At 68.0% G+C, this 57,671-nt stretch carries 49 protein-coding genes, 1 pseudogene and 1 riboswitch (2 of these 51 running past the window's edge); of the genes and pseudogenes, 20 read left to right on the forward strand and 30 right to left on the reverse strand.

Annotated features, from left to right (window positions below; translation table 11 throughout):
* From leuS to rlmH, 6 genes are all read left to right on the forward strand, one after another.
* Nucleotides 1-1,515, forward strand: partial view of a leucine--tRNA ligase gene (gene leuS, locus J2X52_RS10610; RefSeq protein ID WP_310152733.1) — the 3' portion only. 1,242 nt of this gene lie to the left of the window's left edge; the window shows 1,515 of its 2,757 coding nt (coding positions 1,243-2,757); its start codon lies beyond the left edge, outside the window; its stop codon occupies nt 1,513-1,515.
* A 66-nt stretch (nt 1,516-1,581) separates the two neighbouring features.
* Entirely contained in the window at nt 1,582-2,109 is a 528-nt protein-coding gene (lptE, locus tag J2X52_RS10615) for an LPS assembly lipoprotein LptE (protein WP_310152735.1), read from the forward strand.
* Between the two features lie 31 nt (nt 2,110-2,140).
* Nucleotides 2,141-3,187, forward strand: coding sequence for a DNA polymerase III subunit delta (holA, locus tag J2X52_RS10620; RefSeq protein ID WP_310152738.1), 1,047 nt, complete (start codon nt 2,141-2,143; stop codon nt 3,185-3,187).
* 9 nt (nt 3,188-3,196) lie between these two features.
* Nucleotides 3,197-3,856: a nicotinate-nucleotide adenylyltransferase gene (gene nadD, locus J2X52_RS10625; RefSeq protein WP_310152740.1), complete on the forward strand. Its 660-nt coding sequence runs from the start codon at nt 3,197-3,199 to the stop codon at nt 3,854-3,856.
* Between the two features lie 28 nt (nt 3,857-3,884).
* Nucleotides 3,885-4,298, forward strand: coding sequence for a ribosome silencing factor (gene rsfS / locus J2X52_RS10630; RefSeq protein WP_310152743.1), 414 nt, complete (start codon nt 3,885-3,887; stop codon nt 4,296-4,298).
* A gap of 39 nt (nt 4,299-4,337) precedes the next feature.
* On the forward strand, nt 4,338-4,808 hold the full coding sequence (gene rlmH / locus J2X52_RS10635; RefSeq protein WP_310152746.1) for a 23S rRNA (pseudouridine(1915)-N(3))-methyltransferase RlmH: 471 nt from the start codon (nt 4,338-4,340) through the stop codon (nt 4,806-4,808).
* A 311-nt stretch (nt 4,809-5,119) separates the two neighbouring features.
* Here the strand turns inward: rlmH and J2X52_RS10640 are convergent, their stop codons facing one another.
* The 3 genes from J2X52_RS10640 to J2X52_RS10650 form a co-directional block, all read right to left on the reverse strand.
* Complete coding sequence (locus J2X52_RS10640) at nt 5,120-5,785, reverse strand: energy transducer TonB (protein ID WP_310152749.1); 666 nt, start codon at nt 5,783-5,785, stop codon at nt 5,120-5,122.
* A gap of 422 nt (nt 5,786-6,207) precedes the next feature.
* Nucleotides 6,208-6,381: a hypothetical protein gene (locus J2X52_RS10645; protein WP_310152751.1), complete on the reverse strand. Its 174-nt coding sequence runs from the start codon at nt 6,379-6,381 to the stop codon at nt 6,208-6,210.
* A gap of 1 nt (nt 6,382) precedes the next feature.
* Nucleotides 6,383-7,114, reverse strand: coding sequence for an SIMPL domain-containing protein (locus J2X52_RS10650; protein WP_310152966.1), 732 nt, complete (start codon nt 7,112-7,114; stop codon nt 6,383-6,385).
* 119 nt (nt 7,115-7,233) lie between these two features.
* Between J2X52_RS10650 and J2X52_RS10655 the strand changes: the two genes are divergently transcribed.
* From J2X52_RS10655 to tldD, 4 genes are all read left to right on the forward strand, one after another.
* A complete protein-coding gene (locus J2X52_RS10655) occupies nt 7,234-7,833 on the forward strand; it encodes a Maf family nucleotide pyrophosphatase (protein ID WP_310152757.1) in 600 nt (199 codons plus the stop codon).
* 7 nt (nt 7,834-7,840) lie between these two features.
* Complete coding sequence (gene rng, locus J2X52_RS10660) at nt 7,841-9,361, forward strand: ribonuclease G (RefSeq protein WP_310152970.1); 1,521 nt, start codon at nt 7,841-7,843, stop codon at nt 9,359-9,361.
* A gap of 51 nt (nt 9,362-9,412) precedes the next feature.
* Complete coding sequence (locus J2X52_RS10665; RefSeq protein WP_310152760.1) at nt 9,413-13,291, forward strand: YhdP family protein; 3,879 nt, start codon at nt 9,413-9,415, stop codon at nt 13,289-13,291.
* Between the two features lie 61 nt (nt 13,292-13,352).
* Entirely contained in the window at nt 13,353-14,816 is a 1,464-nt protein-coding gene (tldD, locus tag J2X52_RS10670) for a metalloprotease TldD (protein ID WP_310152762.1), read from the forward strand.
* A 103-nt stretch (nt 14,817-14,919) separates the two neighbouring features.
* Here tldD and yjgA read toward each other — a convergent pair whose 3' ends face one another.
* A complete protein-coding gene (gene yjgA / locus J2X52_RS10675) occupies nt 14,920-15,528 on the reverse strand; it encodes a ribosome biogenesis factor YjgA (RefSeq protein ID WP_310152765.1) in 609 nt (202 codons plus the stop codon).
* 23 nt (nt 15,529-15,551) lie between these two features.
* Here yjgA and pmbA point away from each other — a divergent pair, with 23 nt between their 5' ends.
* From pmbA to J2X52_RS10690, 3 genes are all read left to right on the forward strand, one after another.
* Nucleotides 15,552-16,934: a metalloprotease PmbA gene (gene pmbA, locus J2X52_RS10680; RefSeq protein ID WP_310152768.1), complete on the forward strand. Its 1,383-nt coding sequence runs from the start codon at nt 15,552-15,554 to the stop codon at nt 16,932-16,934.
* A 90-nt stretch (nt 16,935-17,024) separates the two neighbouring features.
* Nucleotides 17,025-17,435, forward strand: coding sequence for a DUF4870 domain-containing protein (locus J2X52_RS10685; protein WP_310152772.1), 411 nt, complete (start codon nt 17,025-17,027; stop codon nt 17,433-17,435).
* 150 nt (nt 17,436-17,585) lie between these two features.
* Nucleotides 17,586-18,032 (forward strand): DUF4870 domain-containing protein, encoded by a 447-nt coding sequence (locus tag J2X52_RS10690; protein ID WP_310152774.1) that lies wholly within the window; start codon nt 17,586-17,588, stop codon nt 18,030-18,032.
* 39 nt (nt 18,033-18,071) lie between these two features.
* Here J2X52_RS10690 and J2X52_RS10695 read toward each other — a convergent pair whose 3' ends face one another.
* Genes J2X52_RS10695 through tilS form a run of 3 tightly spaced genes read right to left on the reverse strand, consistent with a single transcriptional unit; the run spans nt 18,072 to nt 20,574 of the window.
* Nucleotides 18,072-18,971 (reverse strand): farnesyl diphosphate synthase, encoded by a 900-nt coding sequence (locus J2X52_RS10695; protein WP_310152972.1) that lies wholly within the window; start codon nt 18,969-18,971, stop codon nt 18,072-18,074.
* On the reverse strand, nt 18,964-19,236 hold the full coding sequence (locus J2X52_RS10700) for an exodeoxyribonuclease VII small subunit (protein ID WP_310152777.1): 273 nt from the start codon (nt 19,234-19,236) through the stop codon (nt 18,964-18,966). The genes J2X52_RS10695 and J2X52_RS10700 overlap by 8 nt, the downstream gene beginning before the upstream one ends.
* 9 nt (nt 19,237-19,245) lie before the next feature.
* The gene (tilS, locus tag J2X52_RS10705) at nt 19,246-20,574 is read right to left on the reverse strand and encodes a tRNA lysidine(34) synthetase TilS (RefSeq protein WP_310152780.1); all 1,329 of its coding nucleotides are present in this window, start codon (nt 20,572-20,574) and stop codon (nt 19,246-19,248) included.
* Between tilS and lepB the strand changes: the two genes are divergently transcribed.
* Complete coding sequence (gene lepB / locus J2X52_RS10710) at nt 20,573-21,166, forward strand: signal peptidase I (RefSeq protein ID WP_310152783.1); 594 nt, start codon at nt 20,573-20,575, stop codon at nt 21,164-21,166. The two genes, tilS and lepB, sit on opposite strands and share 2 nt — an antisense overlap.
* Nucleotides 21,167-21,256: 90 nt before the next feature.
* Nucleotides 21,257-22,318 (forward strand): NADH:flavin oxidoreductase/NADH oxidase, encoded by a 1,062-nt coding sequence (locus tag J2X52_RS10715; protein WP_310152787.1) that lies wholly within the window; start codon nt 21,257-21,259, stop codon nt 22,316-22,318.
* A gap of 4 nt (nt 22,319-22,322) precedes the next feature.
* Here the strand turns inward: J2X52_RS10715 and J2X52_RS10720 are convergent, their stop codons facing one another.
* From J2X52_RS10720 to J2X52_RS10795, 16 genes are all read right to left on the reverse strand, one after another.
* Nucleotides 22,323-23,063 (reverse strand): tetratricopeptide repeat protein, encoded by a 741-nt coding sequence (locus J2X52_RS10720; protein ID WP_310152790.1) that lies wholly within the window; start codon nt 23,061-23,063, stop codon nt 22,323-22,325.
* Between the two features lie 12 nt (nt 23,064-23,075).
* Nucleotides 23,076-24,035, reverse strand: a complete 960-nt coding sequence (locus tag J2X52_RS10725; protein ID WP_310152792.1) for an acetyl-CoA carboxylase carboxyltransferase subunit alpha — start codon at nt 24,033-24,035, stop codon at nt 23,076-23,078.
* 191 nt (nt 24,036-24,226) lie between these two features.
* Complete coding sequence (dnaE, locus tag J2X52_RS10730; protein WP_310152795.1) at nt 24,227-27,757, reverse strand: DNA polymerase III subunit alpha; 3,531 nt, start codon at nt 27,755-27,757, stop codon at nt 24,227-24,229.
* 228 nt (nt 27,758-27,985) lie between these two features.
* Nucleotides 27,986-28,627 carry a ribonuclease HII gene (gene rnhB / locus J2X52_RS10735; protein WP_310152799.1) on the reverse strand — a complete coding sequence of 214 codons (642 nt, stop codon included), beginning with the start codon at nt 28,625-28,627 and terminating at the stop codon, nt 27,986-27,988.
* Nucleotides 28,624-29,844: a lipid-A-disaccharide synthase gene (lpxB, locus tag J2X52_RS10740; protein ID WP_310152973.1), complete on the reverse strand. Its 1,221-nt coding sequence runs from the start codon at nt 29,842-29,844 to the stop codon at nt 28,624-28,626. The genes rnhB and lpxB overlap by 4 nt, the downstream gene beginning before the upstream one ends.
* A gap of 75 nt (nt 29,845-29,919) precedes the next feature.
* Complete coding sequence (gene lpxA / locus J2X52_RS10745; protein ID WP_310152802.1) at nt 29,920-30,705, reverse strand: acyl-ACP--UDP-N-acetylglucosamine O-acyltransferase; 786 nt, start codon at nt 30,703-30,705, stop codon at nt 29,920-29,922.
* A 1-nt stretch (nt 30,706) separates the two neighbouring features.
* The gene (fabZ, locus tag J2X52_RS10750) at nt 30,707-31,162 is read right to left on the reverse strand and encodes a 3-hydroxyacyl-ACP dehydratase FabZ (RefSeq protein WP_310152805.1); all 456 of its coding nucleotides are present in this window, start codon (nt 31,160-31,162) and stop codon (nt 30,707-30,709) included.
* On the reverse strand, nt 31,159-32,187 hold the full coding sequence (gene lpxD / locus J2X52_RS10755; protein ID WP_310152808.1) for a UDP-3-O-(3-hydroxymyristoyl)glucosamine N-acyltransferase: 1,029 nt from the start codon (nt 32,185-32,187) through the stop codon (nt 31,159-31,161). Before lpxD ends, fabZ begins: the two co-directional genes overlap by 4 nt.
* Nucleotides 32,188-32,200: 13 nt before the next feature.
* Nucleotides 32,201-34,759, reverse strand: coding sequence for an outer membrane protein assembly factor BamA (bamA, locus tag J2X52_RS10760; protein ID WP_310152810.1), 2,559 nt, complete (start codon nt 34,757-34,759; stop codon nt 32,201-32,203).
* Nucleotides 34,760-34,825: 66 nt separating this feature from the next.
* Nucleotides 34,826-36,190 carry an RIP metalloprotease RseP gene (gene rseP / locus J2X52_RS10765; RefSeq protein ID WP_310152813.1) on the reverse strand — a complete coding sequence of 455 codons (1,365 nt, stop codon included), beginning with the start codon at nt 36,188-36,190 and terminating at the stop codon, nt 34,826-34,828.
* Between the two features lie 9 nt (nt 36,191-36,199).
* On the reverse strand, nt 36,200-37,378 hold the full coding sequence (locus J2X52_RS10770; RefSeq protein WP_310152815.1) for a 1-deoxy-D-xylulose-5-phosphate reductoisomerase: 1,179 nt from the start codon (nt 37,376-37,378) through the stop codon (nt 36,200-36,202).
* 43 nt (nt 37,379-37,421) lie between these two features.
* Nucleotides 37,422-38,261, reverse strand: coding sequence for a phosphatidate cytidylyltransferase (locus tag J2X52_RS10775; protein ID WP_310152818.1), 840 nt, complete (start codon nt 38,259-38,261; stop codon nt 37,422-37,424).
* Nucleotides 38,258-39,028, reverse strand: a complete 771-nt coding sequence (uppS, locus tag J2X52_RS10780; RefSeq protein ID WP_310152821.1) for a polyprenyl diphosphate synthase — start codon at nt 39,026-39,028, stop codon at nt 38,258-38,260. Before uppS ends, J2X52_RS10775 begins: the two co-directional genes overlap by 4 nt.
* 19 nt (nt 39,029-39,047) lie before the next feature.
* Nucleotides 39,048-39,605, reverse strand: a complete 558-nt coding sequence (gene frr / locus J2X52_RS10785; protein WP_310152824.1) for a ribosome recycling factor — start codon at nt 39,603-39,605, stop codon at nt 39,048-39,050.
* A 103-nt stretch (nt 39,606-39,708) separates the two neighbouring features.
* Nucleotides 39,709-40,437, reverse strand: a complete 729-nt coding sequence (gene pyrH / locus J2X52_RS10790; protein ID WP_232137702.1) for a UMP kinase — start codon at nt 40,435-40,437, stop codon at nt 39,709-39,711.
* Between the two features lie 303 nt (nt 40,438-40,740).
* Entirely contained in the window at nt 40,741-41,022 is a 282-nt protein-coding gene (locus tag J2X52_RS10795; protein WP_310152827.1) for a hypothetical protein, read from the reverse strand.
* Between the two features lie 280 nt (nt 41,023-41,302).
* On the opposite strand from J2X52_RS10795, the gene J2X52_RS10800 reads away from it, so the two are divergent.
* Nucleotides 41,303-44,218, forward strand: coding sequence for an EAL domain-containing protein (locus J2X52_RS10800; RefSeq protein ID WP_310152975.1), 2,916 nt, complete (start codon nt 41,303-41,305; stop codon nt 44,216-44,218).
* Nucleotides 44,219-44,545: 327 nt separating this feature from the next.
* On the opposite strand, the gene gcvP is transcribed toward J2X52_RS10800, so the two are convergent.
* Nucleotides 44,546-47,434 carry an aminomethyl-transferring glycine dehydrogenase gene (gene gcvP, locus J2X52_RS10805; RefSeq protein ID WP_310152830.1) on the reverse strand — a complete coding sequence of 963 codons (2,889 nt, stop codon included), beginning with the start codon at nt 47,432-47,434 and terminating at the stop codon, nt 44,546-44,548.
* An 87-nt stretch (nt 47,435-47,521) separates the two neighbouring features.
* A riboswitch (glycine riboswitch) is annotated at nt 47,522-47,629 on the reverse strand.
* Between the two features lie 353 nt (nt 47,630-47,982).
* Here gcvP and J2X52_RS10810 point away from each other — a divergent pair.
* Nucleotides 47,983-49,218, forward strand: a complete 1,236-nt coding sequence (locus J2X52_RS10810; RefSeq protein WP_310152833.1) for a multidrug effflux MFS transporter — start codon at nt 47,983-47,985, stop codon at nt 49,216-49,218.
* Between the two features lie 72 nt (nt 49,219-49,290).
* On the opposite strand, the gene J2X52_RS10815 is transcribed toward J2X52_RS10810, so the two are convergent.
* The 6 genes from J2X52_RS10815 to J2X52_RS10840 form a co-directional block, all read right to left on the reverse strand.
* A complete protein-coding gene (locus J2X52_RS10815) occupies nt 49,291-51,285 on the reverse strand; it encodes a M2 family metallopeptidase (RefSeq protein ID WP_310152836.1) in 1,995 nt (664 codons plus the stop codon).
* A 149-nt stretch (nt 51,286-51,434) separates the two neighbouring features.
* A complete protein-coding gene (locus J2X52_RS10820; RefSeq protein ID WP_310152840.1) occupies nt 51,435-51,932 on the reverse strand; it encodes a hypothetical protein in 498 nt (165 codons plus the stop codon).
* Nucleotides 51,933-51,941: 9 nt separating this feature from the next.
* On the reverse strand, nt 51,942-52,205 hold the full coding sequence (minE, locus tag J2X52_RS10825; RefSeq protein ID WP_310152842.1) for a cell division topological specificity factor MinE: 264 nt from the start codon (nt 52,203-52,205) through the stop codon (nt 51,942-51,944).
* 2 nt (nt 52,206-52,207) lie between these two features.
* Nucleotides 52,208-53,017, reverse strand: a complete 810-nt coding sequence (minD, locus tag J2X52_RS10830; RefSeq protein ID WP_310152845.1) for a septum site-determining protein MinD — start codon at nt 53,015-53,017, stop codon at nt 52,208-52,210.
* 24 nt (nt 53,018-53,041) lie between these two features.
* A complete protein-coding gene (gene minC, locus J2X52_RS10835; protein WP_310152848.1) occupies nt 53,042-53,827 on the reverse strand; it encodes a septum site-determining protein MinC in 786 nt (261 codons plus the stop codon).
* Complete coding sequence (locus J2X52_RS10840; protein ID WP_310152851.1) at nt 53,827-54,420, reverse strand: GNAT family N-acetyltransferase; 594 nt, start codon at nt 54,418-54,420, stop codon at nt 53,827-53,829. The genes minC and J2X52_RS10840 overlap by 1 nt, the downstream gene beginning before the upstream one ends.
* 178 nt (nt 54,421-54,598) lie before the next feature.
* Between J2X52_RS10840 and J2X52_RS10845 the strand changes: the two genes are divergently transcribed.
* The 3 genes and pseudogenes from J2X52_RS10845 to J2X52_RS10855 all read left to right on the forward strand — a co-directional run.
* Nucleotides 54,599-55,813 carry a histidine kinase gene (locus J2X52_RS10845; RefSeq protein ID WP_310152856.1) on the forward strand — a complete coding sequence of 405 codons (1,215 nt, stop codon included), beginning with the start codon at nt 54,599-54,601 and terminating at the stop codon, nt 55,811-55,813.
* Between the two features lie 22 nt (nt 55,814-55,835).
* Entirely contained in the window at nt 55,836-56,477 is a 642-nt protein-coding gene (locus J2X52_RS10850; RefSeq protein WP_310152859.1) for a response regulator transcription factor, read from the forward strand.
* Nucleotides 56,478-56,857: 380 nt separating this feature from the next.
* A pseudogene (locus J2X52_RS10855) lies at nt 56,858-57,671 on the forward strand (SRPBCC family protein) (its annotated part continues 341 nt past the right edge of the window); the annotation flags it as partial.

The raw sequence follows: 57,671 nt of genomic DNA on the forward strand, positions 1-57,671 counted from the left end.
GACTTCGAACGACGCATCGCGGAAGAAGGCGCGTACACAGATCGCGGCTGGCTGGTGAATTCCGGCGAGTTCGACGGGCTCGATTTCCAGCAGGCGCTCGATGCGCTTGTGTCGCGCTTCGAATCCGAAGGTCGCGGCAACCGCAAGGTCAACTTTCGCCTGCGCGACTGGGGCGTCAGCCGCCAGCGCTACTGGGGCTGTCCGATCCCGGTGATCTACTGCGACGCCTGCGGCGCGGTGCCGGTGCCGGAAGACCAGTTGCCGGTGCTGCTGCCCGAGGATGTCGAGGACGCATTCGCGAACCCCGGCGTCGTGCAGTCGCCGATCAAGTCGAACCCCGAGTGGCGCAAGACCACGTGCCCGACCTGCGGCGGCGCGGCCGAGCGCGAGACCGACACCTTCGACACCTTCATGGAGTCGAGCTGGTACACCGCGCGCTACACCTCGCCGGGCGCGGCCGATATGGTCGACGAACGCGCCGACTACTGGACGCCGGTCGACCAGTACATCGGCGGCATCGAGCACGCGATCCTGCACCTGCTGTATTTCCGCTTCTACCACCGCCTGATGCGCGACGAAGGCCTGGTGCGCAGCGACGAGCCGGTGATCAACCTGCTGACCCAGGGCATGGTCATCGCCGACACGTTCTATCGGGAGCTGGAGAACGGCAGCAAGGACTGGATCAACCCGGCCGACGTCGAGATCGTCCGCGACGACAAGGGCCGGATCACCGGCGCCACCTCGAAGCTCGACGGCCAGCCGGTCTCGATCGGCGGCACCGAGAAGATGTCGAAGTCGAAGAACAACGGCGTCGACCCGCAGTCGATGATCGGCAAGTACGGCGCCGACACCGTGCGCCTGTTCTCGATGTTCGCAGCCCCGCCCGAGCAGTCGCTGGAGTGGAACGAGGCCGGCGTCGAGGGCATGTCGCGCTTCCTGCGTCGCCTGTGGAACCAGGTGCAGAAGCATGTGCAGGGCGGGGACGCCGGCACGTTCGATATCGCTGCGGCCACGCCCGCGCAGAAGACCCTGCGGCGCCAGCTGCACGAGGCGATCCAGAAGGTCGGCGACGACTACGGGCGCCGCCACAGCTTCAACACCGCGATCGCTGCGGTGATGGAGCTGCTGAACCATGTCGGCAAGTTCGACGAGATGGATGCGAATGCGCGCGCGTTGCGCCAGGAGACGTTCGAGACCCTCGTGCTGCTGCTCAACCCGATCACCCCGCACATCGCGCACACGCTGTGGCAGGTGCTGGGTCATGCGGAAACGCTGCTCGAGGACCAGGCCTTCCCGCAGGCCGATCCGGCCGCGCTGCAACGCGACACGGTGACGCTGGCGATCCAGGTCAACGGCAAGCTGCGCGGCACGATCGATGTCGCCGTCGACCTGCCCAAGGACGCGATCGAGGCGATAGCGCTCAACGAGCCGAATGTCGCGAAGTTCCTCGGCGAGCTGACGGTGCGCAAGGTCATCGTCGTGCCCGGCAAGATCGTCAACATCGTCGCCGGCTGAACCCGGCCTCGCCGCGCGCCGTGCGCGGCGCTTGCCGCCCCTGTCCCCCTCGTCCAGACTCCGCCCATGCGCACCCTACGACCGGTTTTCCTGCCTCTTGCCCTCATCGCCCTCGTGATGCTGTCGGCCTGCGGCTTCCATCTGCGCAATGCGCTGACGCTGCCGCCGAACCTCGGCCCGGTCGACATCGTGTCCAGCGATCCCTACAGCCGTCTGGCCCGCTCGGTCGAGCGCGCGCTGGCGGCGGCCGGCGCGGAGATCGCCGATTCCGACGCGACCGATGTCGCGACGCTCAACATCCAGTCCGAGCGCTGGGCCGCATTGCCGGCCAGCCTCGACGCCCAGGGCCGCGCCCAGGAATACACGCTGCGCTATGCGGTGGTGTTCTCGATGCGCGATGCAGACGGGCGCGACATCGTGCCGCAGCAGGCCATCGAGCTGTCCCGCGATTACCTCGCGCCACCAGCTGATTCGATCGGCGCCGATTCCGAGCGTGAACTGCTGTCGCGTGAAATGGAGCGCGAGATGACCGCCTCGATCATCCGTCGTATCGACGCGGTGTTCCGCAACCCGCAGCTCCGCTCGGCCGAGTGATGCGGGCGCTCGCCACCGGCTCGCCGTTGTCGTGGAACTGACGCCCGAACGCCTGGTTGCGCAACTGGCCCGCGAGCCGCTGCGCCCGGCCTATCTGATTGCCGGTCCCGAACCACTGCGTGTGCTCGAAGCGGCGGATGCCGTACGTGCCGCCGCGCGCGCGCAGGGCGTCGCCGAGCGCGAAGTGTTCGAACCCGAAGGCCGCGACATCGACTGGAACGCGGTCGAGGCCACGTTCCGCGCGCCGAGCCTGTTCGCGTCGCGACGTCTGGTCGAAATCCGCCTGCCGACGACCAAACCCGGCAAGGAGGGCGCTGCGGTCATCAGCGGCTTCTGCGCCGATCCGCCATCCGACGTCACCCTGCTGGTCACCGGCGGCGAGTGGAGCCGGCAGCATGGCGGCAAGTGGAGCGAAGCGATCACCGGCATCGGCCATCTCGTCGTCGCCTGGCAGGTCAAGCCGCACGAACTCGAAAGCTGGATCGAGGCACGCCTGCGCAGCCGCAACGTGCTGGCCGACCGTGCCGCCGTGCAGCAGTTGGCCGAGCGCGTCGACGGCAATCTGCTGGCCGCCGCGCAGGAAGTCGACAAGCTGGCGCTGCTGGCCGACGGCAGCACGCTCGACGGGCCGCGTATGCAGGCACTGGTCGCCGATGCCGCGCGTTTCGACGTATTCCGCCTGCTCGATGCCACGCTCAACGGCCAGCCGGCGCAGGTCGTGCGCATGCTGGCTGGCCTGCGCGCCGAGGGCGCGGCGATTCCGGCGCTGATGGGCATGGTGGTCATGGAGCTTGCGCGCGCCGCGCAGCTGGCGCAGGTGCAGGCCCGCGGCGGCAACATGGCCAATGAATTCAAGGCCCAGCGCATCTGGGACGCCCGCCAGGCGGGCTATCGGCGCGCGCTGCAGCGCCACCCCGAGGCGCGCTGGGTGCGTTTCGTCGCTGAAGCCGGACGAGTCGACCGTATCGCCAAGGGCCGCGGCCGCTGGGGCGTGGATCCCGTCGACGGTTGGCTCGCGCTCGAGCGCCTGCTGGTGGCCGTGGCCGACGCGCGCGCGGGCGCCCTGTTGGCCGCCTGACCGGCCGCGATGGCGCTGCACCTCGTCTACGGCGGCACCTTCGATCCGATCCACTTCGGACACCTGGCGATCGCGTGCGCCGCGCGTGATGCGCTGGACTGCGCCGTGCACCTGATGCCGGCCGGCGATCCGCCGCACCGCGCGCCGCCCGGCGCCGATGGCGCGACGCGGGCGGCGATGGTCGCGCTGGCGATCGAGGGCGTGCAGGGCCTCGTGCTCGACCACCGCGAACTGGAACGCCAGGGCCGCAGCTACACCGTCGACACGCTGGCCGAACTGCGCGACGAACTCGGCCCCTCGAAGCCGCTGGCCTGGCTGGTTGGCGCGGACAGTTTGCTCGGCTTGCCGGGCTGGCACCGGTGGCGCGACCTGTTCGCGCTTGCGCATCTGGTGGTGGCCGAGCGGCCGGGCAGTGCGCTCGACGCGCAGCTGCCGGCCGGACTCGCCGATGCGTTGCAGGATCGCTGGACCCCCCAGGCCGCCGATCTGCAAGCGCAGCCCGCAGGACGGGTGTTGCGCCTGCATCAGCCGCTGTCGCACGTCTCGGCAACCGCGGTGCGCACGCGGCTCGCCGCAGGCGACTCGACCGCAGACTGCCTGCCGCCACGCGTGGCCGCATTCATCCACGAGAAGGGCTTGTACGGGGCGGCGGCCCGCGCTCCGCTATAATTTCCGCCGCACTTTCCGAGCCAGACCTTTGTCCAATCCCGCACACGTCATCAAGACCCGCCTGCCCGAGCCGCCGCCGTCCCCGGATGCGCTGCTGGAAGTGGCCCGCGCCGCCGTCGCAGAAATCAAGGCCGTCGACGTCATCGATATCGACGTGCGTGGCCGCAGCAGCGTCTGCGATTTCATGGTCATCGCGTCGGGCACGTCCAGCCGGCACGTGAAGTCGATCGCCGACGAAGTCGTCAAGCACGCCAAGAAGCTCGGCTGCCAGCCGCTGGGCGTCGAGGGCGAGCGCGAGGCCGAGTGGGTGCTGGTCGATCTGGGCGACGTCATCGTCCACGTGATGCTGCCGCGCGTGCGCGAGTTCTATGCGCTCGAGCGTCTGTGGACCGTCGGCGACCAGCCGCCGGAAGACGAGCGCGGCCCGCGTCGCGATGCCTGATCGCGGTGTCCCGGCACGTTCGCCGGGACGACAGCCGACATGAAAGCGAAACTGATCGCCGTCGGCGAGCGCGCCCCCGCGTGGGTGGCCGAGGGTTTCGCCGAGTACCGCAAGCGGTTGTCGCACTGGCTGCCGCTGGATCTGATCGAAGTCGAGCCCGGTCTGCGCGGCAAGGGCCGCGACACCGTGCGCGCGATGACCGACGAGGGCGCGCGCGTACTGGCCGCGATTCCGCGCGATGCGCTGGTGGTCGCGCTCGACGGCCGCGGCCGTCTGCATTCCTCTGAAGACCTCGCACAGCGTCTGGAGCACTGGCGCATGCAGGGGCGGGATCTCGCATTCCTGATCGGCGGACCGGAAGGCCACGCGCCGGAGGTCCTTGCACGCGCCGACGAGCGCTGGTCGCTCGGACCGTTGACGTTGCCGCACATGCTGGTGCGTCTGGTGCTGGCCGAGCAGGTGTATCGAGCCGCGGCGATGCTGGCGAATCATCCGTATCACCGGGCGTAGAGCTTGGGAGTTGCCGCGCTTCGATCTGATTGATCGGAGGCGCTGGTTCTGGAGGCGGCTTGCGTGGGGTGGGTCCCGCGACATATCAAAGTGTCATTCCGGCTTGACCAGACACGCGCCGGTTGAAAGCCGCCGCAATGACGGGCAGTGGTTTGTTTATTTCTTACCCCCTTGGAAGAAGATCCCCATTCGGTATTCCTCCGACCCCAGCCCTCACCCGACGGGAAGCGCGTCGACCTCTCCCTGAGGGAGAGGTGCTCGGTGCCCGCTCGCTGGAACACGATGCGAATCGGACTAGGCGCGGGCGCGTCTTATCCTCGCGACAGATTGAACGCGATCGGCACCAGTCCGATCGCCTCCACCGGCACGCCATCGCGCATCGCCGGCTGGAACGTCCAGTGCCGCTGCACGTGGCGGATCGCGGCGCGGTCGAGTTCGCGGTTGCCGCTGCTGCGGTACAGGCGCACGTCGAGCGGGCGGCCATCGGAGCCGACATGGATTTCGAGCAGCACCACGCCCTCGGCACCGGCGATCAATGCCGCGCGTGGATAGTCGGGTGCCGGCGCGTTCGCGTACTGCAGGGCGATGCCGGACATCGGCGTGGTGTCGATCGTGGCCGGCGCGGCGTCGATCGGCGGGCCTTCGACGGTCGGCAGGGCGGGCAGGGTTCCGGCATCGACGACGACCGCGGCGTCGACCGGCGCGATCCGGGGCGCCGTCTGTTTTGGCACGACCGGTGACGGCGCGCTGCGCGGTGGCACCACCTCGACACGTTCGGGCGGCAATTCGGGCTTCGGCACGGGCGGGGTGATCCACTCGAATTCTTGCTTACGCTCGGGCAGGGCGTAATCGAGCGCATCGCGACTGGCCGGCACCAGCAGGACCATGAACAACATTGCGTTGAGGGCCAGGGTGCCGCTGAGTCCGACGATGCGCACGGCATCGGGACGCGACGGTTCGTGGACGGGTCCGCGCATGCGGGGACCAATGGGCTGCAGCACCATGCACCACCTCCTGTGTGCGGGCCGGATGGCCCGTGGAAGCGTCAACGTGGCAGCGGTGGCCATGGGGTCGATGGCCAGCCGCGCCGTCGCATCGTTCGCATCGAACCTGCGCCGATTGCGGTGGTTCGGCAAGCGCGTCCCGACGAACGGAGGCCGATGCGGGCTTGGCGGTGCGTTGCAGCGCTGATCACAGCCAAGAGATTTCACTGCGCTCTGCCCTGATGCGGGTGGCTCAGTGCGCGAGCGGTGCTTTCGCCGGATGGGCAGGGGCAGCGCCCCAAAATCGACAAGCCGTGGTGACGCTGACACCACGCGATCGATCCCGCTCCATTCACACCCGGATACGACGGGGCCCGCACATGGCGGGCCCCGTCGGTGCTTTGGACTGCGCAGACTCAATCGTCCGGCATGCTCTCCGGTTCGCGGTCGAGACCGCCTTCGTCCGGATTGCGCTCGCCGGTGTCGGCCGGCTGCTGGGCGTCGCCCTTGTCGTTGGGGTTCTTCTCCGAATAGCCGGGATTCTGGTCGGGCCGGGTCGGCGGCTCGGAGGTGGTCCTGTTGTGGCTCATGTCAGCGTCCCAGTTCGAAAACAACGTCGAGATTGGCCGACAGCGTGGTTTCGCCGGGTGAAACCGAGGTCCCCATGCTGTCCTGTTCCATGGCGCGCATCGCGATCATCGGCCTCGGCTGCGGAAAACCGCCGCCCTCGCTGATGCTGACGATGCGGCGCACCCGCATGCCCAGCGAAGCTGCGTAGACCTCGGCGCGTTGCTGCGCCTTCTTCAGCGCCTCGGCGCGCGCCAGGTCCTGCACGCCCTCGGCGTCCTCGATTTCGAAGGTCGGGCCGTTGATCTGGTTGGCACCGCTGCTGACCAGCGCGTCGAGCACCTGTCCCAGCTTGCCGATGTCGCGGACTTTCAGATTGACCGTGTTGCTGGCCTGATAGCCGGTGATCGCGGGTGGCTGGTTCTCTGCGTAGCGGTACTGCGGGCTCAGGTTGATACCCGATGTCTGCACGTCGCGATCGGCGATGCCCGCCGCCTTGATCGCGGCTATCAATGTAGCCATCTGCTCGGCGTTGGCGCGCATCGTCGCATTGGCATCGCCTGCCTGGGTCACGACGCCGGTCGACAGGGTGGCAATGTCGGGCGCACGGCTGGCATCCGCCTGCGCCGAGATCGACAGCAGGGTGCCGTCGCTCGGCATTGCATGGTGCGTGGCGGGCTGGGCGCTGGCCGTCATCGTCAGGGTTCCAAGGGCGAGGCCGCAGGCGAGCAGCAGGGGGCGGGGGATGAGGTGCATGCGAAGCTCCGTTGAGATGAACAAGGGTTGGCGCGCTCCGGTGAACGGGTCGTGAGCCCGACCGGGGTCACGCCGGTTCAGCCGGCGGTCGGGCGGCGCCCGCACGGTATCCTTGCGCGATGCTGCATCTTGCTTCGCAATCTCCCCGCCGTCGCGATCTGTTGGCCCGTCTCGGCCTGCCCTTCGGGCGGGTGGATGTCGACGTGCCCGAGGTCCAGGCCGTCGGCGAGTCCGCTGACGATTATGTGTTGCGTGTCGCTGCCGACAAGGCGCGTGCCGGGCTGCACGCGGTGGGTGAGGTGCAGGATGCCGTTGTCCTCGGCGCCGATACCGAAGTCGTCCTCGACGGGGTGGTGTTCGGCAAGCCGCGGGACGACGCCGATGCGACGCGGATGCTGCAGATCCTCTCCGGGCGCACGCACCAGGTGATCTCCGCCGTGGTGCTGGCTGCCGCTGGACGGCAGGCCGGGGTCACTGTGGTCACCGACGTCACGTTCGACACGCTGGATGCGGACACCGTCGCGGCCTATGTCGCCAGCGGGGAGCCGCGCGGCAAGGCGGGCGCCTATGCCATCCAGGGCGGCGCCGAACTGTTCGTGGTCCGCATGGCGGGCAGCCATTCGGGCGTGATCGGACTGCCGCTGCAGCAGACAGCGGCGCTGTTGCGGTCCTTCGGAATGCAACCGCGGCCCTTCGCCGCCAATGACCACAAGGCCTGACCCGGACATGTCGGAAGAGATCCTGATCAACGTGACCCCGCGCGAGACGCGCGTGGCAGTGGTCGAGAACGGCATGTTGCAGGAACTGCACATCGAACGTGGCTGGCGTCGTGGCGTGGTCGGCAACATCTACAAGGGCAAGGTGCAGCGGGTGATGCCGGGCATGCAGGCCGCGTTCGTCGACATCGGCCTGGAGCGCGCCGCGTTCCTGCATGCCAACGACGTGATGCGTCCGCCGCAGGCCGGCAACGACGGCGAAGGCGGGGGCGATGGCGTGTTCCCGCCGGCCTCGCCCACGCTGCCGGTGAGCGAACTGTTGCGCGACGGGCAGGACATCGTGGTGCAGGTGGTCAAGGATCCCATCGGCACCAAGGGTGCGCGCGTGACCACGCAGATCAGCATCCCGTCGCGTTACCTGGTGCTGTTACCGCAGTCGCGCGTGGTCGGCGTGTCGGCGCGGATCGAAGACGATGCCGAGCGCACCCGGCTGAAGACGCTCGTCTCCGAACTCGCTGCCGCGACCGGTGGTCACGGCTACATCGTGCGCACCAATGCCGAGGGCCAGAGCGCCGAGGCGCTGGCCGAGGACATCGCCTACCTGCAGCGCGCGTGGGCGTTGATCGGTCATACCACGGGCGATTCGCGCGTGGGTGCACGGGTCTACGAAGACCTGACGCTGCCGATGCGCGCGGTCCGCGACCTGATGCGCCGCGATGTCGACAAGGTCAAGGTGGATTCCCGCGACACCTACGAAAAGCTCTGCATCTTCGCGGCGCAGTACCTGCCGGCGCCGGGTCCGGCCGAGCAGGCGCGCCTGGTCGATCGCATCGAGTGCTACACCGGGACGCGGCCGATCTTCGATCTGTACGGCGTGGAGGACGAGATCCAGCGCGCGCTCAAGAAGGACGTGCCGCTGAAATCCGGCGGGTATCTGGTGATCGACCAGACCGAGGCGATGACGACGGTCGACGTCAACACCGGCTCGTTCCTGGGCCAGCGCAATCTCGAGGAGACCGTGTACCGCACCAACCTCGAGGCCGCCCAGGCGGTCGCGCGCCAGCTGCGGCTACGCAACCTGGGCGGCATCATCATCATCGACTTCATCGACATGGTGGACCCGGAACACAAGCGCCAGGTGCTGCGCACGCTGGAGAAGTCGCTGGCCAAGGACCACGCCAAGACCACGGTCTACGACTTCTCGCCGTTGGGCCTGGTCGAGATGACCCGCAAGCGCACGGTCGAGAGTCTGGAGCGTCAGCTCGGCGAGACCTGTACGGCCTGCAACGGGCGCGGCATCGTGAAGACGATTGAGACCGTGACCTACGAGATCTTCCGCGAGATCGTGCGCGCGGTGCGCCAGTTCGAGGCCGAGCGCCTGCTGGTGATCGCCTCGCCCAAGGTCGTGTCGACAATCACCGACGAGGAATCGGCGGCTGTTGTCGAGCTGGAGGAATTTCTCGGCAAGTCGATCCGCTTCCAGTCCGACGACCAGTACCTGCAGGAACAGTTCGACGTTGTGCTGCTCTGACCGCCAGCATCGGCGGCTCGCGCTCCCTGCCTCCGGCGGTCGGGCGCCCGCATGAGTGCCTGGACGGCCCGCCTGCAACGCGCGCGCCGCAGCGCCTGGTATCTGCTCGCCGCTGTGCTGGTGACGATGGCGCTGGTGGCGGTCGCAGTCGCGCAGTTCGCGTTGCCGTGGCTGGAGCGCAATCCGCAGACGGTCGCGTCCTGGCTTGGCGAACGCGCCGGGCGCCCGGTCGCGTTCGACACGCTGGACGCCTCGTGGACGCGGCGCGGCCCCTTGTTGCGCGTGACCGGCCTGCGCATCGGCGACCCCGCAGCCGCGGTGCCGATCGGCACCGCCGAGATCCAGGTCGCCCAGTATTCGGGGCTGCTGCCGGGCCGCTCGCTGACCGAACTGCGGCTGCACGGCATCGAGCTGACGCTGCAGCGCAATGACGACGGCAGCTGGCAGGTGCGGGGTCTGCCGGGCGCCGCACATGCGGAAGAGGATCCGCTCGATGCCCTGCAGGGCTTGGGTGAACTGCAAGTGGTCGATGCGCGGCTGACCATCGATGCGCCATCCCTGGGGCTGGCACACACGCTGCCGCGTGTGGATCTGCGCATGCAGGTCGACCGTCGCCGTGTACGCGCGGCGGCGCGGGCCTGGGTGGACGTCGATGGCACGCCGCTGGACCTGCGCCTGGAGCTGCTGCGCGCGCAGGGTGATGGCCGCGCCTACGTCGCGATGCCGCGCAACGATCTGCAACTGTGGTCGCCGTTGCTGGCGCCCAGCGGGGTCGCGATCCGCGCAGGCCATGGCCGGGTGACGGCGTGGATCGATCTGCGCGCGCGCCGCGTTGAAGCGATCACCGGTGATGTCGAACTCGACGCACTCTCGCTGCAGCGCGCCAGCGATGTGGCGCAGGCCGCCATCGACGCACCGACGGTGGCCTTCGAGGGCGCACATGCGCGTCTGCGCTGGACGCATGCCGACAACGAATGGCGTCTCGATGCACCAACGCTGCGGGTCACGCAGCTCGGGCGCGAGCAGGTCCTTGACGGGCTTGTGCTCGCAGGCGGCCAGCAGTGGGCGATGCATGCCGAGCGGGTCGAGGTGGCACCGCTGATCGCGCTCGCGGCGCTCGGTGATGGCGTATCGCCGTCGCTGCGCGCCTGGCTGCAGGCAGCGACGCCGCACGCGGTGCTGGCCGACGTCGCGTTCGCTGCACGCGCGGACGGCCCGGTGCGGGTGTCGGCGCGGATCGAGGATTTCGGCTTCTCGCCGGTCGATGACCGACCTGGCCTGCATGGCCTTGGCGGCACACTGGTCGGCGACGGGCAGGGCGTGGTGTTCCGTGCTGATCCCGACGCGCGGCTGGTGTTCGACTGGCCGACCGGCTTCGGTGTGCCGCATCCGCTGCGACTCGATGGCGAGATCGCGGGCTGGCGCGACGGCGACGCGTGGCGCATCCAGACGCCCGGCCTGCGCGTGGAAGGCGACGGCTACGCCGCCGATGCGCGCGGCGGACTGTCGTTCGAAGGCGACAGCACGCGACCGCGGCTCGATCTGGCGGCGGATGTCGATGCGGCCCAGATTCCGGTGGCGAAGAAGTTCTGGGTCCGTCACACGATGTCGGCGGCGGCGCGTGAATGGCTGGACATGGCGCTGGTCGCGGGCATGGTGCGCAACGGCCGCGGCATCGTCGCCGGCGATCTCGACGACTGGCCGTTCGGCGTCGAAGAGGGTAAGGACCGCCGCGGGGTGTTCTTCGCCGAGGGCGATATCGCCGACGCGACGATCCGCTTCCAGGACGAGTGGCCGGCGATGACGAAGCTCGGCGGCCATATCCGTTTCATCAACGACGGGTTCCGACTCGAGCCTTCGACTGGCGAGCTGGCCGGCGTTCCGCTGCGCGATGTCGTTGCCGGGATCCGCAATTACGGACAGAGTCCGGTCGAAGCCGGGGCCACCGCGCATGCCGACGCGACGCAGTTGCTTGCGTTGCTGCGGCAGAGCCCGTTCCAGGCCGCGCACGCCGAGACGCTCGACGCACTGGACGTTACGGGGCCGACGCACGCTGCGGTGTCGGTTGCGGTGCCCCGTCACGCGCCGATGCAGCTCGATGGCGAGGTGGCGCTGGAAGGCGTTGCGATGCGCGAGTCGCGTTTCGACCTCGCCTTCGATCATGTCCGCGGCCGGGTGACCTTCGACCAGTCGGGCTTTCACGCCGACGCGCTCGAGGCTCAGCAGGACGGGCAGGGCGGCACGCTCGCCTTGCGCGCCGGAGCCGGGCACGTGCGCCAGCGCGCCAACGCCTTCGAAGGCGAACTCGACATGCCGCTCGATGCCAGCGCACTGCTGGCGCGCGCGCCCGATCTGGCCTGGCTGCGCCGGCATGTCGGTGGCCGTGCTCCCTGGCAGGTCCAGGTCGCCGTCCCCGACGCGCCTGCAGCGAACGGCGCGCCCGCTGCGCACCTGCTGCTGCGCTCCGACCTCATCGGCACCACGCTGCGGCTACCGGCTCCCCTCGACAAGCCGGCGGCGCGCGCGCTGCGCACCACCATCGAGGCGCCGCTGCCCTTCGGGACCGGCGATGTCCTGGTCGGCTTTGGCGATCGTCTCGCGCTGCGCGCGCGCACCAGCGGCGCACGTGCGGGCATCCGTGTCGACATGGGGCGCGCGCGGGTCGACAGCGCCGCCCCGGCTGCCGGCATCGTCGTTTTCGGCCGCACGCCGGTGGTCGACGTGCTCGACTGGATCGGCCTGATGGGCGGCGGCGAGGGTGACGGCCTGGCGCTGCAGCAGGTCGATGTCACCACGGCGGACCTGCGCCTGGCCGGCGGGCGTCTTGGCCAGACGCGGATCACCGCCGCGCGCCGCGCCGATGGCACCGATCTGCGTCTCGACGGCGCCGCTCTGGCCGGCGATGTACGCATCCCGGACACCGAAGACGCCCCGCTCGCGATCGCGCTGCAGCGTCTGCACTGGCCAGCGCCCGCGCCGAAGTTGGACGCCGCGGCGAACGCCACGCCTGCTACCCCCGCGATCGCCGGCGTCCCCGCGTCACCTCCGGCCGACGACGCGCTTAACCCCGCATCGGTGCCGCCGATCCGGCTTGCGATCGACGACCTGCGTTACGGCGCGGTGGTGCTCGGCCGTGTCGACGCGTCCTCGCAGCGTATTCCGGGCGGCCTGGCGGTCAACCGGCTGCAGGTTCGCGGGCCCGACCACCGCATCGACGTGACCGGCCGCTGGACCGGCCGCGGCGCTGCAGCACGCACTGCGTTCCAGGCCGACGTGGAAAGCGAAAATTTCGGCCGGCTCGCCTCAGGGCTCGGCTTTGCCGGCAGCATCGTCGGCGGTCAGGGGCGCGTGGATTTCGACGCCGCCTGGCCGGGCGCGCCGAATGCGTTCCAAGTCGCCCAACTGGAGGGCTCGATGAGTCTGGCGCTGCGCGACGGGCAACTGGTCGAGGTGGAGCCGGGCGCCGGACGCGTGCTAGGCCTGCTCAGCGTCGCCGAACTGCCCAGGCGTCTGACGCTCGATTTCCGCGACTTCTTCAGCAAGGGCTTCGGCTTCAACCGCATCGCCGGCGAGATCCGCTTTGGCAACGGTGTCGCGCGTGGCGACAACCTCGTCATCGACGGGCCGGCCGCCGAAATCCGCATCCGCGGCAGTGCCGATCTCGTTGCACGCACCTATGACCAGGACATCGAGGTGCTGCCCAAGACCGGCAACCTGCTGCCCGCAGTCGGTGCGTTGACCCTGGGGCCGGTGGGCGTGGCGGTGGGCGCGGTCGCGAACGCAGTGCTGCGCAAGCCGCTGGCCGAGATGGGCGCGCGCAACTATCACGTCAGCGGTCCATGGCAGGATCCGAAAGTGGATGTGGTGGAGAGACGCGACGCAGCGGCACCAGTGAGTGCGCCCTCGACGCGGCCGCAGTCGGCGGACTGAGTCCAAGCGCGCGGAATCGCGTCCGGCTTGCCATCGGCAGCTTTGCCCCCACACTTGTTGGATGTCCGAATCCCCCGTTTCCTCCGGCGGCGCGCTCGCGCTGGCCGAATCCCGCCTGCTGCTGCCTGCAGGTCTCGACACATCCGGTCTCGATCGCGCGTTCTCCGCCTTGCTCGGTCCCGGCATCGATTTTGGTGACCTGTATTTCCAGCATTCGCGTCGCGAAAGCTGGGCGGTCGAGGACGGCATCGTCAAGAGCGGTTCGCACGCGATCGAACAGGGCGTCGGCGTGCGCGCCATCAGCGGTGAAAAGACCGGTTTCGCCTACTCCGACGACATTGATGCGGCCGCGTTGCTGGCCGCGGCGCAGTCGGCGCGTGCGATCGCGCGCGATGGCCGCGCACATGCGCCGCTCGCGCTGGCGCGCACCCGTGCCCACGACCTGTATCCGGCGCAGGATCCGATCGACGCGCTGGGCAGCGAGGCGAAGGTCGAAGCGCTGCGCCGCGTCGACCGCATGCTGCGCGCCGCAGATCCGCGCGTGCAGCAGGTGATGGTCAGCCTGTCGGGCGGCGTCGACACCGTGCTGGTGGCGCGCAGCGACGGCGTGCTCGCCGGAGACGTGCGTCCGCTCGTGCGCCTCAACATCCAGGTGCTGGTGGAGCACAACGGTCGCCGCGAATCCGGCTACTCAGGCTACGGCGGGCGTTACTCGTACGAAGAGCTGCTGGGCGACGGCAAGCCGGAGCGTTTCGCGCGGGAGGCGCTGCGCCAGGCGCTGGTGAACCTCGAAGCGATCGATGCGCCGGCCGGCACCATGCCGATCGTGCTCGGCGCCGGCTGGCCGGGCGTGCTGCTGCATGAGGCGGTCGGCCACGGCCTCGAAGGCGATTTCGCGCGCAAGGGCACCAGCACGTATGCGGGTCGCCTCGGCCAGCGCGTCGCGTCGAAAGGCGTGACCATCGTCGACGACGGGACGCTCGCTGGTCGCCGCGGCTCGCTCAACATCGACGACGAAGGCACGCCGACCCACTGCACAACGCTGATCGAGGATGGCGTGCTGACCGGTTACATGCAGGACACGCTCAACGCGCGTCTGATGGGCGTCGCGCCGACCGGCAACGGCCGCCGCGAGTCGTTCGCGCACCTGGTGATGCCGCGCATGACCAATACCTACATGCTGGCGGGCCAGGACGATCCGCAGGACATGATCCGCTCGGTCAAGAAGGGCCTGTACGCGGTGAATTTCGGCGGCGGCCAGGTCGACATCACCAACGGCAAGTACGTGTTCTCGGCGACCGAGGCCTATCTGATCGAGGACGGGAAGATCACCGCGCCGGTCAAGGGCGCCACGTTGATCGGCAACGGCCCGGAGACGATGCAGCGCGTGCGCATGATCGGCCACGATATGGCGCTGGACGAAGGCATCGGCGTTTGCGGCAAGGACGGGCAGAGCGTGCCGGTCGGCGTGGGCCAGCCGCATCTGCTGATCGACCAACTGACCGTCGGCGGCACGCAGGCTTGAGAGCCGGCATGCGGGATCGGGATTTCGGGATCCGGAGCGGCCTGAGACTGCGCCCTGACCGCGCCGTCATTCCCGCGCAGGCCGGAATGACGGCAGATCAAACTCAGGGGGCGTCGTCGCCGTTGCCGGGTTCGTCGGCTTCGTCTTCCAGACGCGCTTCCTCGGCCGCAGCGTCTTCGCCCGCCGCCAGCGATGCCGCTGCGAACACGCCGCGCAGCTCGCGGAAGAGTTCGCGGAACGCGGCCGGCGGCTTGTTCTTCGCGCGCTCGGCCAGTGCATTGCGCACCAGCTGGCGCAGGCGCTGGCGATCGGCCTCCGGGTACGCATCGAGCAGTTCGGCCAGTGCCACGTCGCCGTCGTCGAGCAGGCGCGTGCGCCAGGCTTCGGCGCGGTGCAACTGGGCGGTCTCGACGCGTGCGGCGGTGCCGCCGGCATCCATCGCGTCGCGGATCGCTTCCAGCGTCTCGTCGCTCTCGCGGCGCATCTGCTTGGCCAGAAACGCCAGCTGGCGCTTGCGCGCGATGTGCGAGGTGATGCGCCGCGCATCGGCGATGTGCGTCAGCAGACCTTCGGGAATGGGCAGTTTGCCCAGCTGGTTTTCGGACAGTCCGGCCAGGTCGTCGGCCAGCGACAGCACTTCCAGCGCTTCGCGCCGGTTCTGCTTGCGGCTGGGGCCCAGGTACTCACCCGATTCTTCGTTTATGCCTCTCATTGCAACAGGATAAGTCATTGCCCATGTCCCACGCCTTGATCGACGTTCATTCGGCCGACGATTCGGCCGTCCGCCTCGACGCATTGGCCGCGCTGTCGCAGCGCCTGCTCGACCGCTGCCGCGCCGCCGGCGCCACCCAGGCCGAGGTGTCGTGCTCGGAAGACGCGGGGCTGAGCGTCAATGTGCGCATGGGCGAGGTCGAAACCGTCGAGTCCACGCGCGACCGCGGCATCGGCGTGACGGTCTATTTCGGCAAGCGCAAGGGCACCGCCAGTACCGCCGATCTGCGCGAGGACAGCCTCGCCGCGACCGTCGACCAGGCCTGCGCGATCGCGCGCTTCACCGAAGACGATGAAGCGTCCGGCCTCGCCGACGCCGACCTGATGGCGCGTCCCGGCCCGGATGGCCGCTTCGACGAGTACGACGCCTGGCATCCCTGGGCACTGGAGGCGGACGCCGCGGTGGATCTCGCGCTGGCCTGCGAGGCGGCCGGTCGCGATGCCGACCCGCGGATTGCCAATTCCGATGGCGCCTCGGTCAGTACCTCGAAGGGCCTGAGCGTCTACGCCAACAGCCACGGCTTCGTCGGCGCCGAGCGCGGCAGCCACCACAGCATCGGCTGCGCGCTGATCGCGGGCGAGGGCGAGCACATGCAGCGCGAGGGCTGGTACAGCGTGGCGCTGGCGCAGTCCGATCTGGATACGCCGGCCTCGATCGGTCGCCGCGCGGCCGAGCGCACACTCGCGCGTCTGGACCCGCGGCCGCTCGCGACCGGCAGCTATCCGGTGCTGTTCCAGGCCGAAGTCGCGCGTTCGCTGATCGGCCACCTGCTGGGCGCGGTATCCGGCGGTGCGCTGTACCGCCGCGCGAGCTTCCTGCTCGACAGCGTCGGCACGCAGCTGTTTCCCGACTGGTTCCGCATCTTCGAGCGCCCGTTCCTCTCGCGCGGTTTCCAGTCCTCGGCCTATGACGCCGAAGGGGTTGCCACGCGCGAATCGCCGCTGATCGACGACGGCGTGCTGCAGCGTTATGTGCTCGGCAGCTATTCGGCGCGCAAGCTCGGCCTGCAGAGCACCGGCAATGCCGGCGGCGTGCACAACCTGGAGATTCCCGCCAACGCGGGCGGTCTGCAGGACCTGCTGCGCGGCATGGATCGCGGCCTGCTGGTCACCGGCCTGATGGGGCAGGGCGTCAATGCAGTGACCGGCGATTACTCGCGCGGCGCTTCGGGTTTCTGGGTCGAGGGCGGCGAGATCCGCCACGCGGTCGACGGCATCACCATCGCCGGCAATCTGAAACAGATGTTCGCCAGTATCGAAGCTGTCGGCAGCGACATCGACCCGCGTTCGCATGTGCGCACTGGCTCGATTCTGCTCGGCCGCATGACCGTTGCCGGCGGCGACTGACGTTCCTGCACTTGACGGTGGCCCCGCATCCCTGAACAGTGCGCCGCAAGGCCACGGCCTGATCCTTCCACACAACATAAGGCGTCCCGCATGAGCGAGTTCGACAAGTACACCACTGCATCGCCTCCCCCTGCCGGCGTCGCTTCCTCGGAAGAACGCCAGTGGGGCCTGTTCGGCCATCTCTCCGCGCTGACCGGCTTGTTTACCGGCGGTGTCGGCAACATCGTCGGCCCGCTGGTGATCTGGTTGATCAAGAAGGACACCATGCCCTTCGCCGCCGACCAGGCGCGCGAGGCGCTCAACTTCAACATCACCCTGCTGATCGTGGCCGTCGTGATGCTGCTGATCACCCTGGTGACCTTCGGCCTCGGCGCGGTGCTGACTTTCCCGCTGTCGATCCTGATCGGCATCGCCTGGCTGGTGCTGACGATCATTGGCGGGATGAAGGCGAATGAAGGTGTGGCGTACCGGTATCCCTTCGCGCTGCGCCTGATCAAGTAAGCGATCCGTCCAGCGGCACCGCACAGGCCCCGGCGTCCGCGCCGGGGCCTGTCGCGTTTAGGGTGCCGGAAGTCCGGGTGACCTCCGCGCCTGGCGCCAGGCGCGGCGGATGGGCACGCTGGCCTCACGATCCACGAACGGAGGCCATCCATGCAGACCGCATCCTTTCCGCAGACGCTGCCGGCCAGCGACAGCCGCCACTGGGCAGCGGCCATGCATCTGGGCGCGCTGGTGCTCGCCCTGCTGACGAGCTGGATCTCGGGCGTGGCCGGCGCGCTCGTTGCCGGGATGGTGTATCTGCTCAAGCGCGAGAGCGACGCCTTTGTCGCCGCGCACGCGCGCGAGGCGTTGAACTTCCACCTGAGCATGTGTCTGTACGCCTGCGCGATCGTAGTCGCGGCCATCGGTCTGCTCGGTGCCACCGTGCTGACGCTGGGTATCGGCGCGATCGTCACGCTGCCCGCAGGCCTGCTGCTTGCCATCGCGGCCGGCGGACTGGCGATGCTGTGGCTGATCAGCAGCATCGTCGCCGCGGTGCGCGCCTTGAACGGCGAGCACTATGTGCATCCACTGACGATCCGGTTCTTCGGCGGCTAGCCGCCATCCTGCGGGCGCGTGCGTGGCCGCGCCCGCAGCTCAGTGATCGCGCTCAATCGCCCGGCGGCCAAGCGCGGCCAGCGGGGCAACGGTCTCGCCGAACGGCGCGAGTGCATCGCGCATGCGTGCGGCCAGCCCATCGAGCCGCGCGCGCGAGGCCTCGACGCCGATCAGCGCAGGGAAGGTCGCCTTGTCCTGGGCAACGTCCTTGCCAGCGGTCTTGCCGAGCGTCGCGCTGTCGCCTTCGATGTCGAGCAGGTCGTCGCGGATCTGGAAGGCCAGGCCCAGTGCATTGGCGAAATCGTCCAGACGCGCGCGCGTCTGCGCATCGACGCCTGCCGTGAGTGCGCCCAGCGCGACCGCCGCGCGGAGCAGGGCGCCGGTCTTCATCGCATGCAGGCGTTCGAGTGCGGCCACGCCGATCGAGCTGCCATCGCCGGTCGCCGCCAGGTCGAGCGCCTGGCCACCGCACATGCCGTTCGCGCCCGATGCGCGGGCGAGGGTCGCGACCATCTCCAGACGCACCTCGGCAGCGAGCGGCGATTCGGCGAGCAGCGAGAACGCAAGCGTCTGCAGCGCATCGCCGGCCAGGATCGCGGTGGCTTCGTCGAAGGCGACATGCACGGTCGGCTGGCCGCGGCGCAGGGCGTCGTCGTCCATTGCCGGCAGATCGTCGTGGACCAGCGAATAGGCGTGTACCAGTTCGACCGCCGCGGCGGCGGCGTCGGCGGCGCCTGCGGGGGCGCCGAAGGCGTATGCGGTCGCATGGACCAGCAACGGGCGCATGCGTTTGCCGCCCAGCAGCACCGCGTGCCCCATCGCCGCGTGCAGCCGCGGTTCGCCGTCGGCGACGGAGTCGAGTGCCTGCTGCAGCGTGGCGTCGGTGCGCGCGCGCCAGGTGTCGAGCAGTGCGGCGGTTTCGACCGCCGGATCAGGCATCGGGGTCATCGACGGCGGCTTCGCCGAACGGCTGCGCGCGCTCGGGCGATGCGGGATCGCTGAGCAGCTTGACCCGCAGCTCGGCATCCTCGAGCGCCTGCTGGCAGCGCCGGTACAAGCCGACGCCGCGTTCGTAGGCGCCCAGCGAGTCTTCGAGGCTCAGTTCACCGCCCTCCATCCGCTCGACCAGCGTCTCGAGCTGGGTCAGGGCGTTTTCGAAGTCGGCGACGGGACTGGTTTCGGCGGCAGCGGGTTTCTTCGGCATGCGCGCATTTTAAGCGATCGGCGCGTCGGGGGCCGTGTGCATCGCGCCAGGCGGTAACCAGTGCAGCTGCCGATCGCCCCCGCGCAACCAGGCCTCGAAGCCTGTGTCGAAGGCGAGATTTCCCGCTGCCAGCACGCGACCTTCGGTATCGGCCAGTACAGGCAGCTGGGCGCGGATCCACGGCGGCACGCCGAGCGCCTGCAGCACATGCTTGAGTGCGTGCGAATGCGCACGGCCGGGCAGGCGGATGCGTTCACCACCCTGGCGGGCACGCACGGTCCAGTCGACACCATCGGCTGGGCCGTCCAGCCGCAGCAGGCCACCATCGGGCAGATGCAGCGGCGCGCGCCCGTCCCAGTGCGCGATGAACGTCGAGCCCAATGGCGCCCGGATCGGGCCTGCCTGCAGCAGGCTGCGCCAGCGTTGCAGGCGATGGCCGGCCCAGTCGAAGCAGGGCACGCGATCCACGCGGCCGGCTTCGAGATCGGCGTTGCACCAGTCGACCGCGCGTGCCGGCAGCGGCGGCATCTGCAGGACTTCGGTCCAGCGACGCAGCACGCGTGCGCGCCGCGCGGCGGGAAGCGCGCGCAGCGTGTCGAGTCGAAGCACGGCCGGATCGCGTGTTCGCGCGGCCGCCAGCGCCTCGTCGTCGCCCACGGTCAGCAGTGCGCTGGTGTCCGCCTGCAAGGTGGCGACCGTCGCCAGCGCGGCGTCCGCCTGTGGCCAGCGCGTGCGCAGCAACGGCAGCACACGATTGCGCAGAAAGTTGCGGTCGGCCTCGATGGCTGCGTTGCTCGGGTCTTCGATCCAATGCAGCGCGTGCGCCTGTGCATAGGCGTGCAGTTGCGCACGTGGCAGCGCCAACAGCGGCCGCCACAGCCAGCCGTTCGGGAGCGGACGCAGCGGACGCATCGCCGCCAGCCCGTCCGGCCCCGAGGCGCGCAGCGCACGCAGCAGCACGGTTTCGGCCTGGTCGTCCCGGTGATGGGCGAGGGCGAGCACATCACCCGGTTCGAGCTGGCCGGCGAATGCGGTATATCGCGCGCCGCGCGCTGCGGCTTCGAGGCCCCCTCCGCTATCACGCGGCACCTCCACATGGATCACGCTGCACGGCACGTGGAGGCGCGCGCAGGTGGCGACGCAGTGCGCCGCCCAGTCGTCGGCGTCGGCGTGCAGGCCATGGTGGACATGAAGGACGCGCAGGTCACGCGCACGCAGCGCAGGTGTATGCGCGAGTACGTGCAGCAGCACGCTGGAATCAAGCCCGCCGCTGTAGCCGACAAACAGACGGCCTTGCATCGCGTCAGGGAGTTCGGGGGCCGGCAGTTCGATCTGCATGGCGGCATGGTATCCCTGCAACCTGGGCGGTGAATGGGGCGATTGGATGCTGCGCAGGGAATCGTGGTGGGTGCGTGGACTGGTCGGGCTCGCGATCACCGTGGGCCTGCTGTTGGTCGGGTCTTACCTGTTGAATCCGTTCGGCGCACAGGGCTGGGATCCGCGGGAACGTGTGCTCGGCCATGCGCTTTACCGGGTGCCGTCCGCAGCGATGGCGCCTGCGTTGACGCCCGGTCAGGTCGTGATCGCGCGTGCCGGGCCCTATCGACGACGCGTACCTGCGCGTGGCGATCTGGTGGTGTTTGTCTCGCCCGTGGACGGCAATCGCTGGCTACAGCGTGTCGTGGGCTTGCCCGGGGAACAGGTCGCGATCGTCGACGGAAGCCTGCAGGTCGATGGCCGGGAGGTGGTCGAGGACTACGTGGCGCCCGGCAACCTAACGCAGAGTTATTCCGTGTGGATGGAAGGGCGCAGGGTGCCGCTGGGTCACGTACTGCTGCTCGGCGACAACCGCGACAACAGCCACGACGGTCGGCTGTTCGGATTCGTTGCGGTCGACAGACTGGTCGCCCGGGTCGTCGGCGTCGACTGAGTCGGACGCGATGCTGCGATCCGGCCATGCGATCGTCGCACGCATGCGATCGGCCTACAGTCGTGGATCGAATTCGCAGGAACCCCACGCATGTCCGTTCTGTTCACCCCGTTCCGTCAGCGCGATCTGACACTGCGCAATCGCATCGCGGTCTCGCCGATGTGCCAGTACGCGTCTGTCGATGGTGTGCCGGATGACTGGCATCTGGTGCACCTGGGCAGTCGCGCGGTTGGCGGCGCAGGACTTGTGATGACCGAGGCCTGCGCGGTGTCGCCCGAAGGCCGGATCTCGCCCCAGGACGCCGGCATCTGGAACGACGCGCAACTGGAGGCGTGGGCGCCGATCGCGCGCTTCATCCGCGCGCAGGGCGCTGTGCCTGCGGTCCAGCTGGCGCATGCCGGGCGCAAGGCCAGCACGTTCGCACCCTGGCTGGGGCGCAGCGCCGTGCCGTTGGCCGATGGCGGCTGGCAGGTCGTGGCGCCTTCGGCGCTGGCCTACAACGCGGACTACCCGGCGCCGCAGGCGCTCGATGCGGCCGGCATTGCGCAGGTCGTCGACGATTTTCGCGCGAGCACGGTGCGCGCATTGGAGGCAGGCTTCGAGGTCGCCGAGCTGCATGCCGCGCACGGCTATCTGCTGCACCAGTTCCTGTCGCCGCTGTCGAACACGCGCGACGACGCCTGGGGCGGCAATTTCGACAATCGCGTGCGCGTGGTGCTCGATGTCGTCGATGCGGTGCGCGGCGTCTGGCCCGAGCGCCTGCCGCTGTGGGTGCGCATCTCGGCGAGCGACTGGGTCGAAGGCGGTTGGGAGATCGAGGAGAGCATCGAACTGGCGCGTCTGCTGAAAGCGCGCGGGGTGGATCTCGTCGACACCTCGAGCGGTGGCCTGTCGCCACTGCAGTCGATCGACGCCGTGCCGGACTACCAGGTGCCGTTCGCGCGGCGCATCCGTGAGGAGGTGGGTATGGCCACAGGTGCGGTGGGGTTGATCACGACGCCGGCGCAGGCCGAGCGCATTGTCGCCGACGGCGATGCCGACCTCGTGCTGCTGGCGCGCGAACTGTTGCGCGATCCCTATTTTCCGCGGCGCGCGGCGCGCGAGCTGGGCGCTGAGATCGAGACGCCGGACCAGTACCTGCGCGCGTGGTGAGGGCTCAGGCGCGCGATTCGCGCTTGGCGATATCGACCCATTCCCGCTGTTCTCGGCGGTAGTACGCAGGCGCCAGATCGACGCGGCGCAGGGTGTCGGCATACAGCGCTCGCGCCTTGTCGGCCTGTCCGTGACGCTGCAGCAGGCCGGCATAGCGCACTCGAGCTTCTTCTCCGGGGTAGTCCTGGATCAGCGCTTCGTATTCTTCGACGGCCGCGTCGAAGTCGTGACCCGCTTCGACAGCGCGGGCGTAGAGCAGATGACCATCGTGCGAGCGGAAGTCCGGATTCGCGGCGATCAGCGCGTCGAGCGTCTCGCGTGCGGCGGACGGTTCGCCGCGATGGAACTGCGCCTGCGCCAGGCCGAGCATCAGTGTCGGGTCGGTCGCATACAGACCACGCAGGGCGTCGCGGTACAAGGCTTCCGCGCCGGCGTAATCACCGCTCGCGAACTTGCGCTCGGCAAGCCTGCGGCGGTTCTCGAGGGTGTCGGCGATCTCGAGGTCGCGGCTGGCCGCACGCGTGTGACGCGTCGGATCGATCCGGTCACGCACACGTCCCAGCGCACGGGTCGCGCCGCGGTTGTTGCGCAGTCCGGGCAGTACTTCGGCCAGCAGATACACCAGCACGCCGATGTAGGAGCCGATCAGGAGGATGAAGACCCAGTACAGCGGCCTGCCGGTGCGGACCGCATGCACGCCGCAGCCGATCTGCAACAGGATCGAGAACAGGAGGATCGGGCCCATCGTGTCGCTCCCTTACGCTGCCTCGTAGGCACCGTAGCTGCGCAGACGCTCGTAGCGGCGTTGCAGCAGTGCCTCGACCGGCAACTGCTCGAGCTGGTCGAGCTCGTTCATCAGCACGGCCTTGAGGCGGGTTGCGGTCTGGCGCGGATTGCGGTGCGCGCCGCCGATCGGCTCGCGCACCACCTTGTCGACCAGGCCCAGCGCCTTGAGCCGCTTGGCGGTCAGGGCGAGCTGCTCGGCGGCGTCGCGGGCCTTGCCGGCATCCTTCCACAGGATCGACGCGCAACCTTCCGGCGAGATCACCGAGTAGGTGCTGTATTCCAGCATCACGGTGCGGTCGCCGACACCGATCGCCAGCGCGCCGCCGGAGCCGCCTTCGCCGATCACGGTGCAGATGATCGGAGTCTTGAGTTCGGCCATTTCCAGCAGGTTGCGGGCGATGGCCTCGGACTGGCCGCGCTCTTCCGCGCCGATGCCCGGGTAGGCGCCCGGCGTGTCGATGAACGTCAGCAGCGGCAGCTTGAAGCGCTCGGCCATCTTCATCAGGCGCAGCGCCTTGCGGTAGCCCTCGGGGCGCGGCATGCCGAAGTTGCGACGCACCTTGGTCTTGGTGTCGCGGCCCTTCTGGTGGCCGATGATCACCACGCTGCGGCCGTCGATGCGGCCGAGGCCACCGACGATCGCGGCGTCGTCGGCATAAGCGCGATCGCCGGCGAGTTCCTCGAACTCGTCGCAGAAGCTGCGGATGTAGTCGTTGGTGTACGGGCGCTGCGGATGGCGCGCGAGCTGCGAGACCTGCCACGGGGTGAGGTCGCGGAAGATGTGCGCGGTGCGCTTGCGCAGCTTGTCGCGCAGCGTGGCGAGTTCGGCGTCGATGTTGACCGCCGGGCCGTCGCTGGCCTGGCGCAGTTCCTGGATCTTCGCTTCGAGATCGGCGATGGGCTGTTCGAAGTCGAGGTAATTCGGATTCATTCGGGAAAGCCGTCCATTGGGAGGCGACCGCGGTGCGGACCCGGGCGCGATGCGCCACGCGGGCCCGACCGGAGCCGGAAAGGGCGACAGTCTAGCGGACAGCGCCCGATGGGGCCGTACGAGGGCGTCTGGATCGCAGATCGCCGCATGTTGACGGATGTTGGGGCGCCGGATGTCGCGCCGGCGCGCAGTCAGCTCGCCCAGGGCTTGGCGATGTCCAGCCGGGCGATGCGCACGCCGGCCTGGGCGCGCAGGGTGCCCGGCAGTTCGGCATCCACGCGCACCGAATGCGCGCCGTTGACGTCCAGCGTGCCGGCGCTGCCGGCCTCCAGCAGCAGGTCCAGGCGCAACGGGGTCTTGCCGGGACGATGCTGGGCCAGCACCTGTTCCACGCGCGCCAGCGTGCCGGGCACCCGCAGATCCAGGCGCAGCGACAGCCGGCGCGCGTGTTCCGGGCACACGGTATGGAAATCCCAGCAACGCTTCACGCGCAGCGCGAAGCCGCCGCTGAACTCGTCCTCGCGCAGCCCGCCTTCGACGATCAGGATGCGGTCGCGCGTGAGCAGGTGCGCGTACTCGCTGCTGGCATCGGCGAAGAAGCCGCACTCGAGCCGGCCGCGACCATCTTCGAGCAGCACGAAGGCCTGCGAGTCGCCGCGCTTGCGCATCGCGCCGACCTGGCCGGCGATGATGACCTGGGTTTCCGGCCGCCAGCTGTTGCCGCCGCCTTTCTGGTCGCGCGCTGCCCACAGGCTGTCGAGCTGCCCGAGGTCGGTCCCGACCAGGGCCTGCAGTTCGTCGCGATAGGGATCGAGCGGGTGGCCGCTGAGGTAGTGGCCGAGCGTGTCGCGTTCGCCGTCGAGCTTCTGCTTGAGCGGCCATTCCTCGCATTCGGGCAGATCGATGTGCAGCGCATCGCTGTCGCCGACGCTGCTGCCGAACATGTCGACGATGCCGGCGTTGCGGTTGCGGGTGAGTTGGTCGGTCGCCTTCAGCGCCTCGGGCAACTGCAGCATCAGCGATGCCCGGTTCTTGCCCAGCGCGTCCATCGCGCCCGCATTGATCAGCGCTTCGAGCGTGCGCTTGTTGAGCCGCGAGGAATCCACGCGACGGCAGAAATCCAGCAGGTCGGGAAACACGCCGGCCTGCACCCGCGCATCGACGATGTTCTCGCAGGCGCCGCGGCCCACGCCCTTCACCGCGCCCAGGCCGTAGCGGATGGTCTGCGGATCGATCGCCTCGAACATGTAGGCCGAGGCATTGACGTCGGGCGGCAGCACGTCCAGGCCCATCGTCCGAGCTTCGGTCAGAAAGCCGGTGACCTTGTCGGTGTTGTCCATGTCCGACGACAGCACCGCGGCCATGAACTCGGCCGGGTAGTGCACCTTCAGCCAGGCGGTCTGGTAGGCCACCAGCGCATAGGCGGCCGAGTGCGACTTGTTGAAGCCGTACTCGGCGAATTTTTCCATCAGATCGAAGATCTGCGTGGCGACCTTCGGGTCGACGCCGTTCTCCGCCGAGCCCGCCTCGAACTTGGCGCGCTCCTTGGCCATTTCCTCGGCCTTCTTCTTGCCCATCGCGCGGCGCAGCAGATCGGCGCCGCCCAGCGAATAGCCGGCCAGGACCTGGGCGATCTGCATCACCTGTTCCTGGTAGACGATGACGCCGTAGGTCGGCGAGAGCACCGGCTCCAGCGACGGATGCGGATAGCTCACGTCCGTGCGGCCGTGCTTGCGGTCGACCCACTCCTTGTCCATCCCCGAGCCCAACGGGCCGGGCCGGAACAGCGCGGCGAGCGCGATGATGTCCTCGAACGTATCGGGCTGCGCGCGCTTGAGCAGCTCGCGCATGCCGCGCGATTCGAACTGGAACACCGCGACCGTGTCGCCACGCGCGAACAGCTTGTAGCTCTCGACGTCGTCGAGCGGCAGCGCGGCGATATCCAACGGATCTTCGCCGGCCGCGGCGCGGCGCGCGTTGATCGCCTTGACCGCCCAGTCGATGATCGTGAGCGTGCGCAGGCCGAGGAAGTCGAACTTCACCAGGCCGATCGTCTCGACATCGTCCTTGTCGAACTGGGTGACCGGGTTGCGGCCAAGGTTGCCTTCGTCGTGTTCCGCGTACAGCGGGCAGAAATCACTGAGCGGGGAGGGCGCGATGACCACGCCGCCGGCGTGCTTGCCGGCGTTGCGGGTCAGATCCTCGAGCTGCAGGGCGAGATCGAGCAGGTCGTGGACGTCGTCCTCGTCGTTGTAGCGCGCGATCAGTTCATCGGACCGCCAGGCGTCGTCGCTGCGCGACTTGTCGGTGCGTCCGAGTGCGTCCTCCAGACCGATGCCCAGCGTCGGCGGCACCAGCTTGGAAATGCCGTCGACCATACCGTAGGGATAGCCGAGCACACGACCGGTATCGCGCACCACGGCCTTCGCGGCCATGGTGCCGTAGGTGATGATCTGGCTGACCCGGTCGCGGCCGTACTTCGCGGCGACGTAGTCGATGACCTCGTCACGGCGGTCCATGCAGAAGTCGATGTCGAAGTCGGGCATCGACACGCGTTCTGGATTGAGGAAGCGCTCGAACAGCAGGTCGTAGGGCAGCGGATCGATGTCGGTGATCTTCAGTGCCCACGCGACCAGCGAGCCGGCGCCGGAACCGCGGCCGGGACCGACCGGAATGTCGTGCTCCTTGGCCCACTTGATGAAGTCCGAGACGATCAGGAAGTAGCCCGGGAAGCCCATCTTGCAGATGACGTCGAGCTCGATGTCGAGACGCTCGATATAGCTTTCGCGCGTATGCCCCGGCGCGATCGGGTACTTCGCCAGACGCTCGACCAGACCCTCGTGCGACTGCGCGCGGATCCAGGTGTCGAGCGTGTGGTCGTCGGGCACCGGATAGGCCGGCAGGTAATAGGTGCCCAGGCGCAGTTCGAGATTGCAGCGCTGCGCGAGCGCGAGCGTGTTGTCGATCGCGTCGGGCACATCGGAGAACAGCGCGGCCATCTCGTCGGCCGACTTCAGGTACTGCTCGCGTGTGTAGAGCTTCGGGCGACGCGGATCGTCGAGCACGCGGCCCGTGGAAATGCACACGCGGGCTTCGTGCGCATCGAAGCCTTCGGCATCGAGGAAGCGCACGTCGTTGCCGGCGATCACCGGCAGCGACAGATCGGAGGACACCTGCAGCGCGAGCGCGTTGTGCACGGTTTCGTCGTCGAAGCCGCAGCGGGTGAGCTGCAGGAACAGACGGTCGTCGAACACTTCGCGCCATTGCGTGTACCACTGCCGCGCGAGATCGTCGCGGCCACCGGCCAGCAGCTTCGCCGCAGGACCGTGGCGACCGGCGATCGCGAACAGGCCGGTATTCGCCTCGCGCAACCAGTCCGGGCGCACGACGACGCCATCGGTGCGATGGCCTTCCATCCATGCGCGCGTGAGCAGGCGTGACAGCGACAGGTAGCCGTCGTGATCGCGGCACAGCAGGGTCAGCGTCGAGGCTGGTTCGTCGCCTTCGGCGAGCGAGATGTCGGCGCCCATCACCGGCTTGATGCCGGCGCCTTCAGCCGCCTTGTAGAACTTCACCAGCGCGAACAGGTTGTTGCGGTCGGTCAGCGCAACCGAGGGCTGGTCGAGCGCGGCGCAGCGTTTCACCAGCTCCTTGATCCGGATTGTCGAATCGGAGAGCGAGTATTCGCTGTGGACGTGCAGATGGGCGAAGCGGGCGGACATTGCGTGGGCGTGGCGACCGGAGGGTCAGGTTAGGGCCGGGGCGGGGGCCGGACAAGGCTTGACAGGGGGCGGGTCGCGCTCTGGCGCGGCGGGTGCGTGGTAGCCGACCGGAAACGGTTCATCCAGCGCCACTTTCGGGCTGCAAAGCGCCGCGTGACCCGTCGGATGGCGCGCCTGCAGGTGCTGCGTGACGGGTTCGCTGCGCTCGCCTCATCCCACGTCCGGATATCAGGCCGGCAACGGCTCGGCGAACAGATCTGCGGTCGTGGGTTCGACGATGGCATCCGACATGGCTTGGGGCAACAACCGCGCCACTGGCGCGAAGCTGCGACGGTGATGCACGCAGGGGCCGTGCGCGAGCAGCGCGGCGAGGTGGGTCGGCGCGCTGTAGCCCTTGTGCCGGTCGAAACCGTAATCGGGAAACGCCGCGTGCAGTTCGACCATCGCGCGATCGCGCGCGACCTTGGCGAGGATCGACGCCGCCATGATCGATTGCTCAAGCGCGTCGCCGCCGATGATCGCGCGTGCGGGACAAGGCAGGCCGCGCGGCAGGCGGTTGCCGTCGATCAGCACGCGCTCGGCCGCGGGCGCCAGCGCCTGGACGGCACGCGCCATGCCGACCATCGTCGCCTGGAAGATGTTTATGCGATCGATCTCGTCGACATCGACGAACTCGACCCGCCACGCCAGCGCCCGCTCGAGGATCTGCGGGTAAAGCGCCTCGCGGCGTTTCTCGGTCAATTTCTTGGAATCGTCGAGGCCGTCGATCGGGCGCTTGGGATGCAGGATCACCGCGGCGACCACGACTGGTCCGGCGAGCGGGCCGCGCCCGGCCTCATCCACGCCGGCGATGCGCAGGCGACGGGTCATCGCGATTCGACTGGCGGTGCGGGCAGTGCCGATACGGCGAGCCGTCCGACCGCATCCGCAGCGGTCGCCGAGGCACCCTGACGCAGTTGCAGATGCAGATCGCGATAGACCGGCTGCAAGGCATCGGCCGCGGCCGGATCGCGGAACCAGTGCAAGACGGCCGCCGACAGATTCCCGGGCGTGCAGTCCTCCTGCATGAACTCCGGGGCGATCGTGCGTCCGGCCAGCACGTTGGGCAGCGAGAAGCGATCGACCTTCATCAGTTTGAAGAGGCGCACCAGAAACGCCGTGCTCGGCGCGATGCGGTAGCCGACGACCATCGGGCGTTTGGCCAGCAAGGCTTCCAGCGTCGCGGTGCCGGAGGCGAGCAGCACGACATCGCTGGCGACCATCGCGGCGCGCGCCTGGCCGTCGAGTACCCGCACATCGAGCGTGGAAAAGCGTGGCTGTGCGAGCAGCGCATCGATCGCGGCGCGGCAAGCTGCGTTCGCGGCCGGCACGACGATGCGCAACCCGGGCAGAGCGTCGGCGACACGCGCGGCGGCATCGAGGAACACGTCGCCGAGGCGTCCGATTTCGCCCAGACGCGACCCCGGCAGCACCGCGAGCACAGGCGCGTCCTGCGGCAGTCCAAGCGCATCGCGCGCCGCTGTGCGGTCAGGCTCGAGCGCCAGCATCTCGGCCAGTGGATGACCGACGAAGCGTGCATCGACGCCATGCGTCGCATAGATCGGCGGCTCCATCGGGAACAGGCACAGCACGAGATCCGCGCTGCGTCCGATCTTCGCCGCGCGGCCCTGGCGCCAGGCCCAGATCGAGGGGCTGACGTAATGCACGGAGCGAATGCCGCGGTCTTTCAGCGTGCGCTCGAGACCGAGATTGAAATCGGGCGCGTCGATGCCGATGAACACGTCCGGCCGCCAGTCGAGCAGGCGCGCGCGCAGCGTTTTGCGCAGCTTGAGCAGGCGCGGCAAGTGCCGCAGCACTTCCGACAGCCCCATGACCGCGAGTTCGGACGCGTCGTGCCAGGTGTCCATGCCGGCCGCACGCATCGCATCGCCGCCGACGCCGGCAAATGTCGCCTGCGGATAGCGCGCGCGCAGTTGTTCGATCAGCCCGGCGCCGAGCAGGTCACCCGATGCTTCGCCCGCCACAAGGGCCACGCGGAGCGTGGCGCTACTCGGGAGATTCGTGATTTTGGATTCGGGATTCGGCACAGCAGGGCGACGCACGGGTTGGATAGCGGCATTGTGCCTCTTGGAATCGCCAATCCCGAATTCCCAACCCCGGCCTCAACGCAACAGCGGACGATCGCCGGCGTCGATGAAATCGAGAAACGCGCGCACATCCTCGCTGCCCTGCGCCATTTCTGCCAGTCGCACACGCGCATCGGCCAGCGAATCACCCGAAACATACAAGGCGCGGTAGGCGCGCTTGATCGCGGAGGTGCGTGCGGAATCGAAGCCGCGACGCTTCAGACCTTCGGCATTGATGCCGCGCGGGCGGCCATAGCCGTCCTGCGCCACCATCACGAACGGGGGCACATCGCCGTTGACGAACGCGCCCATGCCGATGAACGCATGCGCGCCGATCCGGCAGAACTGGTGGATGCCGACGAACCCGCTGAGGATCACGTGGTCGCCGACCGTCACGTGGCCGGCCAGCGTGGCGTTGTTGGAAAACACGCAGCGGTTGCCGACGACGCAATCGTGCGCGACGTGCGTGTAGGCGAGAAGCCAGTTGTCGTCGCCGATCCGGGTGATGCCGCCGCCGTCGCCGGTGCCGCGGTTGATCGTGACGAATTCGCGGATCGTGTTGCGATCGCCGATCACCAGCTCCGCGCGTTCGCCCGCGAACTTCTTGTCCTGCGGCTCGCCGCCGATAGCGGCATGGCCGTGGATGTGGTTCTCGCGGCCGATGCGTGTCGGGCCATGGATGCTGGAATGCGGGCCGACGATGGTGCCGGCACCGATCTCGACCTCCGGACCGATGAGCGTGAACGCCCCGATACGCACGTCCTCACCCAGCGTCGCGCCAGGATCGACGACCGCGCTGGGATGGACCTGCGCAGCGCCCATGTCAGCGCGGGACCTCGGCGCAAAGGATCTCCGCGCATGCCGCCTGTTGACCATCCACGCGTGCGATGCCGCTGTACATGGTCATGTTGCGGATCTCGCGCTTGATCGTGACCTCGAGTTCGAGACGGTCGCCCGGCACCACCATGCGCGAAAACTTCGCCGCGTCCACCTTGACCAGGTACGACAGGTTGCCCTCGCAGTTCTTGCCCTTGGTCAGATGGGTGAGAATCCCGCCGGCCTGGGCAAGGGCCTCGATGACCAGCACCCCCGGCATCACCGGCTGGCCGGGAAAATGCCCCTGGAAGAACTCCTCATTGGCCGAGACATTCTTCCAGCAGACCACACGCTTGCCGTGCTCGAACTCGACGACGCGGTCGATGAGCAGGAACGGATAGCGGTGTGGCAGCAACTTGTGGACGCCGTCGATGAGGATCGGCAGCGTGATCTGGTCTGTCATGGTTCCCCCTTGCCGAGCGCCGTGACGCGGCGCGCGAGCGAATCGAGCTGGCGGATCCGCACGGCATTCTTCCGCCACTCGCGCGTGGGCTGGGCGGGAATGCCGGCCGAATACTCGCCAGGCTCGGTAATGGATGCGGACACCATCGTCATCGCGTGGACGACGACGTGATCGCAGATTTCAAGATGGCCGGCGACGCCGACCTTGCCCGCGAGCAGGCAGTAGCTGCCGATCTTCGTGCTGCCGGCAATACCCACGCAGCCCGCGATCGCGGTATGCGCACCGATGCGCACGTTGTGTCCGATCTGGATCAGGTTGTCGAGGCGCACGCCCTCGGCCAGCGTGGTGTCTTCGAGCGCACCGCGATCGATCGTAGTGTTGGCGCCGATGTCGCAGTCGTCGCCGATCACCACGCCGCCGAGTTGCGGCACGTTGATCCAGCGGCCGGCGTCCATCGCCAGGCCGAATCCTTCAGACCCGAGCACTGCGCCGGGATGGATGGTGACGCGGGTGCCGAGGCGCACACGCTTGACCAGAGTCACGCGGGCGATCAGATGGCTGCCGTCGCCGACCACGCAGTCTTCGCCGATCACGCAACCGGCGCCGAGCGTCGCGCCGGCGCCGATCACGCTGCGCGCGCCAATGCTGACGTGCGGGCCGATCGACGCGCTGGCGTGGACCTGCGCGGATGGATCGACCACGGCGGAGGCATGGATCCCCACCGGCGCATCGCTTGCCGGCTCGAACAACGCGGCGATCTTCGCGTAGGCGACGTAGGGATCCTTGGCGATCAGCGCTGTGCCGGCGTAGCCCGCCGCGTCCGCCTCGCGCATCACCACGATGCCGGCGGCGGTAGCGGCCAGCTGTGGGCGGTAGCGCGGGTTCGACAGGAACGCGAGCTGCACGCTGGTCGCGGCGGCGAGCGTTCCGACACCGCTGACTGCAGTCTGCGGATCGCCGTGGACGACAAGGCCGAAGCGCTGCGCGAGGGCTTCGGCGGTATGGCGGGTCTGCGTGTCGGTCATCGGTCGCGCTGGATCAGAACGCGCCGCCGAAGGTGAACTGCAGGCGCTCGACTTCATCGGCCTGCTTGATCAGCTCACCCGAGCCGCCACGCACCTCGTTCTGCTGACGCAAGGGGTACGAATAGCTGATCGAGATCGGACCGACCGGCGCGCGCCACATCAGGGCGACACCTGCCGACGCGCGCAGTTCCTTCGCATCCCAGCTGTCGACATCCTTATAGACGTTGCCGAAGTCGACGAAGGCCGAGATGCGCGCCGCAGGTGACTTGATCAGCGACGGGAAGAACATTTCCGCCGAACCGATCGTCTTCACCGCGCCGCCGATCGGCTGCAGGAACGAGCTGTTGAACGCCGTTTCGCGCGGGCCCAGCGTGTTGTCGCGGAAACCGCGCACGGAACGCGGGCCGCCCGCATAGAAGTTCTCGTAGAACGGCAGGCCGCTGGCGGTGATCGTGCGGATGTAGTCGTTCGACGTGAGGTCGCAGGGGTCACTCGGCGGAGCGCCCGGCACCTGGGTGTCGATGGTGCCGTCACCATTGCTATCGACCAAAGTGGGTCCGGTGAAGCACACGTTGCGCACGATGTCGCTGCCGTAGCTGTCGCCGTAGCCGAGCTCTGCGCGCGTATTGAGCACCAGGTGGCGATTGATCGGCCAGTACTTCGAGATCTCGTAGTTGAGCTTGTAGTACTCAGCGCTCGAGCCGGGCAGGGTGGTCTCGAGCGAGACGCGCTGCATCATGCCGCGCGTGGGCTGCAGATAGTCGTTGCGGGTATCGCGCGCCCACGCCAGCTCGCTGCGCCAGGCGTGGAAGGTGCGCGAGCCGAATGCATCGACGTAGTCGACGATCGATTCGGGCGAAGAACCGCGGAAGGTGAAGATCTGGTTGCGGTCGATGCCGAGCAGCAGCGAGATCGAGTCGTTCTCGGTCAGCGGAATGCCGAGGATCGTCTGCGCCGCGGCGCTGGTCGAGGAGTACTGCGCGGTGTTGAACTCGGAGTTGTCGAACTCGCGCCACCACAGGTTGTAGCCCAGCGACATGCCGCCGTCGGTGAAGTACGGGTTCATGAAGGAGAACGAGTAGCGCTGCAGATACACGTTGCGCTGTGCTTCCACCGAGACCCGGTTGCCGCTGCCGAGGAAGTTGTTCTGCGACAGCTGCACCGATGTGGTCACGCCGGCGAGCTGCGAATACCCGAGGCCGAACACGAAGCTGCCCGAGGTGGTCTCGGTGACGCTGAACACCACGTCGACTTCGTCGTTGCTGCCGGGCACCGGCTGGCTTTCGACGTTGACGCTGCCCGATTCGAAATAGCCCAGGCGCTGCAGGCGGACCTTGGAGCGGTCGACCGCGGCCTGCGAGTACCAGCTGCCCTCGAACTGACGCATTTCGCGGCGCATCACTTCGTCGGATGTGCGGCTGTTGCCCTTGAACTGGACGCGGCGCACCTGCACGCGCGGACCCGGCACGACCTGGAGATTGATCGCGACCGTGCGGTTCTCGCGGTCCACTTCCGGAATCGGGTTCACCTGCGCGAACGCATAGCCGATGTTGCCGAGCGTCGCGACGATCGCATCCGAGCTCAATTCCAGCAGCGCACGCGAGAACACCTGGTCCTTCTGCACGAAGACGCGGCTTTCGATCTCTTCCTTCGGCAGCACCGTGTTGCCGGTGATCTGCACGTCCGACACCTTGTAGATCTCGCCTTCGGTGATACCGGCGGTGATGAACATGTCGGCCTTGTCGGGGCTGATCGAGACCTGGACGCTGTCCTCGCTGAAATCGATGTAACCGCGGTCGAGATAGAAGTTGTGCAGCTTCTCGCGGTCGCCCTCGAGCTTCTCGCGCGAATACTGGTCGTCGCGGCGGTACCAGCTGAGCCAGTTCGACTCGCCCGATTCCCAGTTGTCGGTCAGCGTGTCGAGGTCGTAGATCTCGTTACCGACGATGTTGATGTGGCGGATCTTGGCCGCCTTGCCTTCCTCGACATTGATTGCGATGTCGACGCGATTGCGGTCGAGGCGCGAGACGGTCGGGGTGATGCGCACGTTGTACTTGCCGCGGTTGTTGTACTGGCGCACCAGTTCCTGGGTGACGCGGTCGAGGTCGAGGCGGTCGAAGGTCTCGCCTTCCGACAGGCCGATCTCGTTCAGGCCCTTGGTCAGGTCCTCGGTCTTGATGTCCTTGTTACCGGTCAGCGTGAGGCGGTTGATCGCGGGACGCTCGCTCACCGTGAACACCAGAATGTCGCCCTGGCGCGCGACCTGGATGTCCTCGAAGAAGCCGGTCCGGTACAGCGCGCGGACCGCGTCGCTGATGCGGGTGGAGTTGACGGTGTCGCCGCGCTCGACCGGCAGATAGGTGAACACAGTGCCCGCGCCGATGCGCTGCAGGCCGTCGACACGGATGTCGCTCACCGTGAAGCTGCTGGCGCTCGGCGGTGCCAGCGGAGGAAGCGAGGCGGGAGCCGTCGCGGCGACAGGTGCGTTCGCGGCCGTCTGGGCCCATGCCGGCGCGGCGATCACCGTGGCGAGGGCGAGGGCAAGCAGTCGGCGGTCAGGCATTCGCGTCATCTTTGAATCCGGGTAGGGGAGTGGTTCCGGCGCGGTGCGCGCGGCGGAATCCGGGTCGGGCAGGTGTCAGCGCACGAGTTGGAGGATGTCGTTGTAGAACGCCAGGCCCATCAGGCCGGCCAGCAGGGCCAGGCCGACGTATTGACCGGCCACCATCGCGCGCTCGCTGACCGGGCTGCCTTTGACCAACTCGATAAGGTAATACAACAGGTGTCCCCCATCCAGCAGCGGGATAGGGAGGAGGTTCAGAATCGCCAGGCTCAGCGACAGCAGCGCGAGGATGGTGAGGTACCAGGCAGGGCCCTGGCCGGCATAGGTATTGGCGGCGCGGGCGATCGTGATCGGTCCGGCAACGGTGTTCTCGATCGCCACCCGGCCGCTGAAGGCCCGGCCGATCATGCCGACCAACTGGCCGGTCAAATGGCTGACTTCACGGAACGCCGCCGGCACCGAGGCGAGCACGCCGTACTGCTGTAACGCGTCCTTCGGTGGCAGGGGCAGATTGCGCGGCGGTGCGATGCCGAGCGCCCAGTATGCGCTGCGTCCCTCGGACGGCGGCATTTGCCGGGGGGTCATCTCCAGCGCGAGGCGTTCGCCATCGCGTTCCACTTCGACCATCGCCGCGCCGCCGCGGTCGCCCAGCGTCTGCACCAGGGGTCCGATGTCCTCGAAGACCCGTACCGGGCTGCCATCGATGGCGGTGAGCCGGTCGCCCTCGGCCAGCACGCCCCAGGCCGCGGATCCAGGCTCCACGGCGGCGACGAGTGCCGGCAGCATCAGATGCCGCGGCCACAGGCCAATGGCCGATGCGATGCGGCGCTGGTCGAAATCCTCCGGCAGCTCGGACAGGCGCAGCTCGCGGACGACTTCGCGATCGCGCGCGTCCGTCACGCGCAGCGCGACGTCCTCGCGATCGAGCGCGGCCGGCAACAAGGCCAGCTGGACTTCCATCCAGGTCGGGGTCTCGCGGTCGCCGACCGATTCGATGTGGTCACCCGCGCGCAGCCCCGCGGTTTCGGCGATGCCGCTGGCCTGGCCGACGACCGGTGCATAGTCGGGACGTCCGATGACGAACATCGCCCACAGCAGCGCAACGCACAGGATCAGGTTGGCGATCGGACCGGCGGCGACGATGGCGATGCGCTTCCACACCGAGGCGCGGTTGAAGGCCGCGTGCGCTTCGGCCTCCGGCACTGCGCTTTCGCGCTCGTCGAGCATCTTGACGTAGCCGCCCAGCGGGATCATCGCGATCTGGTAGACCGTGCCGTCCTTGCCGCGGCGCGACCACAGCGCGCGGCCGAAGCCGACCGAGAACCGCAGCACGCGCACGCCACAACGGCGCGCGACCCAGTAGTGGCCGAACTCATGAAACGTCACCAACACGCCGAGGCTGACGATCAGCCACCACACCGAGCCGAGGAATTCAGACATCACGCTTGCTCAATGGATGGCACCTGTTTCGATCGCGCGTGTGGCGGCGTGTCGCGCACGCGCATCGGCGTCACGCAGCACGGCCAGCGACGTCGCGTCCGTGGTGGGAAATGTGTCGAGCACATGCGCGACCAGCCCGGGGATGGCTAGAAAACGGAGTTGCCCCTGAAGAAACGCTGAAACCGCGATCTCGTTGGCCGCGTTCAGCACGGCAGGCGCGGTGCCGCCGGCCACCAGTGCGTCGCGCGCCAAGGCCAGGCAGGGAAATGCCTCGATATCCGGAGCCTCGAATTCCAGGCGACCATGCTGCAGCAGATCCAGCCCCGCAACGCCGGAGGCGATCCGGTCGGGGTAGCCCAGTCCGACCGCGAGCGCGGTGCGCATGTCCGGCAATCCGAGCTGCGCCAGCGTGGAACCATCGATGAACTCGACGAACGAGTGGACGAGACTCTGCGGGTGCACCAGCACGTCGAGGCGCTCGCCCGGCATCGCGAACAGATGGTGCGCTTCGATCAGTTCCAGCCCCTTGTTCATCAGCGTGGCCGAATCGACCGAGATCTTCGGCCCCATCGACCACTTGGGATGGGCGACTGCCTGGGCCGGCGTCACGTCGGCCAGCGAGGCACGATCGCGCCCGCGGAACGGGCCGCCGGATGCGGTCAGGATGATGCGGGCGACGCCGCTGCAGTCGCCGTCGCCGGGCAGACACTGGTGGATCGCATTGTGCTCGCTGTCGATCGGCACGATGGTCGCGCCCGCGTTGCGCGCGGCCTGCATCATCAGCGCGCCGGCCAGTACCAGCGATTCCTTGTTGGCCAGCAGCACACGCTTGCCGGCACGCAGCGCGGCGAGCGTGGAATCGAGACCGGCGGCCCCGACGATGGCCGCGACCACCGTGTCGCATGTGTCCGCGTCGGCTGCGAGCATGTCGAGCGCCGGCATGCCGGCGTGCGGCGTCGTGTCGAGGCCGGCGTCGCGCAATGCGGTCGCCAGCGCGTCGAGCAGGCCGGAATCGGCGATCACCGCATGGTCCGGCCGATGCGTGACGCACAGCGCGACAAGTCTATCGACGTTGCTGCCAGCGGCCAGCACACTCACGCGCAGGCGCTCGGGATGCCTGGCGATGACGTCCAGCGCCGAGGTGCCGATCGAACCGGTGGCGCCGAAGACCGCGACCTTGCGGATCATGCGTGGCACGTCCGGCCGCGGCACAGAAATACGGATTGCATTGTCAGAAGCCGAGCCAGATCTGGCCGAACGCGAACACCGGCAGCGCCGCCAGCACGCTGTCGAGCCGGTCGAGCACGCCGCCATGGCCGGGAATCAACGTGCCCGAATCCTTGGCGCCGACATGCCGCTTGAGCAAGCTCTCGAACAGATCGCCGACCACCGATGCCAGCACGGTGAGCACCGCGACCAGCGCGACCAGCGGCAATTGCGCGACGGTCGCGCCTGCCAGCGGCGCGAACGCCACCGCGACGGCGACACCCGCAATGACGCCGCCCGCCAGGCCTTCAACGGTCTTGTTGGGGCTGATGCGCGGCGCCAGTTTGTGCTTGCCGAACTTGCGACCCGCAAAATACGCGCCGGTGTCGGTGGCCCAGACGATCGCCAGCGCCAGCAGCAGCCAGCGGTTGCCGTAGCCGCCGTTCTCGCCGGCGTGAATCACGCACAGCGCGGCCCAGGCCGGGATCACCGCAAGCGTACCGGCGGCGAGCTTGAAGACACGCGCCTTGGTGTCGTGATCGGACGCGAAGTCGTAGTAACGCAGCCATAGCGTGGCCAGCAGCCACCAGCCGACGCCGATCATCGCGAGGATCTTCAGCAACACCAGTGAACCGCCACCGGTCGCCGAGGCCCAGACGATCGCCACCATCAGCAGCAGATTCAGCGCCAGCAGCGCGGTGCGCGCGAGCGTGTCGTCGATGTCGGTCAACCGCAACCATTCCCACAGCGCGGCGAGGAAGACGATCGCCGAGACGGCGGCCATCCACGGTGTATTGAGCAGCAGCACGGCCGCGATGGCGACAGGCGCCATCAGCAGGGCCGCGAGAATGCGGGTCGATGTCATGGGTGGCCCTCCCCGGGCGGTGCATCCTGTGCGGAGGCGATCTGCTCGCCCGTCAGCCCGAAGCGTCGCTCGCGCGAGGCATAGACCTGTAACGCCTGTTCGAGTTCCTGCACGCCGAATTCGGGCCACAGGGTCTCGGTGAACCACAACTCGGTGTAGGCGAGCTGCCACAACAGGAAATTGCTGATGCGCAGGTCGCCACCGGTCCGGATGAAGAGATCCGGTGCCGGCAGATCGGCCAGCGCGACGCGTGCACCCAGCGCCGCTTCATCGATCTGATCGGGACGCAACCGGCCGGCCGCGACATCCTCGGCCAGCGAGCGCGCCGCCGATGCGATGTCCTGGCGCCCGCCGTAACTCGCGGCCACCGCCAGCGTCAGACGCGTATTGCCAGCGGTCAGCGTTTCGGCCGCCGCCATGCGACCCCGAATGCCTTCGCTGAAGCGGCTGCGCTCACCGATGAAACGCAGGCGCACGCCGCGGCGATGCAATTCGCCGACCTCGCGGTCGAGCGCGCCCAGGAACAGCTTCATCAGCGCACCGACTTCCTCGTCGGGGCGGCCCCAGTTCTCGCTGGAAAAGGCGAACAGGGTCAGCGCTCCGACGCCGCGTTCGAGGCAGAAATCGATGCAGAGATTGACCGTGCGTGCGCCGGCTCGATGGCCGATCGCACGCGGACGCTTGCGGCGCGCCGCCCAACGCCCGTTGCCATCCATGATGACGGCGATGTGGCGCGGGACGGTCCCGGTCGGAATCGGAGCGTTCATGCGGACTGCGGCCAGGCCGTCAGACCGACATCAGTTCCTGTTCCTTGGCCTTGACCACCTCATCGACGTCCTTGATCGCCGCGTCGGTGATCTTCTGGATCTCGTCCTCGCTGCGACGCTCGTCGTCCTCGGAGATCAGCTTCTCCTTCAGGAGTTCCTTGATCTGCTGGTTGGCATCGCGGCGGATGTTGCGGATGGCGACCTTGCTGTCCTCGCCCTCGCTGTGCACGACCTTCGACAGGTCGCGGCGGCGTTCTTCGGTCAGCGCGGGCAGATTGAGGCGGATCGTGGTGCCGGCGGTGTTCGGGGTCAGGCCGAGGTCGGAGCCGAGAATCGCCTTCTCAATCGCGCCGACGATCTGCTTCTCCCACGGTGTGATCATCAGCGAGCGGGCATCGGACACCACCACGCTGGCGACCTGGTTCAGCGGCATGTCCGAACCGTGGTAGTTGACCTTGATGTTGTCGACCAGGGCGGTGGACGCGCGCCCGGTGCGTACCTTCACCAGCGTGTGCTTGAGCGCTTCGACGCTCTTGGCCATGCGGGTCTGGGTGTCTTTCTTGATGTCGTTGAGCATGGGCAGCCCCGGTCCGTGTGCGAATCGGACGATTATAAGCGTCCGGGGCCGACGACGGGGCCGGGTGATGCCGCAGCGCGGCGCCCGGCCGCGCGGTAGGGGCTCAGCTGCGGCCCTGCACCAGCGTGCCGATCGGCTCGCCGCGCAGGATGCGCAGCAGTACGCCGGCCTGGCTCATGTCGAAGATGCGCAGCGGCAGATCCGAGTCACGCGCCAACGCGAATGCTGCGGTGTCCATGACCTCGAGTCCCTGGCGCAGGACTTCGTCATAGGTCAGGCGGTCGTAACGCTTGGCATCGGGCACCTTCTTCGGGTCGGCGTCGTACACACCGTCGACCTTGGTCGCCTTCAGCAACAGGTCCGCGCCGATCTCGATGCCGCGCAGCGCAGCGCCCGAGTCGGTGGTGAAGAACGGACTGCCGACGCCGGCGGCGAAGATCGCGATGCGCCCCTTCTCGAGATGCCGGATCGCGCGACGGCGGATGTAGTCCTCGCAGACGTCGTTGATCTTGATCGCGCTCATCACCCGCGCGCGGGCGCCGCGCTTCTCCAGCGCGTCCTGCATGGCGAGGGCGTTGATGACCGTCGCCAGCATGCCCATCTGGTCGCCGGTGACACGGTCCATGCCGGCAGCGGCCAGGCCCGCGCCGCGGAAAATGTTGCCGCCGCCGATCACCAGCCCCACTTCCGCGCCGGCCTTCTGGGCTTCGATGACTTCATCGGCCAGGCGGCCGATGACCTTGGGGTCGATGCCGTAATCCTCGTCACCCATCAGGGCCTCGCCGGACAACTTCAACAAAACGCGGCGATAGGCGAGCGGGGCAGACGACATGCGATGACTCCGGGGGCGAGGACGGTGCGGATTCTAGGGGATCGCCGCAGGCCGTGCGCGAACCGGGTGTCATCTTTCCGTTGCGGTGTCACGAGCGCGTCGCCAAGCGTTGCGCGCTGCGCGTGCTGATATGGCTCCGGTAGGCTGCCGTCAGGACACTTGCACCTCGGGATTTCACCGCGGCTCGGAGTCGCGTCGCAATCAAGCCTTAGCGTCAGCGTGGCACCGCGCGCTCGGGTTCGGGCCCGATAGATCGAAATGGACAGACGCACTCGCGACGCTGCGCTGCCGCAACCGGCTGCCTCAGCTACCCTGACCCGAAGGGCGTTCCGTGGTAGCTGCGTCACCCTTGTCATCCTTTTCGTCGTCGGATTCCGTTGGGGCGGCCTCGACCGTGCCGTCGGCGTGGACGCGACGTTCGAAATTCGGCCCGGAGATCAGTGACGCGTCGTTGCCTTCCGCAGAGCGGTTGTTGTCGTGGGCGTAGTCGTCACCGCGTGACGCCTTGCGGTCGTTGACGGCGACCTGCCCGGACTGGACGTTTTGATCGGGCGCGGTGGCGGGTGTGGAGGGTTTGATGGTCATGGCGATGGCAGCTCGTGAGTAGGGCGGTCGAACGTGCCTCAACCGCTGCCGATACGCCGTGAATCCCGCGTTCCCCGGGCCGGACGGCGCGCCAGTCCGGCGTCGCGCGCAGGCGCACGGGTCCTTTCAGAATTTTCTCAGCGCCACAGGCCGCCCAGGGCGCGGCATGCTGGTGCTCCCAGGGAGCGGACGAGCCACGCTGTTGCGGAGCACCGACAGGTCCGGGATGGACGACAGACTCGAAGTCAGGCAATTGCGACGACCGCGATCCGTGCGTGCGATGCGAAACATCGGCATCTGGCTCGGCGTTGTCCTCACAGCTGGGTTGTGCGCTCTGGTACTGCTGGAGCGGCAGGCGCGCCTCGACGCGGCGTCCCGCCAGAGCATGGCGCTGGCGACCGGTGTCGACCGCCTGCTGCACTACGAACTTCGCAACATCCAGCGCGCGATGCGCGGGATTGTGGCCGGGGATGTCGCGAACGCGGCGACGCCTGCGCCGGAAGCGGCGTCGCGTCTCGACATCTGGATCAGCGGGGTCGTGAGCCGGCATGACGAGCTGGAAGACATTCTCCGGTTCGATCCGAACGGTGCCGGCCCAGCCGGCAGCGATCCGCGGATCGCGCATTGGGTCTCAGAACTGGTGCCGTCCGAGGCGCCCTTGGCGGCCGGACCGCTGTTGCCGCGTGCCGAGGGCTGGCTGCTGCCGCTTGCGATGCCGACCCGCGACGACGGCTGGCTGGTTGCGCTGTTTCGCACCAGCGAACTTGAAAGCATGGTCGATGCGCTCGATATCGGGCGCGAGGGCAGTGCGACGATTTATACGCAGGACGGGGTCGTCGTGGCGCGTTTCGGCCAGTTCGGCGAGTACGTGGGCAAGCAGGTCGATCTGCCGGCCGGCGCCCGCGGTGAGGATGCCCCCTTCAGCGAACACCACGTGAGCCAGCTCGACGGCGTCGAGCGTGCCGTGACCTTCAGCAAGACGAGCGACTATCCCTTCGTGGTGAGCGCCGGCATTGGCCTGCACGAAGCACTGGCGCAGTGGCGGGTGTATGCAACCTGCGCGCTGGTGCTGGCCTTGCTGTACTGGCTCGTCTTCGGATTCGTCGTGCGCCGCGCGCACAGGGATCAGGCCGCGCGTGAGGCATTGATGGCGGAACTCGAGGCGCAGGCGCAGTGGTTGCAGCAGGCCCAGCTCGCATCGGGGACCGGTGTCTGGCGCCTGTTTCCGCGCACCGGGCAGGTCCGCGCAAGCCGGGAAATGGCGGCGCTCTACGGGCTGGAGGGCGCGGACGAATGGCGTGCGGCGCAGGCTTTCGTCGATCGCATCCACGAGGACGACAGGGCTGGAATCGCGGCAGAGCTCGCGGCATCGCAGAGCGACCGGAGACCGTTCATACAGGAATATCGTGTGCGGCTGCCCGACAGTCGCATCCGTTGGCTCAGGGTGCGCGGCGCGACGGTCAGTGATGCGCCTGAGCCGGTCATGGCCGGCACGGCGCTCGATGTGACCGAGCAGCACGATGCCCAGCAGCGCGTTGCGCGCGCCGAATTGCAGTTCCGGCACATCTTCGAGCGCAATCCATTGCCTGCCTGGGTCTACGACCTCGAAAACCTGCGGTTTCTGGCGGTCAACGAGGCCGCGGTGGAGGCCTATGGCTACAGCCGCGACGACCTGCTGCAGATGACGGTTCTGGAGCTGCTCGCGCCAGAGGAGCGGGCGGCGGGCCGCGAGGCGTTGATGCCCGGCGGCGGCCAGAGCGCGCAGGACCGTCTCTGGACGTTGATGACGCGGGATGCGCGGCATATCGAGGTCCGCGTGCACGCGCGCACGATCGAGCTCGACGGGCGCGCGGCGCGCCTGGTGCTGGCTGAAGACGTCAGTGCGCGCATGAGCTACGAGCGTGACCTCGCCTGGCGCGCGGACCATGACCCGACCACCGGCATGCTGACCCTGACCGCACTTGCCGATCAGCTCGATTCGCATTGCGCCGCAGACGGCGGCGCAGGCTTCGCGATCGCCTATGTGCAGTTGCGCGACCTGGAACTCATCGCGCCCACGCTGGGACGCCGTGCAGGCGAGAACATCCTGTGTGCGGCGGCAGCACGTTTCAGCGAAGTCGCCGCACGTTACGGGGCCTGCGGCTATATGCCGGCCGAGACCTTCGTCATCGCGGCGCTCGATCCCGGCGAACTGGACGCCATGGTCGCAAGCCTGCTCCAGGCGATCGGCACACCGGTCGATTCCGAGGGCGGCACGTTCTCGCTCGAAGCGTGGATCGGCCTGGCCAGCGGGCCCTGCGATGAAGGGGGCGCGGAAAAGGTGATCGGACATGCTGCGCTCGCGTCGCTGCACGCGCGTCGCGAGAACCGGCGTGTGGTGCCCTATGGCGCGTGCATGGCCGAACAGGCGTCGGCGCGTCTGGAGATGGTGCGGCAGTTGCGCCAGGCCCACGAGCGCGAGGAGTTCGAACTACATTTCCAGCCGATCCAGCGCCTGCGCGACGGGCGTGTCGTCGCGATCGAAGCCCTGTTGCGCTGGCGTCACGCCGATGGACGCTATACGCCGCCGGCCCGGTTCATTCCGCTATGCGAGGAATCGGGCCTGATCGTGCCGATCGGCAACTGGGTACTGGAGGAGTCCGCGCGCATGCATGCGCGCTTGGCGGCCGCCGGGCACGGCCACATCGCGATTGCGGTCAATGTCTCGGCCGTCCAGTTCGAGTCCGGCCTGTGCGCGGAATCGATTCGCCATCTGTTCGAGCGCCATGCGCTGCCGCGGCGTGCGCTGCATCTTGAACTCACCGAAAGCGTGCTGCTGCGCCAGCCGGACCACGCACGCGCGGTGATGGGCACACTGCGGGATGCAGGCCTGTGCCTGTCGATCGATGATTTCGGAACCGGCTTCTCCAGCATGGCCTATCTGCGGGATCTGCCACTCGATCACCTGAAGATCGACCGGGCCTTCGTACGCGACGTGACCTGCGACCCGCGCAGCGCCGCGATCTGTCGCGCGATGATCGCGCTCGGCCACGGGCTGGGCCTGTCGGTCATCGCCGAGGGCGTGGAAGCGTCCGAGCAGCTCGACTGGCTGCGCACGCATGGCTGCGACCAGGCGCAGGGCTATTACCTCGGCCGTCCGATGCCCATCGACACGCTGCTCGACACGCTGGTGGGTGAGACCAGCGATATCGACTGATTGTCCCGGCCGAGCCGGGCCGGCATCGACATGCCGTGTCGTGCAGCAGCTACCGGTCAAGCCGAGCGTGGGCTCCATGTGTGCGCTTCGCGGCCTGCGTTTGACCATGCGCTCGCTGGCGGACTTGCGGCGCGCTGACGCGCCTGGTGTCGTGCTACAGGGCGCATCGGCACACTGTCGCCATCGCATCGATGCGTCGCTGGATGCACTGGCGGCGCGCGAATGCGCGCAGGCGGATGCGGTTCCCCTACCGCGACGGAAGCCTGGAAAACCGCGACATCACGCGCAGACAGACCGGGCAGCGCCGGTCGTTCTGCGCGCCATGGCTCAGACGATGTCCGGCTCGCTGAAAGCCTCGGGCTCGTCTTCGGCCGAGCCGATCGGAATGCAGCTGCAGAAGACGTTCTTGTCACCGTGCACGTTGTCGACACGCGCGACCGGCGGCCAGTACTTGGTGTGGCGCAGCGTCGCCAGCGGGAACGCGGCCAGTTCCCGCGGGTAGGCGTGGGTCCACTCGCTGGCGGTGACCTGCATCGCCGTGTGCGGCGCGTGCTTGAGCGGGTTGTCCTCACGGTCCAGGCGGCCGTCTTCGATCGCGCGGATTTCGTCGCGGATCTGGATCATCGCGTCGATGAAGCGGTCGAGCTCGTGCAGCGATTCGCTCTCGGTCGGTTCCACCATCAGCGTGCCACTCACCGGGAAGCTCAGCGTCGGCGCATGGAAGCCGAAGTCGATCAGACGCTTGGCCACGTCCTCGGCGCTGATGCCGGTCGCGTCCTTGATCGGGCGCAGGTCGAGGATGCACTCGTGCGCGACGAGGTCGTTGCGGCCGGTGTAGAGCGTCGGGTAGTGCGGCGCCAGGCGCCTGGCGACGTAGTTGGCGTTGAGCAGCGCGACCTGGGTGGCGCGGCGCAGGCCCTGCGCGCCCATCATCGCGATGTACATCCAGCTGATCGGCAGGATCGAGGCCGAGCCGAAGGTCGCCGCCGACACCATGCCGACTGCGCCGTCGCCGCCGAGCGCGCGCGGCAGGTAGGGCGCCAGGTGCGACTTTACCGCGCATGGGCCGACGCCCGGGCCGCCGCCGCCGTGCGGAATGCAGAAGGTCTTGTGCAGGTTCAGATGGCTGACGTCCGAGCCCCATTTGCCGGGCTTGGCCACGCCGACGAGGGCGTTCATGTTGGCGCCGTCGGTGTACACCTGGCCGCCGTGCTGGTGGACGATGTCGCAGATCGCGACCACGTCCTCCTCGAACACGCCGTGCGTGGACGGGTAGGTGATCATCAGCGCGGCCAGGCGGTCCGAATACTTCTCGGCCTTGGCGCGGATGTCGTCGATGTCGACGTTGCCGTCCTTGTCGCAGCGGGTCACGACCACGGTCATGCCGACCATCTGCGCCGATGCGGGATTGGTGCCGTGTGCGGATTCGGGGATCAGGCAGATGTCGCGATGGCCCTGGTCCTGCGCCTGCTGGTAGGCGCGGATCGCGAGCAGGCCGGCGAACTCGCCCTGCGCGCCGGAGTTGGGCTGGAAGCTCACCGCGTCATAGCCGGTGATCTCGACCAGCATCGCTTCCAGGCCGTCGATCAGCTCGGTGTAGCCCGCAGTCTGGGCGGCCGGCGCGAGCGGGTGGATGTTGGCGAACTCGGGCCAGGTGACCGGGATCATCTCGGCGGTCGCGTTGAGCTTCATCGTGCACGAGCCCAGCGGGATCATCGTGCGGTCCATCGCCAGGTCGCGATCGGCCAGGGTGCGCATGTAGCGCAGCAGTTCGTGTTCGCTGTGGTGGGTGTTGAACACCGGGTGGGTCATGAACTGCGTGTCGCGCGCGAGCGCCGTCGGCAGCGCATCGGCGGTCGCAGCGTCGAGCGCCTCGATGTCGGCGTGCGCGCCAAAGAGCTCCGCCAGCGCGATCACTTCATCGCGGGTCGTGGTCTCGTCGAGGCTGATGCCGACCGACGAGGTGTCGATCGCGCGCAGGTTGAAGCCGGCGTCGCGCGCCTTGGCGTGCAGCGCATCGGCATCGACGCCGGTCACGTGCAGCGTGTCGAAGAACGCATTGCCGACGTTGACGCCGGCCTTGCCCAGCGCCGCTGCGAGGATCGATGCGAAGCGGTGCGTGCGGCGGGCGATCCGGGTCAGGCCGTCGGGGCCGTGGTAGACGGCGTACATCGACGCCATCACCGCCAGCAGCACCTGCGCGGTGCAGATGTTCGACGTCGCCTTCTCGCGGCGGATGTGCTGCTCGCGGGTCTGCAGCGTCAGGCGATAGGCCTGATTGCCGGCCGCGTCCACCGACACGCCGATCAGGCGGCCCGGCATCGAGCGCTTGTAGGCGTCGCGGCAGGCCATGAAGCCGGCGTGCGGGCCGCCGAAGCCGAAGGGCACGCCAAAGCGCTGCGAGTTGCCCACGACGATGTCGGCACCCCAGCGGCCCGGGGCCTGGATCAGGGTCAGGGCGAGCAGGTCGGTCGCAACCGCGACGACGCCGCCGCGCGCGTGCACTGCGTCGGCGACCGACGAGTGATCCTCGATGCGGCCGAAGGTGTTGGGGTACTGCAGCAGCACGCCGTAGGTGTCGGCGCCCGATGCGTCGGCGGCTGGGCCGATCAGCAGTTCGATGCCGAGGCCATCGGCGCGCGTGCGCAGCACGTCGAGCGTCTGCGGATGCACGTCGTCGGCGACGAAGAACACGTTGGACTTCGACTTCGCCGAACGCTTGGCCAGCGTCATCGCTTCGGCGGCGGCGGTCGCCTCGTCGAGCAGCGAGGCGTTGGCGATATCCATGCCGGTCAGGTCGGTGACCATCGTCTGGAAGTTGATCAGCGCTTCCATGCGGCCCTGCGAGATTTCCGCCTGGTAGGGGGTGTAGGCCGTGTACCAGGCCGGATTCTCGAGGATGTTGCGCAGGATGACGTTCGGCGTGTGGGTGCCGTAATAGCCCTGGCCGATGACGCTGCGCAGCACGGTGTTCTGCTTGGCGACACCGCGGATCTTCGCCAGCGCGTCGACTTCGGTCATCGCGTCGGGCAGGGCGAGCGGACTGCGCGAGGCGATGCTACCGGGCACGATCGCGTCGGTCAGCGCGTCGAGCGAGTCGTGGCCGACCACGCCGAGCATGTGGGCGATCTCGGCATCGTTCGGGCCAATATGGCGCTCGACGAAGGCCGAATGGTGTTCGAGGTCGCGCAGGGTCGAAGCGGTCATGGCGGGCATCCGGAAAAGGGCGGGGCTCAAGGAATGCCGGCGCATGCCCACGTCGATCCGCTCTGGACGACGATGGCCGAAGACCGCCGGTCTTCCGCGTGCCCCTCTGTCCTTTTGCCTGAGAGTTTGGAAGCGGTGCGCTTCGTGCCCCTTCGGCGCCGGGTGCGCCCTTCACGGGCCTCCGGTCTCTCCAGAGTGTTGCCGCTGCAGCGGTACTGGGCCTGAGCGATTCCGGGCGGTTGCGCCTACGGCAGGGACGCTCACAACGAGCGCCCGCTTCTCCCACTGCATACGCGTCGCAGTATACCGGCCACTCCGCGCGCCCGCGCGTGCCTCGGCGCCCGGACGGAACGCGCCGTTGCCGGGGCGTGCGCGTCGGCCGGCCTATGATGTCGCGCTTCTCGCGGCGTCTGCGCCGCGCCCGGTCCGTGAATGCGGACGTCTGCCGGTGTCCCGATGTCCGAATCCTGTTCTCCTGCCGTCGCCTGCGTGCCAGCGCCTCGTGTTGCAGCCGTCGCCGCAGGCGCCTTGCGGGTGCGCGCGTGAGACAGCCGCGCATGCCGTCGATCCGCACCCTGGCGCTGCTGCTGGCGGGCCTGGCGATGTTCGGCCCGTTCTCGATCGACACGATCTTCCCGGCGTTTCCGGCGATGGGCGGCGATCTAAACGCCGACCCGGCCGCGATGCAGCAGACGATCGCGGTGTACCTGATCGCCTACGCGCTGATGAGCATCGTGCATGGGCCGTTGTCGGATGCGATCGGCCGGCGTGCGGTGATCCTCGGGGGCCTGGCGATCTTCGTGCTGGCGTCGGTGGGCTGCGCGCTGTCGACCGATCTGACCACGCTGCTGTGGTTCCGCGCGCTGCAGGGGCTGTCTGCCGGCGTGGGCCTGATCGTGGGCCGCGCGGTGATCCGCGACGTATTGCAGGGCGACGATGCACAGCGGCTGATGAGCCAGGTCATGATGATCTTCAGCATCGCCCCGGCCATCGCGCCGATCATCGGTGGCTGGCTGCTGGGCTGGGGGCGGTGGCCGCTGATCTTCTGGTTCCTGGTCGCGTTCTCGCTGGCGCTGCTGGTCGTGGTCTGGTTGTGGTTGCCGGAAACCCATCCGCGCGAACATCGCATCTCGCTGGCGCCGCGCCGGCTGCTGCGCGACTACGTGGCGATCGTCGTCAACAGCCGTTTCCAGCGCATTGCCGCCGCGGGTGCGTTCAATTTCTCGGCGCTGTTTCTGTACATCGCCTCGACGCCGGTGTTCGTCGTCGACGTGCTGGGCCTCAACGAGCGCCAGTTCGGCTGGTTCTTCGTGCCGATGATCAGCGGCATGATGCTCGGCTCATGGGTGTCCGGGCGCGCGGCGGGGCGCATCACCGGCACGCGGCTGGCGAATATCGGATTCGCCTGCAGCGGCGTCGCAATGGTATTGAACGTCGCCTACAACTTGCTCGTCGACCAGCCCGCGATTCCGTGGGCGGTGATGCCGGCGATGCTCAATTCCTTCGGCATCGCGCTGACATTCCCGATCCTGACGCTCGCCATCCTCGACATGTATCCGCGTCAGCGTGGGTCGGCCTCGTCGCTGCAGGCGTTCACCGGTCTGGTGCTCAATGCCGCAGTCGCCGGACTGCTGTCGCCCCTGGTCAGCCATCAGCCGCTGCTGCTCGCGGTGACGTCGGCGGCGTTCATGCTGGTCGGCTGGATGTTCTGGCGATGGGAGCTCTCGCGCGGCACGCGACCGCCGGGTTGCCCGCGCGATCCCGCGTCGCTGGAGCCGACCGACCAGATGTGAGTCCGGTGGGCGGCGGACACGAAGAAGGGTCGGCGGATGCCGACCCTTTTCGGAGTTCCACGCGACGTCGGCTCAGCCCTGCGTCGGCGCCGGCGCGGCAGGTGCAGGTGCAGGCGACTGCGCCGTGGCCGGCGCGGTCCAGCCGCAGGTCTTGCCTTCGTTCTGCTGGGTGAGCCAGGTCTGCAGCGGTGCGAAGTATTCGAGCACTGGCGCGGCGTCCATCTGTTCGCCGCCGGTCAATTCCCTCAGCGTCTGCTGCCAGGGCTGGCTGTTGCCCTTCTCGAGCATCGCCCAGAACTTCTCGCCGGCCGCCTTGTTGCCGTAGAAGCTGCACTCGTTCAACGGGCCGGTGTGGCCCGACGCATCGCACAACGCCTTGTAGAACTGGAACTGCAGCACGTGCGACAGGAAGTAGCGCGTGTACGGCGTGTTGCCCGGCACGTGGTACTTGGCGCCGGCGTCGAAGAATTCCTCGCCGCGTGTGGTGGCCGGGGCGACGCCCTGGTACTGCGCCTTGAGCGACCACCACGCGCTGTTGTAGGTCTCCGGCGTGATCGAGCCGTCGAACACGCCCCAGCGCCAGCGGTCGATCATCAGCCCGAACGGAAGGAACGACACCTTCGCCAGCGCCATGCGCATCTGCGAGTTGACCAGCGATTCCTGGGTCTGCTGCTGCTCGCCGACCAGGCCGATCGACTGCAGGTACTGCGGCGTCATCGACAGCACGATGGTGTCGCCGATCGCTTCGTGGAAGCCGTCGTGCGCACCGCTCTGGAACAGCGGCGGGCGGCCGTTGTAGGCGAGGTAGTAATAGACGTGGCCCAGCTCGTGGTAGATCGTCGTGAAGTCTTCCTCGTTCGGCTTGGTGCACATCTTGGTGCGCACGTCGCCGGCCATGTTCATGTCCCAGGCGCTGGCGTGGCACACCACGTCACGGTCGCGCGGTTTGATGAACTGGGTCTTGGTCCAGAAGCTCTCAGGCAGCGCGGGCATGCCGAGCGAGGTGTAGAAATCCTGCGCGCGCTCGTTCATCTGCTTGGCGTTGTCGAGCTGTGCGGCATGGGCGATGTCGGCGCGACGATCGGAATCGATCAGCGCGTTCTCCTTGACCATCCGCTCGTTGAGCTGCGCCTGGTAGGTCTTCTCCAGCGCGCCGGTGATGTCGAGGTCGCCCGCGTTCGGGTAGGGCTGCAGCACGTCCCAGAGGTTGCCCCAGTCCTGCTGCCACATGTTGCCCATCAGATGCGCGGGCAGCAGGCCGCCCTCGACGGTGCCACGGCCCGGATAGCGTGCTTCCAGGCGCGTGCGGGTGTAGCAGTGCAGCTGCTCGTACAGCGGCTTGACCTGGTTCCACAGGCGATCGGTCTCGGCAGCGAGTTCGGCCGGCGGCATGTCGTAGCCCGAGCGCCAGGCCTCGCCTGCATCGGCGAAGCCGAGATCGCGCGCGCCTTCGTTGACGAGTTCGACGAAGCGCATGTAGTCGGCGCGCATCGGCTGGGCGATCGTGTGCCAGCCCTGCCAGGCGTCGAGCTGCGCGTCGTAGTCGCGGCTGCTGCGCAGCACGTCTTCGAGCTGACCAAGCTGGCGGCAGCTGCGCGCCTCGCCTTCGCCGGTGCAGTACTGGCCGGCGCCGTAGGTACCCTCCATCTTCGACGCGATGCGGGTGAGCTCGGCGAGGTGCTCGGGATTGCGCGGCGGTGGCATGGCGGCGCCGAGCTTGAGCAGGTTGATCGCGCGGGCGGTCTCGAGCGACATCTGCTGGCCTTCGAACTTGCGTGCCTGCTCGATCCAGCTGTTGAGCTGGGCGAGATAGCGCTCGTTGTACTTGGCGGCAAGCAATTGGCTGTCGTCGTTGATGTAGGTCGCCGACAGCCACTGCGAGGCGGTCAACTCCGGCATCAGCGCCCTGACTTCCTCGTTGACGCGGGCGATGAACTGGTCGGCGGTCTCGCCTGCGGGCGCAGCGGCGGTAGTGCCAGCGTCGGGCGATTCGGAACGGTTGCAACCGGCGAGCGTCAGGCTCGCGGCGATGGCCAGGGCGAGCAGGGTGGCGTGGGACTTCTTCACGGACAGCTTCCGGTCAGCATGGGAACCGGGAGGCTAGTGCGGCGGCTGGATGCCCGCAAGTGAATCGAACGCAGGAACGTGCATGCAAGAGCGGTCCAGGGGCGCGAGGGGCGTTACCGGAAGTGTCCCGTCGCGGCCATGCGCCACGCCTACGAGGGCAGCAGATCCCGCGCGAGCAGCCACGCGCGCGCATCTTCCGCATCCTGTTCGAACCACGCGCGCGTCGAGCCGAGGCGGAAGGTGTAGCCCCAGGTGTCCATGTCCGCCATCAGGCGATCGCGGCCGACACCCGGCAGCGCATCGGCCAGCAGGATCTGCAGATAGCAGGTCGCGTCTTCTTCCTCGACCGAATCGGTCGCGTCGGTATGCACCGCGGCGCGGCGCTCGGGCGGCAGCACGATCAGATGACCGGCCTCGTGCAGCAGCGAATGCACCGGCGTGTCGCCACGCGCATGCACGTCGACGCCGATGATGCCGGCTTCCGGTGCGCCCCAGTAACTGCCCGGAATCGGCGCGCCGTCGGGCACGCGATGCAGGGTCAGTCCGTAACCCGCGAGCAGGGCGGCCGGTGCGTCGAAGCCGATGTCGGCCAGACACAGCACAGGTTCGGCCGTGTCCGGCGCGTCGATCGTGCGTTGCGCATCCACCGGTGCGGCTCAGGCGGTGGCTTGCCGCTCTTCGGGCAGGGCGACCGAGATGTCCAGCACGTCGTGGTCGCCGTCCTTGACCAGATCTACCTTGACGGCGTCGACGTCGATGCTGACGTACTTGCGGATCACCTCGAGCAGCTCACGCTGCAGCAGCGGCAGATAGTCGGGGGCACCGCGGTTGGTCCGTTCCTGCGCGACGATGATGCGCAGCCGGTCCTTCGCGATCGACGCGGTGTTCTTCTTCGGCTTGAGGAAATCGAACATACCCATGATCAGCCTCCGAACAGCTTGCTGAAGAAGCCCTTCTTGTCCACGGTGGTGAAGCGCATCGGGCGCTCCTGGCCCAGCAGGCGCGCGACGGCGTCGTCGTAGGCCTGGCCGGCGCTGGATTCAGCCGACAGGATCACCGGCTCGCCCTTGTTGGACGCATTGAGCACATCGCCGGATTCGGGAATCACGCCGATCGTCTTCAGGCCCAGCACTTCTTCGACGTCAGTGATCGACAGCATTTCGCCGGTCTCCACGCGCGCGGGGCTGTAGCGGGTCAGCAGCAGATGTTCCTGCACGCGCTCGCCGTTTTCGGCGCGGCGGGTCTTGGACTGCAGCAGGCCGATGACGCGGTCGGAGTCGCGCACCGACGAGACTTCCGGGTTGACGACCACGACGGCGCGGTCGGCGAAGTACATCGCCAGGAACGCGCCCTTCTCGATGCCGGCCGGCGAGTCACAGACGATGTACTCGAAGCCGTCGTCGGCGAGCTCCTTGAGCACGCGCTCCACGCCTTCGGTGGTCAGCGCGTCCTTGTCGCGGGTCTGCGATGCGGCCAGCACATAGAGGTTGTCGAACCGCTTGTCCTTGATCAGCGCCTGTTTCAGCGACGCTTCGCCCTGCACCACGTTGACCAGGTCGTACACCACGCGGCGCTCGCAGCCCATGATCAGGTCGAGGTTGCGCAGGCCCACGTCGAAGTCGACGACCGCCGTGCGCTTGCCCTGCCGGGCGAGGCCGATGGCGATGCTCGCGCTGCTGGTGGTCTTGCCGACGCCGCCCTTGCCCGAGGTGACTACGATGATTTCAGCCAAAACACATCTCCTGGTATGTCGCCGTCACTCGAGTGCGGCGATCTTCAATTCGTCATGCTCCAGCCAGACCTGGACGGCCTTGCCATGGAGTTCGCGGGGAATATCGTCCAGCACTTTGTAATGGCCCGCGACTGCGACCAGCTCGGCGTGGAAACTGCGGCAGAAGATACGCGCAGTCGGACTGCCCTGTGCGCCTGCCAGTGCACGGCCGCGTAGCGGACCGTAAATATGGATGGAACCGTCAGCAATGACTTCGGCGCCGGCACCAACCGAGGACAGCACGGTGAGGTCGCGGTTCTGGGCATACAGCTGTTGTCCCGAGCGCACCGCTGACGCCTGCACCAGACCCGGTTCCGCAGCTGCGGCGGCAGCTGCCGCCTTTGTGGCCGGCGGCGCTGCGGCCGGCTCCGGCGCGGTCGACGCACGCGGCGGTGCCGGTGCAGTCACCGCGTCGGCGTTTTCGTACTGGGCGCGGAACTTCGACAGCACCGGCAGGTCCAGCGCTTCGGCCAGCGCGGCGTTGGCCGGGCTGCCCCAGGCCAGCGCGACCGGCAGTGCGCCGGCATCGCGCAGGGCGTCGATCAGGGCCTGCGCCGTGGTCTTGTCGGGCAGTTCGGCGAGTCCGCCGAAATCGAGGATCACCGCGGCGCGGTCGAAGAGCTTGGGCGCGCGCGTCACGCGGCTGCGCATTTCATCCGCCAGGCGGGCGACATCGAGGGTGCGCACGCGCAGGTTGGCGATGCCGACCTGGCCGATCTTCAGTTCGCCGGCCGGTTCGAAATCGGTGGCGGGGGCAGGGCGGGACGCCATCAGGCTTTCGTCTCCTCGGTGGTGCGGACAGGCACGCGGGGGCGGCCCAGCCAGGGTGCGTCGGGCAGCGTGCCGCCATAGGTCTCGCGGACCCAGGCGTAGCTGCACATGTCCTTGACCAGCATCGAGGCCCGGATGCCTGCACCGGGCATCACGTGCTGGCCGACCTCGCGGAAGCCGAAACTCCCGTGGAACAGGCGCACCGGGTCGTTGTCGTGTTCGAGGAAGACTTCGCAGGTCAACAGCGGGTAGCGCACTTCCGCATAGCTCTGCACGTCGGCGTAGAACGCGCGGCCCACGCCGCCGCCACGGCGACGGCTGGCGACCACGACGCGGTCGATATAGAAGAACTCGGTGTAATGGGACTCGAACCAACGGAAGTTGCTGCTGTCATGGCCACTGCCGGCGCCGAAGCCGATCAGAAACCCCACCATCACCGAGTCGCGTTCGGCGACCCGGAAGTACTCCGCAGTGTCGTGCAGCCTGCGGAGGCGGACCGCATCCAGCGGCAGGATCGAGGGGCCGGCGGCGTTGTTGAGTTCGAGGATGGAATCCAGCTCGTGCGCATGCACGTCGCGGACGACGATCGACATTCCAGACTCCAGAGACTACCGATGGACGCGCGAGACGACCGGGTGCGGCGCTCCTGCCGCTGCGCGTCGCACAGGGCCGGATTATTGCATGCCGGTGGCGGAGGGGCGACCGGCTGCGACGTCGATTGCATGACTTCAGACCCGTTCACACGCACCGACATGCGCCTAACATGCCGGCATGCTCCGTCATCTGAACCACAACCGTCTGCTGCGCATCGCCGGCCTCTTCACCTGGGCGGTGATCGGTCTGCCGTTGCTGATGGTGACGATGGCGCCGGCCGAGCAGTTGGGAGAGGGCGGCCAGCGCGCCATCCTCGACAGCTGGCCCACGTGGACGGCCTGGGTGGTGTTCGGACTCAGCTACGGCTGGCTGACGCGCGGCCTGGGCGAGCGGCGGATCCGCAAGTTCGACCAACTGTTACTGCTGCTGCTGGTAGGTAGTGCGATCGGGATCAGTTACTACAGCCAGACCGGCCTTGGCAGCATCCTGCTGATGGTGGTCGCCTGCGTGTTGCCGTGGCTATTGCCGGTCTGGATGGGCGTGGCGCTGCTGGTGGGCTGCGAGTTCGTGATCGTGCCGGTGTACGTGCGCGGCCTGGATTTCACTTTGGCCGAGGCGGTGCTGCAGGCGGCGCTGTACGTGGGGTTTACCGGATTCGTTTTCGTCATCGGATTGGTGGCGCGCCAGCAGGCCCAGGCCCGCGAGGAACAGCGCCGCCTCAACGCCGAACTGCGCGCCACCCGCGCCCTGTTGGCCGAAAGCGTGCGCGTCAACGAGCGCACCCGCATCTCGCGCGAACTGCACGATCTGCTCGGTCATCACCTCACCGCGTTGAGCCTCAATCTGGAAATCGCCAGCCATCTCGCCAGCGGTCAGGCGCAGGAACACGTGGGCCAGGCGCAGACGCTGGCCAAGCTGCTGCTCAGCGACGTACGCGAAGCAGTGAGCCAATTACGCGACGACGATGCGATCGACATGCGCGCGACCCTACTGCCGCTGGCCGAGCATGTGCCCAGTCTGCAGGTGGACATGCAGTTGCCGGTGCAGTTCGTCGTCGACGATCCCGAGCGCGCGCACGTACTGCTGCGCTGCACGCAGGAGATCATCACCAATGCCGTGCGCCATTCCGGGGCCAGCCTGCTGCGCCTGCGCTACAGCCAGGACCGCGACACGATCCGCGTCGACGCACGCGACGATGGACGGGGCGCCGAGGCGGCGCGCATCGGCAATGGGCTGACCGGCATGCGCGAGCGCCTCGCGGCCTATGGCGGCACCCTGCAGGTGGAAACCGCACCCGAGCGGGGCTTCGTGCTGAAGCTGGAACTGCCGCTGGCGGATGCGACCGGGCTGCGCGATGCTGCGCGGCGGGGCAGGGCGCAGGCGCCGGCATGAATCCGCATCGAGGGGACACACCATGATTCGAGTCTGTCTGGTCGACGACCAGACCCTGGTCCGCCAGGGCATCCGTTCGCTGCTCGCGCTTGATGGCGGGATCGAGGTGATCGCCGAGGCCTCCGACGGCAAGCAGGCGGTCGAAACCATTCCGCAGGTCAAGCCCGACGTCGTGCTGATGGACATGCGCATGCCGGCGATGTCCGGACTGGAGGCGATCCAGGCGCTGTCGCGCGCAGGCACGCTGCCACCGACGATCATCCTGACCACCTTCGACGATGACCAGTTGGTGCTGGCGGGCCTCAAGGCTGGCGCCAAGGGCTATCTGCTCAAGGACGTGTCGCTCGACCAGCTGGTCGGCGCCATCCGCACCGTCGCCGGCGGTGGTTCGCTGGTGCAGCCCGCGGTAACACAGCGCCTGCTCACCGGTCTGGAGCAGATGCGCAACGAATTCGTCAGTCTCGAACGTCCGGACCCGCTGACCGATCGCGAAACCGAAATCCTGCGGCTGATGGCGGGCGGCTTTTCCAACAAGGAAATTGCCAATTCGCTGGGCGTGGCTGAAGGCACGATCAAGAACCACGTGTCGAACATTCTGTCCAAGCTCGGCGTGCGCGACCGTACCCGGGCTGTGCTCAAGGCCTTCGAGCTGCAGCTGGTCTGACGGCAGGGTGCCCGGCCCGCTGCAGCGCGGCGGGCGTTCGAAACGTCTGCGTACCTGCGGTTCGCGAGCAGGCGTTTCTCACCCTGTCCAAGCTCGGCATACGTGAGCGCACCTAGGTGGCGCGCGGCACCCACAACCCGCGCCGGCCTGAGGTCCCCACTGGCCGCCGCGCCCTCTTGTGATGCACGCACGCACCCGCTGCCGACATCGACTTGCCAACTGTGCCGACCCTGGCGCGACGAGCGGCGCGCAGGCCGATCTCCAACCCGCCGGGCGGCGCTTCAAATCGAAGCTTGAATACACTCGCCCGGTAACACGCAACTTGATACGATTGCCGGTCTGTGCCGCCTCAGGCCGGATTTGGTCCTGGAGAACTCTGAATGACCCGTCTGCTCGAACTGCTGATTTCTTGTGTCATCGTCGCCGTGCTGTTTCTCGTGGTGGCCGTACTGCTTCCCTCCAGCCGCACCTTGACCGAATCAGCGGAAACCAACCGCCGCCAGACGATCGTGTTCGACACGCTCAACAGCGTGCTTCGCTTCAAGGACTGGTCTCCGGTCACCGCCTACGATCCGAACGCCGAGCTCAAGGTGTCCGGTCCCGAAGCCGGCGTCGGTGCCCGCATCGACTACAGCTCGTCCCTCAAGCGCGTCGGTGACGGCAGCTGGGAAATCACCGAATCCGAGCCGGGCCGTCGCGTGGTCTACGCGGTCGAGAATCCGACCCGCGGCAACAACAAGACGACCACCTTCACCTTGAGGCCGACCGGTCGCAACAACCGCAACATCGAGATCACCCAGACCTACAGCGTCGATTACGGCTGGGATCTGCTGGGGCGTTTTGCCGGTCTTTACGTCAGCCGCAACGTCGGTGATGGCATCAAGCTGGGTCTGGGTCGTCTGACCAACATGCTGGCCGCGGTGCCGAACGTCGATTACCGCGCCGAAGGCAGCACCCTGGCCAACCTGACCGCCACTGATCGTCCGGCCGAGAACCTGCTGGTCGTCGCCGCGGGCGCCGTCGAGCGCAACAACCAGGTCATCCAGGACTCGATGAAGGCCAACGTGGAGTGGATCAACCGCACCATGGCTGCCAACAATCTCGAGGCCGCCGGTCCGCTGCGCATCATCACCACCGAGCTGGGTCGTGAGACCTACACGTTCGACATCGGCATGCCGGTGCGCAAGCGTGGCA

Origin of the sequence: Luteimonas sp. 3794, from assembly GCF_031456825.1 — a bacterium.
Classification (GTDB): domain Bacteria; phylum Pseudomonadota; class Gammaproteobacteria; order Xanthomonadales; family Xanthomonadaceae; genus Luteimonas.

Bases quoted from the DNA above. Each gene is read 5' to 3' on its own strand.
- J2X52_RS10800 (WP_310152975.1), top strand. From the start codon at position 41,303: ATGCGAAACATCGGCATCTGGCTCGGCGTTGTCCTCACAGCTGGGTTG.
- lpxA (WP_310152802.1), bottom strand. From the start codon at position 30,705: ATGGGCGCTGCGCAGGTCCATCCCAGCGCGGTCGTCGATCCTGGCGCG.
- J2X52_RS10715 (WP_310152787.1), top strand. From the start codon at position 21,257: ATGTCCGTTCTGTTCACCCCGTTCCGTCAGCGCGATCTGACACTGCGC.
- lpxD (WP_310152808.1), bottom strand. From the start codon at position 32,187: ATGACCGACACGCAGACCCGCCATACCGCCGAAGCCCTCGCGCAGCGC.
- pmbA (WP_310152768.1), top strand. From the start codon at position 15,552: ATGTCCCACGCCTTGATCGACGTTCATTCGGCCGACGATTCGGCCGTC.
- bamA (WP_310152810.1), bottom strand. From the start codon at position 34,759: ATGACGCGAATGCCTGACCGCCGACTGCTTGCCCTCGCCCTCGCCACG.
- J2X52_RS10650 (WP_310152966.1), bottom strand. From the start codon at position 7,114: ATGCACCTCATCCCCCGCCCCCTGCTGCTCGCCTGCGGCCTCGCCCTT.
- pyrH (WP_232137702.1), bottom strand. From the start codon at position 40,437: ATGTCGTCTGCCCCGCTCGCCTATCGCCGCGTTTTGTTGAAGTTGTCC.
- uppS (WP_310152821.1), bottom strand. From the start codon at position 39,028: ATGAACGCTCCGATTCCGACCGGGACCGTCCCGCGCCACATCGCCGTC.
- tldD (WP_310152762.1), top strand. From the start codon at position 13,353: ATGTCCGAATCCCCCGTTTCCTCCGGCGGCGCGCTCGCGCTGGCCGAA.
- rng (WP_310152970.1), top strand. From the start codon at position 7,841: ATGTCGGAAGAGATCCTGATCAACGTGACCCCGCGCGAGACGCGCGTG.
- J2X52_RS10700 (WP_310152777.1), bottom strand. From the start codon at position 19,236: ATGCCGAAGAAACCCGCTGCCGCCGAAACCAGTCCCGTCGCCGACTTC.
- J2X52_RS10770 (WP_310152815.1), bottom strand. From the start codon at position 37,378: ATGATCCGCAAGGTCGCGGTCTTCGGCGCCACCGGTTCGATCGGCACC.
- rlmH (WP_310152746.1), top strand. From the start codon at position 4,338: ATGAAAGCGAAACTGATCGCCGTCGGCGAGCGCGCCCCCGCGTGGGTG.
- J2X52_RS10840 (WP_310152851.1), bottom strand. From the start codon at position 54,420: ATGTCGATCGTCGTCCGCGACGTGCATGCGCACGAGCTGGATTCCATC.
- minC (WP_310152848.1), bottom strand. From the start codon at position 53,827: ATGGCGTCCCGCCCTGCCCCCGCCACCGATTTCGAACCGGCCGGCGAA.
- J2X52_RS10725 (WP_310152792.1), bottom strand. From the start codon at position 24,035: ATGAATCCGAATTACCTCGACTTCGAACAGCCCATCGCCGATCTCGAA.
- J2X52_RS10640 (WP_310152749.1), bottom strand. From the start codon at position 5,785: ATGCGCGGACCCGTCCACGAACCGTCGCGTCCCGATGCCGTGCGCATC.
- yjgA (WP_310152765.1), bottom strand. From the start codon at position 15,528: ATGAGAGGCATAAACGAAGAATCGGGTGAGTACCTGGGCCCCAGCCGC.
- J2X52_RS10850 (WP_310152859.1), top strand. From the start codon at position 55,836: ATGATTCGAGTCTGTCTGGTCGACGACCAGACCCTGGTCCGCCAGGGC.
- minE (WP_310152842.1), bottom strand. From the start codon at position 52,205: ATGGGTATGTTCGATTTCCTCAAGCCGAAGAAGAACACCGCGTCGATC.
- J2X52_RS10810 (WP_310152833.1), top strand. From the start codon at position 47,983: ATGCCGTCGATCCGCACCCTGGCGCTGCTGCTGGCGGGCCTGGCGATG.
- J2X52_RS10720 (WP_310152790.1), bottom strand. From the start codon at position 23,063: ATGGGCCCGATCCTCCTGTTCTCGATCCTGTTGCAGATCGGCTGCGGC.
- J2X52_RS10775 (WP_310152818.1), bottom strand. From the start codon at position 38,261: ATGACATCGACCCGCATTCTCGCGGCCCTGCTGATGGCGCCTGTCGCC.
- J2X52_RS10665 (WP_310152760.1), top strand. From the start codon at position 9,413: ATGAGTGCCTGGACGGCCCGCCTGCAACGCGCGCGCCGCAGCGCCTGG.
- fabZ (WP_310152805.1), bottom strand. From the start codon at position 31,162: ATGACAGACCAGATCACGCTGCCGATCCTCATCGACGGCGTCCACAAG.
- J2X52_RS10845 (WP_310152856.1), top strand. From the start codon at position 54,599: ATGCTCCGTCATCTGAACCACAACCGTCTGCTGCGCATCGCCGGCCTC.
- rnhB (WP_310152799.1), bottom strand. From the start codon at position 28,627: ATGACCCGTCGCCTGCGCATCGCCGGCGTGGATGAGGCCGGGCGCGGC.
- frr (WP_310152824.1), bottom strand. From the start codon at position 39,605: ATGCTCAACGACATCAAGAAAGACACCCAGACCCGCATGGCCAAGAGC.
- lepB (WP_310152783.1), top strand. From the start codon at position 20,573: ATGGCGGCATGGTATCCCTGCAACCTGGGCGGTGAATGGGGCGATTGG.
- J2X52_RS10645 (WP_310152751.1), bottom strand. From the start codon at position 6,381: ATGAGCCACAACAGGACCACCTCCGAGCCGCCGACCCGGCCCGACCAG.
- J2X52_RS10695 (WP_310152972.1), bottom strand. From the start codon at position 18,971: ATGCCTGATCCGGCGGTCGAAACCGCCGCACTGCTCGACACCTGGCGC.
- rseP (WP_310152813.1), bottom strand. From the start codon at position 36,190: ATGTCTGAATTCCTCGGCTCGGTGTGGTGGCTGATCGTCAGCCTCGGC.
- J2X52_RS10655 (WP_310152757.1), top strand. From the start codon at position 7,234: ATGCTGCATCTTGCTTCGCAATCTCCCCGCCGTCGCGATCTGTTGGCC.
- dnaE (WP_310152795.1), bottom strand. From the start codon at position 27,757: ATGTCCGCCCGCTTCGCCCATCTGCACGTCCACAGCGAATACTCGCTC.
- lptE (WP_310152735.1), top strand. From the start codon at position 1,582: ATGCGCACCCTACGACCGGTTTTCCTGCCTCTTGCCCTCATCGCCCTC.
- J2X52_RS10795 (WP_310152827.1), bottom strand. From the start codon at position 41,022: ATGACCATCAAACCCTCCACACCCGCCACCGCGCCCGATCAAAACGTC.
- gcvP (WP_310152830.1), bottom strand. From the start codon at position 47,434: ATGCCCGCCATGACCGCTTCGACCCTGCGCGACCTCGAACACCATTCG.
- J2X52_RS10685 (WP_310152772.1), top strand. From the start codon at position 17,025: ATGAGCGAGTTCGACAAGTACACCACTGCATCGCCTCCCCCTGCCGGC.
- nadD (WP_310152740.1), top strand. From the start codon at position 3,197: ATGGCGCTGCACCTCGTCTACGGCGGCACCTTCGATCCGATCCACTTC.
- J2X52_RS10690 (WP_310152774.1), top strand. From the start codon at position 17,586: ATGCAGACCGCATCCTTTCCGCAGACGCTGCCGGCCAGCGACAGCCGC.
- tilS (WP_310152780.1), bottom strand. From the start codon at position 20,574: ATGCAGATCGAACTGCCGGCCCCCGAACTCCCTGACGCGATGCAAGGC.